48 protein-coding genes (2 of these 48 running past the window's edge) are annotated in these 57,671 nt (G+C 63.7%); 18 read left to right on the top strand and 30 right to left on the bottom strand.

Annotated elements, in window-relative coordinates; all coding sequences use genetic code 11:
* A protein-coding gene (locus tag AC25Z0_RS00795; protein ID WP_488131971.1) for an AAA family ATPase crosses the window boundary here: on the bottom strand, positions 1-2,834 show its 5' portion. Its footprint begins 403 nt before the window's first position; 2,834 of the gene's 3,237 nt are visible here — the first part of the coding sequence; its start codon is at positions 2,832-2,834; its stop codon lies beyond the left edge, outside the window.
* Positions 2,831-4,108 (bottom strand): exonuclease SbcCD subunit D, encoded by a 1,278-nt coding sequence (locus AC25Z0_RS00790; RefSeq protein WP_488131970.1) that lies wholly within the window; start codon positions 4,106-4,108, stop codon positions 2,831-2,833. The genes AC25Z0_RS00795 and AC25Z0_RS00790 overlap by 4 nt, the downstream gene beginning before the upstream one ends.
* A 470-nt stretch (positions 4,109-4,578) precedes the next feature.
* Here AC25Z0_RS00790 and rox point away from each other — a divergent pair, with 470 nt between their 5' ends.
* Together rox and AC25Z0_RS00780 are read left to right on the top strand one after the other, a co-directional pair.
* Entirely contained in the window at positions 4,579-6,030 is a 1,452-nt protein-coding gene (gene rox, locus AC25Z0_RS00785; RefSeq protein WP_488131969.1) for a rifampin monooxygenase, read from the top strand.
* A 103-nt stretch (positions 6,031-6,133) separates the two neighbouring features.
* Entirely contained in the window at positions 6,134-7,207 is a 1,074-nt protein-coding gene (locus AC25Z0_RS00780; protein ID WP_488131968.1) for a dipeptidase, read from the top strand.
* Positions 7,208-7,348: 141 nt separating this feature from the next.
* On the opposite strand, the gene AC25Z0_RS00775 is transcribed toward AC25Z0_RS00780, so the two are convergent.
* The 5 genes from AC25Z0_RS00775 to AC25Z0_RS00755 are packed head-to-tail and all read right to left on the bottom strand — an operon-like array spanning position 7,349 to position 12,617.
* Positions 7,349-8,128 carry an ABC transporter ATP-binding protein gene (locus AC25Z0_RS00775; RefSeq protein ID WP_488131967.1) on the bottom strand — a complete coding sequence of 260 codons (780 nt, stop codon included), beginning with the start codon at positions 8,126-8,128 and terminating at the stop codon, positions 7,349-7,351.
* Complete coding sequence (locus tag AC25Z0_RS00770; RefSeq protein WP_488131966.1) at positions 8,128-9,024, bottom strand: ABC transporter ATP-binding protein; 897 nt, start codon at positions 9,022-9,024, stop codon at positions 8,128-8,130. Before AC25Z0_RS00770 ends, AC25Z0_RS00775 begins: the two co-directional genes overlap by 1 nt.
* Positions 9,021-9,947 carry an ABC transporter permease gene (locus AC25Z0_RS00765; protein WP_488131965.1) on the bottom strand — a complete coding sequence of 309 codons (927 nt, stop codon included), beginning with the start codon at positions 9,945-9,947 and terminating at the stop codon, positions 9,021-9,023. Before AC25Z0_RS00765 ends, AC25Z0_RS00770 begins: the two co-directional genes overlap by 4 nt.
* Positions 9,944-11,062, bottom strand: a complete 1,119-nt coding sequence (locus AC25Z0_RS00760; RefSeq protein WP_488131964.1) for an ABC transporter permease — start codon at positions 11,060-11,062, stop codon at positions 9,944-9,946. Before AC25Z0_RS00760 ends, AC25Z0_RS00765 begins: the two co-directional genes overlap by 4 nt.
* Positions 11,046-12,617, bottom strand: coding sequence for an ABC transporter substrate-binding protein (locus AC25Z0_RS00755; protein ID WP_488131963.1), 1,572 nt, complete (start codon positions 12,615-12,617; stop codon positions 11,046-11,048). Before AC25Z0_RS00755 ends, AC25Z0_RS00760 begins: the two co-directional genes overlap by 17 nt.
* A gap of 142 nt (positions 12,618-12,759) precedes the next feature.
* Between AC25Z0_RS00755 and zapE the strand changes: the two genes are divergently transcribed.
* The 3 genes from zapE to AC25Z0_RS00740 all read left to right on the top strand — a co-directional run bounded on the left by zapE (position 12,760) and on the right by AC25Z0_RS00740 (position 17,826).
* Entirely contained in the window at positions 12,760-13,854 is a 1,095-nt protein-coding gene (gene zapE, locus AC25Z0_RS00750; RefSeq protein WP_488131962.1) for a cell division protein ZapE, read from the top strand.
* 67 nt (positions 13,855-13,921) lie between these two features.
* Positions 13,922-17,155, top strand: coding sequence for a DEAD/DEAH box helicase (locus tag AC25Z0_RS00745; protein WP_488131961.1), 3,234 nt, complete (start codon positions 13,922-13,924; stop codon positions 17,153-17,155).
* A gap of 80 nt (positions 17,156-17,235) precedes the next feature.
* Entirely contained in the window at positions 17,236-17,826 is a 591-nt protein-coding gene (locus tag AC25Z0_RS00740) for an NADPH-dependent FMN reductase (protein WP_488131960.1), read from the top strand.
* Positions 17,827-18,063: 237 nt separating this feature from the next.
* Here AC25Z0_RS00740 and AC25Z0_RS00735 read toward each other — a convergent pair whose 3' ends face one another.
* The 3 genes from AC25Z0_RS00735 to AC25Z0_RS00725 all read right to left on the bottom strand — a co-directional run bounded on the left by AC25Z0_RS00735 (position 18,064) and on the right by AC25Z0_RS00725 (position 23,325).
* The gene (locus AC25Z0_RS00735) at positions 18,064-18,819 is read right to left on the bottom strand and encodes a DarT ssDNA thymidine ADP-ribosyltransferase family protein (protein ID WP_488131959.1); all 756 of its coding nucleotides are present in this window, start codon (positions 18,817-18,819) and stop codon (positions 18,064-18,066) included.
* Positions 18,820-19,211: 392 nt separating this feature from the next.
* The gene (locus AC25Z0_RS00730; RefSeq protein ID WP_488131958.1) at positions 19,212-22,811 is read right to left on the bottom strand and encodes a TM0106 family RecB-like putative nuclease; all 3,600 of its coding nucleotides are present in this window, start codon (positions 22,809-22,811) and stop codon (positions 19,212-19,214) included.
* A 139-nt stretch (positions 22,812-22,950) separates the two neighbouring features.
* Entirely contained in the window at positions 22,951-23,325 is a 375-nt protein-coding gene (locus tag AC25Z0_RS00725) for a TM2 domain-containing protein (protein WP_488131957.1), read from the bottom strand.
* A gap of 328 nt (positions 23,326-23,653) precedes the next feature.
* Between AC25Z0_RS00725 and AC25Z0_RS00720 the strand changes: the two genes are divergently transcribed.
* Both AC25Z0_RS00720 and AC25Z0_RS00715 read left to right on the top strand, forming a co-directional pair.
* Positions 23,654-24,073: a DUF1761 domain-containing protein gene (locus AC25Z0_RS00720; RefSeq protein WP_488133097.1), complete on the top strand. Its 420-nt coding sequence runs from the start codon at positions 23,654-23,656 to the stop codon at positions 24,071-24,073.
* A 3-nt stretch (positions 24,074-24,076) separates the two neighbouring features.
* Positions 24,077-25,162 carry a hypothetical protein gene (locus AC25Z0_RS00715; protein WP_488131956.1) on the top strand — a complete coding sequence of 362 codons (1,086 nt, stop codon included), beginning with the start codon at positions 24,077-24,079 and terminating at the stop codon, positions 25,160-25,162.
* A 51-nt stretch (positions 25,163-25,213) separates the two neighbouring features.
* On the opposite strand, the gene AC25Z0_RS00710 is transcribed toward AC25Z0_RS00715, so the two are convergent.
* Both AC25Z0_RS00710 and AC25Z0_RS00705 read right to left on the bottom strand, forming a co-directional pair.
* On the bottom strand, positions 25,214-25,657 hold the full coding sequence (locus tag AC25Z0_RS00710; protein WP_488118352.1) for a YdeI/OmpD-associated family protein: 444 nt from the start codon (positions 25,655-25,657) through the stop codon (positions 25,214-25,216).
* Between the two features lie 71 nt (positions 25,658-25,728).
* Complete coding sequence (locus tag AC25Z0_RS00705) at positions 25,729-26,481, bottom strand: avidin-fold protein (RefSeq protein WP_488131955.1); 753 nt, start codon at positions 26,479-26,481, stop codon at positions 25,729-25,731.
* A 198-nt stretch (positions 26,482-26,679) separates the two neighbouring features.
* On the opposite strand from AC25Z0_RS00705, the gene AC25Z0_RS00700 reads away from it, so the two are divergent.
* From AC25Z0_RS00700 to AC25Z0_RS00675, 6 genes are all read left to right on the top strand, one after another.
* The gene (locus AC25Z0_RS00700; RefSeq protein ID WP_488131954.1) at positions 26,680-27,036 is read left to right on the top strand and encodes an A1S_2505 family phage non-structural protein; all 357 of its coding nucleotides are present in this window, start codon (positions 26,680-26,682) and stop codon (positions 27,034-27,036) included.
* A gap of 74 nt (positions 27,037-27,110) precedes the next feature.
* Complete coding sequence (locus tag AC25Z0_RS00695) at positions 27,111-27,740, top strand: hypothetical protein (protein ID WP_488131953.1); 630 nt, start codon at positions 27,111-27,113, stop codon at positions 27,738-27,740.
* Between the two features lie 12 nt (positions 27,741-27,752).
* Positions 27,753-27,950, top strand: coding sequence for an A1S_2505 family phage non-structural protein (locus AC25Z0_RS00690; protein WP_488131952.1), 198 nt, complete (start codon positions 27,753-27,755; stop codon positions 27,948-27,950).
* A gap of 84 nt (positions 27,951-28,034) precedes the next feature.
* The gene (locus AC25Z0_RS00685) at positions 28,035-31,115 is read left to right on the top strand and encodes a beta strand repeat-containing protein (protein ID WP_488131951.1); all 3,081 of its coding nucleotides are present in this window, start codon (positions 28,035-28,037) and stop codon (positions 31,113-31,115) included.
* A 99-nt stretch (positions 31,116-31,214) separates the two neighbouring features.
* Positions 31,215-31,916 (top strand): DUF1294 domain-containing protein, encoded by a 702-nt coding sequence (locus AC25Z0_RS00680; RefSeq protein WP_488131950.1) that lies wholly within the window; start codon positions 31,215-31,217, stop codon positions 31,914-31,916.
* Positions 31,917-32,202: 286 nt separating this feature from the next.
* Entirely contained in the window at positions 32,203-32,493 is a 291-nt protein-coding gene (locus AC25Z0_RS00675) for a DUF4287 domain-containing protein (protein WP_488131949.1), read from the top strand.
* 134 nt (positions 32,494-32,627) lie between these two features.
* Here the strand turns inward: AC25Z0_RS00675 and AC25Z0_RS00670 are convergent, their stop codons facing one another.
* Positions 32,628-33,584 (bottom strand): manganese catalase family protein, encoded by a 957-nt coding sequence (locus AC25Z0_RS00670; protein WP_488118343.1) that lies wholly within the window; start codon positions 33,582-33,584, stop codon positions 32,628-32,630.
* Between the two features lie 375 nt (positions 33,585-33,959).
* On the opposite strand from AC25Z0_RS00670, the gene msrB reads away from it, so the two are divergent.
* A complete protein-coding gene (gene msrB / locus AC25Z0_RS00665) occupies positions 33,960-34,514 on the top strand; it encodes a peptide-methionine (R)-S-oxide reductase MsrB (protein WP_488133096.1) in 555 nt (184 codons plus the stop codon).
* The gene (gene msrA / locus AC25Z0_RS00660; RefSeq protein WP_488131948.1) at positions 34,514-35,035 is read left to right on the top strand and encodes a peptide-methionine (S)-S-oxide reductase MsrA; all 522 of its coding nucleotides are present in this window, start codon (positions 34,514-34,516) and stop codon (positions 35,033-35,035) included. The genes msrB and msrA overlap by 1 nt, the downstream gene beginning before the upstream one ends.
* Positions 35,036-35,155: 120 nt before the next feature.
* Here msrA and AC25Z0_RS00655 read toward each other — a convergent pair whose 3' ends face one another.
* From AC25Z0_RS00655 to AC25Z0_RS00625, 7 genes are all read right to left on the bottom strand, one after another.
* Positions 35,156-35,821 (bottom strand): MBL fold metallo-hydrolase, encoded by a 666-nt coding sequence (locus AC25Z0_RS00655; RefSeq protein WP_488131947.1) that lies wholly within the window; start codon positions 35,819-35,821, stop codon positions 35,156-35,158.
* On the bottom strand, positions 35,821-36,915 hold the full coding sequence (locus AC25Z0_RS00650) for an S-(hydroxymethyl)mycothiol dehydrogenase (protein WP_488131946.1): 1,095 nt from the start codon (positions 36,913-36,915) through the stop codon (positions 35,821-35,823). Before AC25Z0_RS00650 ends, AC25Z0_RS00655 begins: the two co-directional genes overlap by 1 nt.
* A 123-nt stretch (positions 36,916-37,038) precedes the next feature.
* The gene (locus AC25Z0_RS00645; RefSeq protein WP_488131945.1) at positions 37,039-37,470 is read right to left on the bottom strand and encodes a type II toxin-antitoxin system VapC family toxin; all 432 of its coding nucleotides are present in this window, start codon (positions 37,468-37,470) and stop codon (positions 37,039-37,041) included.
* Complete coding sequence (locus tag AC25Z0_RS00640; RefSeq protein ID WP_488131944.1) at positions 37,463-37,702, bottom strand: AbrB/MazE/SpoVT family DNA-binding domain-containing protein; 240 nt, start codon at positions 37,700-37,702, stop codon at positions 37,463-37,465. The genes AC25Z0_RS00645 and AC25Z0_RS00640 overlap by 8 nt, the downstream gene beginning before the upstream one ends.
* A 38-nt stretch (positions 37,703-37,740) precedes the next feature.
* A complete protein-coding gene (locus tag AC25Z0_RS00635) occupies positions 37,741-37,935 on the bottom strand; it encodes a hypothetical protein (protein ID WP_488131943.1) in 195 nt (64 codons plus the stop codon).
* A gap of 383 nt (positions 37,936-38,318) precedes the next feature.
* The gene (locus tag AC25Z0_RS00630; protein ID WP_488133095.1) at positions 38,319-39,227 is read right to left on the bottom strand and encodes a SulP family inorganic anion transporter; all 909 of its coding nucleotides are present in this window, start codon (positions 39,225-39,227) and stop codon (positions 38,319-38,321) included.
* 50 nt (positions 39,228-39,277) lie between these two features.
* Entirely contained in the window at positions 39,278-39,742 is a 465-nt protein-coding gene (locus AC25Z0_RS00625) for a SulP family inorganic anion transporter (RefSeq protein ID WP_488131942.1), read from the bottom strand.
* Between the two features lie 325 nt (positions 39,743-40,067).
* On the opposite strand from AC25Z0_RS00625, the gene AC25Z0_RS00620 reads away from it, so the two are divergent.
* The 3 genes from AC25Z0_RS00620 (at position 40,068) to AC25Z0_RS00610 (ending at position 43,027) form a co-directional block, all read left to right on the top strand.
* Positions 40,068-41,237 (top strand): GmrSD restriction endonuclease domain-containing protein, encoded by a 1,170-nt coding sequence (locus AC25Z0_RS00620; protein WP_488131941.1) that lies wholly within the window; start codon positions 40,068-40,070, stop codon positions 41,235-41,237.
* Complete coding sequence (locus AC25Z0_RS00615) at positions 41,227-41,919, top strand: MAE_28990/MAE_18760 family HEPN-like nuclease (RefSeq protein ID WP_488131940.1); 693 nt, start codon at positions 41,227-41,229, stop codon at positions 41,917-41,919. Before AC25Z0_RS00620 ends, AC25Z0_RS00615 begins: the two co-directional genes overlap by 11 nt.
* Before the next feature lie 568 nt (positions 41,920-42,487).
* Positions 42,488-43,027 (top strand): hypothetical protein, encoded by a 540-nt coding sequence (locus tag AC25Z0_RS00610; protein WP_488131939.1) that lies wholly within the window; start codon positions 42,488-42,490, stop codon positions 43,025-43,027.
* A 97-nt stretch (positions 43,028-43,124) separates the two neighbouring features.
* Here the strand turns inward: AC25Z0_RS00610 and AC25Z0_RS00605 are convergent, their stop codons facing one another.
* From AC25Z0_RS00605 to AC25Z0_RS00560, 10 genes are all read right to left on the bottom strand, one after another.
* The gene (locus AC25Z0_RS00605; protein ID WP_488131938.1) at positions 43,125-46,214 is read right to left on the bottom strand and encodes a type I restriction endonuclease subunit R; all 3,090 of its coding nucleotides are present in this window, start codon (positions 46,212-46,214) and stop codon (positions 43,125-43,127) included.
* Complete coding sequence (locus tag AC25Z0_RS00600; RefSeq protein ID WP_488131937.1) at positions 46,214-47,503, bottom strand: restriction endonuclease subunit S; 1,290 nt, start codon at positions 47,501-47,503, stop codon at positions 46,214-46,216. The genes AC25Z0_RS00605 and AC25Z0_RS00600 overlap by 1 nt, the downstream gene beginning before the upstream one ends.
* Complete coding sequence (locus AC25Z0_RS00595; RefSeq protein WP_488131936.1) at positions 47,500-49,458, bottom strand: type I restriction-modification system subunit M; 1,959 nt, start codon at positions 49,456-49,458, stop codon at positions 47,500-47,502. The genes AC25Z0_RS00600 and AC25Z0_RS00595 overlap by 4 nt, the downstream gene beginning before the upstream one ends.
* A 327-nt stretch (positions 49,459-49,785) precedes the next feature.
* Entirely contained in the window at positions 49,786-50,982 is a 1,197-nt protein-coding gene (locus AC25Z0_RS00590) for a 5-methylcytosine restriction system specificity protein McrC (protein WP_488131935.1), read from the bottom strand.
* 34 nt (positions 50,983-51,016) lie between these two features.
* Positions 51,017-52,513 carry an McrB family protein gene (locus AC25Z0_RS00585; RefSeq protein ID WP_488131934.1) on the bottom strand — a complete coding sequence of 499 codons (1,497 nt, stop codon included), beginning with the start codon at positions 52,511-52,513 and terminating at the stop codon, positions 51,017-51,019.
* 223 nt (positions 52,514-52,736) lie between these two features.
* Positions 52,737-53,786, bottom strand: a complete 1,050-nt coding sequence (locus tag AC25Z0_RS00580; protein WP_488131933.1) for a CBS domain-containing protein — start codon at positions 53,784-53,786, stop codon at positions 52,737-52,739.
* A gap of 349 nt (positions 53,787-54,135) precedes the next feature.
* Positions 54,136-54,894 (bottom strand): hypothetical protein, encoded by a 759-nt coding sequence (locus AC25Z0_RS00575; protein ID WP_488131932.1) that lies wholly within the window; start codon positions 54,892-54,894, stop codon positions 54,136-54,138.
* Positions 54,895-55,140: 246 nt separating this feature from the next.
* Entirely contained in the window at positions 55,141-55,944 is an 804-nt protein-coding gene (locus tag AC25Z0_RS00570) for a nuclease-related domain-containing protein (RefSeq protein WP_488131931.1), read from the bottom strand.
* A 155-nt stretch (positions 55,945-56,099) separates the two neighbouring features.
* On the bottom strand, positions 56,100-57,377 hold the full coding sequence (locus AC25Z0_RS00565) for an NYN domain-containing protein (protein WP_488131930.1): 1,278 nt from the start codon (positions 57,375-57,377) through the stop codon (positions 56,100-56,102).
* A gap of 142 nt (positions 57,378-57,519) precedes the next feature.
* Positions 57,520-57,671: the final stretch of a uracil-DNA glycosylase gene (locus tag AC25Z0_RS00560; RefSeq protein ID WP_488131929.1), read on the bottom strand. Its footprint extends 469 nt past the window's final position; only the last 152 of its 621 coding nucleotides appear in the window; its start codon lies off the right edge, out of view; its stop codon occupies positions 57,520-57,522.

Raw genomic sequence — 57,671 nt, 5'->3', positions numbered from 1 at the left:
CTCGTCATGGCACGCAACCGGATGTTGGCCGACGCGACAATCTCTTCAAGCTGGGCGGCGAGCACGTACGTTTCGAGGCGCATCCGCTTGGTGTTCGGGTCTTTTCCCTGAACCACGCTGGCCAGCTCGTGGAGCTGCGCGTATTCCTCCTGCAGCTGAGCGGATGCCGCAGACTCGTCTCGCACCGTCGCCACGATGCGGGCCAGCTGGCCCTGGCGCTCGGCGACGACGCTGCGCTCTCTGAGTGCGGCATCGCGGGCGGCTCTGGCTTCCGCGAGGCGCGCGGTCGGACCGTCAAGCTCGACAGGCTCTGCAGGGAGGGCCACAATTTCAGGTTCAGCCAGGATCGACAACGCGGTGCTGCGCGCCTGGTCGTGCAGAGCGACGCGGGCATCGAGGGCGGTCATCTCGGCGCTCGAGCGTCGGGCGATGGCAACGTCGTCTTCGGCGGCGAATCCCTGCTCACGCAGCTGCTCGACGAGGGCCGCAGCCGCAGAGGCGTATGCGTCTCGCGCCGCTCGGGTACTGCGGAGGACCGCCGCCAGCGACGTGGCTGCGGCCAGTGCATCCTGCAGCCAGCTCGCCCGCTCTGCGACGGAGTCGAATGCGCCGCGGTATCGCGCGATCCGCGTGCGAATGTCAGCGCAGGTGTGTTCCACCTCCGCGAGCGTGGCCGCCGCCATCTCTTTTTCGTCGCGCAGCGCGGCGAGGCGTGCCGCCGCGCCGTCAAGCTCACCGCGGAGCGTCTGATGCCTGGCCTCGAGAACAGCAACGCGCTGGGCGGCCGTCGTTGCGTCTGCCAGCGCTGCACGCGCATCGATGAGCTCGGCGTCGAGTTCGTCGACGGTTTTGCCGACCGCAGCCGAGCGCGCTTCGGCGAGTGCAGTCGCTGCGTGCAGGACGCGTTCGTGGGTGGCGTCCATCTCGCTTCGGCGCACGTCGGCCGCTGTGCGCGCGTCCTCGACGTCGTCGGCGGTGACGGGGTCTGCCTGGGCAGCTGCGGGTGCCGGGTGCTCGGGAGATCCGCAGACAGAGCACGCCTCCCCCGGCTGCAATTCGGCAGCCAGTTCGGCCGCGTGTCCGGCTAGGCGTCGACGCATCAAATCGTGGATCAGTGCGGCTGCCGCCGAGTGCCTGCCGCTGGCATCGGTCTCCGCGGCAAGCGAATCACGGTGCTGGGCCTCAAGGGCGATGGCTGAGCGCGCGGCATGAGCGGCCGCGGTCAAGCGGTTGATCTTCTCCGTCGCCGCCTGCTGGGCGGCAGCGGCGATCTGCGCCTCGGTGAGTTCGGCGGCGACGTCGTCGATCTGCGCCGGCAACGCAGCGCTGCGCGCGGATGCTTCCTCCAGCTCAATCTGGATATCGCCCACTCGACGCTGCAGGCCTTCGACCTCCTGCAGCAGTGCTGGCAGTCGACGTTCGTCGGCGCGAACGGTGTCGAGCGTGCCGATGGTTCGGGTGAGTTCATCGATCGTTGCGGCGAGCGACTCGGCAGAGAATGCGGCGGTGGGGTCACCGTCAGCGACATATGCGGATACAGGGCCAGAGGGCTCCAGGGCAGTGGTCGCAGGGTCGGTAGGATCAGGGTCAGCGAGTGCAGGGTCGGCGAGTGCGGATCCCGTGGCTGCGGGCGCCTGCGCGGATCCGAATGCGGTTGCGGCAACTCCGGTTCCGGTTGCGGTTCCGACCGCCGACAGGACCCGCTCTCCAGGTGCCAACTCTGCGGCGAACGGCTCGAATATCTCACGTGCTGCGTCTTCGGCGGTGAGCGCGGCGTCGAGGGCTGCCTCCGTGTTCTGCCTGGCCACCAGGTGTGGCCAGACGACCGCCGCCCTGTGTGCCGCAGCGAGCGCACGTCGATCGGTCTCGATGTCGTCGCGATCCGCGTCGAGCTCCACGAGCGTTCCCGCGGCGCCATCGCGACGGATCTGCAGTCGTTGGGTATCGATGAGAGCTCGCACCGTGGCATCCGCTGCGTCGAACGCCGCATCGGCGTTCTCGGCCACCAGCGTTGCGGCATCGAGCTGCTCGTTGATCGCGGCGAGCGCCGTCTCGAACCACGACAAGGTCGAGGCGCCGGCGGCATTCGCGGCATCATCACCGGTTGGAGACCCTTCGACATCACCGAGCAGGGCGCGCACCAGCGTTGCCTGCTGGTCCAGTTTCTCGCGCGCGGATTCCAGCTCGGCGGCCAGGGCCTTCCGTCGCTCGACGAGCGTGGTCTCGATGTGATCGAACCGTCGAGTACCGAAGAGGCTGCGGAGTACCGCCTGCCGATCGTCGTTCTTCGAGAGCAGGAACTCCTGGAAACGATTCTGCGCCAGCAGGATCACCTGCAGGAACTGGTCTTTCGTGAGGCCCAGGATGCGGTCAAGCTCATGGCCGACGTCAACGGGCCTGGCCGCTACCCCCACCCAGTCGCTGTCATCAATGCGAGAAACCGCGGCCCCAGCGCCCACACTGCTGGCTTCACTCCGCTGCGACAGCACGGCCGTTGGCTTCTGCATGGTGGTGCCGACGCCCTTGGCCTTCGGGCGCTCAAATTCGGGACTGCGGCGCACCTGGTATTCGGTGCCGTTGACGCTGAAGACCAGCTCGACAAACGTCGGGTCGTCTGGCGTGCAGTAGTCGCTCCGCAGTTTCTGCTGGGCGTTGTCGTATCGCGGGATGCTGCCGTAGAGCGCGTAACAGATGGCGTCGAGGATGCTCGATTTTCCAGCGCCGGTCTTGCCGGTGATCAGGAAGAGGCCATCGTCTCGAAAGCGCTCGAAGTCGACGTGCTGCTCGTTCTTATACGGGCCAAAACCAGCGACGGTGAGGCGCTTGATCCTCATACGCTTGCCCGCCCGGCAGCGCCGCGTGCGCCGGCCTGGTCGGCAGATCGATCGGCAGATCCGCTCAAGGCAACGACCTCGGCCAGCACCTCAGCCAGCACGTCGTGCTCGAAGCTCGACGGGCCGACGCCGTTCCGCACGTGCTCGAGGAACCCGGCGACGATCTCGTGGTCGGCCTTCTTGTGAACGCGGTCTGAGTACGACGTCTTCGCCGTCGGCGCGGTGAAAGTGGGGCGATGCTCCAGCGTGACGCACCAGGGGAAGCGCTCCTGCAGGCGACGCATCGAGTCCATCGGCCGCACCTGGTCGGTGAGCACCGCAGACACCCAGTGCTCCTCGTGCTCGGCGTGCGCCGCATCGGCCAGGAGGTCGTCGATCGTGCCGGTGAGCACGACCAGCGGCCGCGGCACGGGAAGCGGCACCCATTCAACGGATGCCAGTCCCCCGGCATCCAGATCAACGAGCCAGGATCCGCGCGGCTTGTTCGCCTCTGAGAATGAATAGTGCAGCGGAGCGCCGGAGTAACGCACCCGGTCGCTCAGGGCTGAGCGGCCGTGGATGTGACCGAGCGCCACGTAGTCAGGGCCGTCGAAGACAGCGAGCGGAACGTAGTCGAGCCCGCCGGCGGTGATGTCCCGCTCAACGTCGGTGGCCTCGGTGGCTTTCGTGGATCCGGTGGCCTCGGTGGCTTTCGTGGATCCGGTGGCCGCGGGTGCCGAGAGCGCGACCCCGCCGACGGCGAAGCAGTGCGAGATGGCCACGGAGCGTCCGCCGCGAGCGTCGCTGTCTGCTCTGATCTTGTCGAGGGCGAAACCGAGGGTCTGCTCGTGGGTGCGCAGCGTGGCATCCGGATAGAGGTGCCGAATCAGCGCCGGCTCAAGGTAGGGAATGCCGTAGAAATGCACGGGCCCGTGCTCATCGGTGAGCGTGATCGGCTGGTCGAGCTGCTCCGGCCTGGTCACGATGTGAATGCCGGCGAGGCTGGCGAACTCGGAGAGGTAGCCGAGGCGTGCGGCCGAATCGTGGTTGCCGCTCGTCATGACGACGGTCGCACCCGTGCCACGGATGGCGCGCAGGGTGTCGGTGAGCACCGTGTAGTAGTCCGCTGCCGGAGTGGCCGAATCGAAGACATCACCGGCGACGACAACCACGTCGACGCGGTGTTCCCGCACGGAGTTCACCAGCGCCGTGAGCACGGTGCGCAGGTTCTCCACCGTCGAATGCCCATGGAACGTGCGTCCGATGTGCCAGTCCGACGTGTGCAGGATTCTCATATGTTCACGCTAGCTGCTGCCCCTGACAGTCCCTGGCGCGACAGTCCCTCTCCGACAAGCTACGTGCCTGCAACACCCCGGTCGATAAGACGCTTGCTGGCGCTTGCTCCTCGACCATCGGACGGGCCTGCGACCGGCGTGGAGGCTCCCCGACCAGCGGGCAGGCGGGGCCGGTCACCTCACTTTCGTTACGGAGGTCGCCAGCGAGTCCTGGCGCGCGTTTCCCCCCTGGCGCGCGATAAAGCGCGCGCCTGCGGGAAAACCGCGCGCCCAGATTGAGTCCGCCCCAGCTGCGTCCGCCCAGCTGCATCCACCCCAGCTGGTCCACCCCAGCTGCGTCCGCCCCAGCTGAGTCCGCCCGCGCTGTGTCACAGAACGCTCTTGTTCACCCGGCACGAGACGAGTACCTTCGTTCTCCGGACAACGGGATGGGGACGCCGGCAGCGTGCGGGCGACGATGAGGGGGATTCGTGATCGACGTGATCATTGCCGGCGCGGGGCCGACCGGCGTCATGCTGGCCAGCGAGTTGCGGCTGCATGGTGTGGGCGTGCTCATCCTCGAGAAGGAAGCGCAGCCGACGCGCATTGTTCGCGCGTATGGCCTGCACGCGCGCAGCATCGAGGTGCTCGACCAGCGCGGCCTGCTCGAACCCTTCCTGGAACTCGGCACGCAGTACCCGGTTGGCGGCTTCTTCGCCGGCATCACCAAGCCGTCACCAGAGGGGCTGGACACCGCGCATCCCTACGTTCTCGGCATTCCGCAGACTGAAACGGAGCGCCTGCTGACCGAGCACGCCATCGAACTCGGCGTGGAGATCAGGCGCGGCTCTGAGCTGGTTGGTCTCAGCCAGGATGGCGACGGCGTGACCATCGAGCTGGCCGACGGCACTCACATTGCGTCGCGCTACCTCGTCGGCTGCGATGGCGGCCGCAGCACGGTGCGCAAGCTGCTCGGCGTCGACTTCCCTGGTGAACCAACGAGGATCGAAACGTTGATCGGTGAGATGGAGGTGGCCGTGCCGCCAGAGACGCTGGCCGCCGTCGTTGCGGAGGTCTACAAAACCCAGAAACGGTTCGGCGCTATGCGCCAGAGCGACGGGGCGTACCGCATCGTCGTGCCCGCGAATGGACTGTCGGACGACCCCACCATCCCACCGACACTTGAGGAGTTCGGGCGGCAGCTGCGGACGCACGCCGGTACCGACTTCGGCGTGCACTCGCCGCGCTGGCTGTCCCGATTCGGAGACGCCACCCGGCTGGCCGCGGACTACCGAGTCGGCCGCGTGTTGCTGGCCGGCGATGCGGCACACATCCACCCGCCGACCGGCGGACAGGGCCTTAACCTCGGCCTCCAAGATGCGTTCAACCTGGGCTGGAAGCTCGCTGCAACGCTCGACGGCTGGGCGCCGGACGGGTTGCTTGACAGCTATGACACCGAACGACGCCCCGTCGCCGCCGACGTGCTCGACAACACCCGTGCACAGATGGAGCTGCTCTCCCTCGAGCCCGGCCCCCAGGCGGTGCGCCGCCTCCTGGCGGAGCTCATGGAGTTCAACGACGTGAACCGGTACGTCATTGAGAAGGTCATTGCGATCAGCATCCGCTATGACTTTGGCGATGGGCCCGAAATACTCGGCAAGCGGATGCGAGACGTTGGCCTGAAGAAACACGGTCGCCTCTATGAGCGGATGCGGGACGGCCGCGGGCTCCTGCTCGACCAGACCGGCAAGCTGTCGGTGGCGGGCTGGGAGGATCGGGTCGATCATGTGGTGGACGTGATCGCTGAGGCTGATATCAGCCCGGAGCTGAACGTACCGGCCGCGCTGCTGCGTCCGGACGGCCACGTGGCGTGGGTCGGTGACGATCAGCAGGATTTGATCAGCCACCTGCCCACATGGTTCGGCGCTGCATCTGCGCGCTAACGCCGCACTCCCAGGTTGGCGGACTCGGCCGCAGCTTGGCGACTCAGCCGCCGCGCCGGTCAACAAGAAGGACGTCGGATGACTTCTCCCCTAGCGTTGGCGGATGACCTCCAGCGACATTGTGCAGCAGGCCCTCGCGGCATTCCCGATCATCGACGGTCACAACGATTGTGCCTGGGAGTGCCGCGTCAATCGCGACTACTCGGTGGACGGCCTGGAACGCGGACTCGCCAGCGACACCGACATTGACCGGCTCCGAGCCGGCGGGGTCGGCGCCCAGTTCTGGTCGGTCTGGGTGGAAGACACCACCGACGGCGCGCACGCGGTGCAGCAGACTCTCGAACAGATCGACTGGGTGTACCGACTTGCGGCCCGGTATCCAGACGACTTCGTGATCGCCACGAGCGCTGCCGACGTCGAGGGCGCCCGTGCCGAGGGACGCATCGCGTCGCTGCTCGGCGCGGAGGGGGCCCACAGCCTCAACGACTCGCCGGCCGTTCTGCGCATGCTCGCGCGGCTCGGCGTGCGCTACCTCACCCTCACCCACGTGAAGAACTCGTCGTGGGCCGACTCGGCGACCGACGAGCCCGTGCACGGAGGCCTCAGCCCGCGCGGCGCCCTGTACATCGCCGAGCTCAACCGCCTCGGGGTGCTGGCCGACCTCTCGCATGTGTCGCCTGCGACCATGCACGCAACGCTGGATGCCACCACCTCGCCGGTGATCTTCAGTCACAGCTCGTGCCGGGCGCTCAGCGACCACCCGCGCAATGTGCCAGACGACGTGCTCGAGCGCCTCGCCGAGAATGGCGGCGTCGTCATGATCACGTTCGTGCCGCAGTTCCTCAGCGCGGACTTCCAGGAGTGGTTCGATTCGGATCGCGCGGGCGATATGCCGGTGGTCAGCATTGCGGATGTCGCCGATCACGTCGACCACGCCCGCTCGGTCGCTGGGGTGGCCCACATCGGCCTCGGCGGAGATTACGACGGCACTGAGTTCTTTCCCGTCGGCCTCGAGGGCGTGGACGGCTACCCGGCGCTGCTCACAGAGCTCGCCGACCGCGGATGGAGCGCAGACGACCTGGCCGCGCTGGCCGGCGGCAACATCCTGCGGGTGCTGCGCGAGACCGATGCGGCATTTGCCCACGGCGGAGCGGGGCGCCCGGCGCTGGAGTTCTAGCCCCTGCCGGTGGGTGAGGTGGCCGCTCGTGGCTATTCCCCCGTTGATCGAAGAGGCCGTTCACGGCCGTCTCGAGATCACTGCCTTGGTTTCGAGACAGGGGCTCGCAAGCTCGCGCCTTCCTCAATCAACGGGAGAGGGTTACCCGCGCGGCAGGGTGCCGAGGCCGTCTGCGACTGGAATCGCGGCGAGCAGCCGTTGGGTATAGGGGTGCTGCGGCGCAGACCAAACGGATGCGACAGCATCCGTTTCCACAATGCGGCCAGCTTGCATCACGGCGACTCGATCGGCGACCACGCGCACGACTGAGAGGTCGTGACTGATGAACAACAATGAAGCGCCGTTCTTCAGCGCCACGTCGCGCATGAGCGTCGCGACCTTCGCCTGCAGCGAGGCGTCGAGCGAGGCGATCGGCTCGTCACCGACCAAGACGTCTGGCCGCGCGCCCATCGCCCTGGCAATGGCGATGCGTTGGCGCTGCCCGCCAGAGAACTGGTGGGGGAACATCGAGGCTGCACTCTGGTCCATGTGCACGTCGTCGAGCAGCTGCGCGACGGTGGAGCGCTCGTCTCCGGCAATTGCCAGCGCGTCCTCGATCTGCGCGCCGACCCGTCGGCGCGGATTGAGCGAGCTGTATGGGTTCTGGAACACCATCTGGATGCGCAGCAGTCGACGCGGCCGCTTCCGCAGGCCCAGCGCCTTTACGGTGTCGCCGTCGAAGTTGATCGATCCGGAGGTGAGCGGCTCAAGGCCGCAGATCGCACGGGCAAGAGTCGATTTGCCGCATCCGGACTCCCCGACCAGGCCGAGCACTTCCCCTGGCGCGAGGTCGATGCTCACCCCGTCGACGGCGGCAAGGGTACGGCGGCCTGGCAGCTTGTACGTGACGCGGGCGTCAGAGACTGAGAGATGACCGGCCATCAGGAATCCGCTCCGTTCACATTCGACGCCACATTCGGCGCCACATTCGGCACGGAGTCGTCGGACGACCACGCCGCCGGCAGCGCGTCGATGAGTGACCTCGTGTATTCGCTTTTCGGCTCGCGGATCACCTGGAAGCGAGTGCCGTGCTCGACAACGTCCCCGTAACGCATCACCGTGACCGTATCGGCGAGGGCCGACATCACGCCGAGGTCGTGGGTCACGAGCAGGATCGCGAGGTCGAGACTGTCGCACAACTCGCGGAGCAGTCGCAGGATGCCGGCCTGCACTGTCACGTCGAGCGCTGTTGTCGGCTCGTCGGCGATGAGCACCGACGGCTCGCAGGCCAGCGCGATCGCGATGGCGATACGCTGCAGCTGCCCTCCCGAGAACTGATGCGGGTATTTCTTCAAAGCCGCCTCAGGGTCTGGCACCTTGACACGTTCGAGCAGTGCCACGGCGCGCTCCCTGGCCTCACTCTTCGAGACGCGCAGGTGGTGCCGCATCCCGTCAGTGAGCTGGTGCTCGATCGTGATCATCGGGTGCAGGCTCGCGGTGGGGTCCTGAAAGATCATGCCGATGTCGCGGCCGCGCAGCGCGTTCATGGAGCGCGAACCGATGGTCAGGAGATTGTCGACGCGGCCACGCGGTCCCTCATAGGCGATCGAGCCGCCGAGACGGGACCCGGCAGGCTGCAAGCCGCAGATGGCCAGACCTGTCATGGTCTTCCCCGACCCTGACTCGCCCGCGAGACCGGTGATCGACCCGGCCGGCACGTCGATGTCGATGCCGCGCAGGATGCGCTTCGGGTCGTTCTTCGGGCCGAGTTCGAGGGTGAGTCCGCGGACCTGCAGCCCCGACGTGGTGGTCTGGTCGTTCATATCTTGACGTCTCATATTTTGACTCCCTGCACAGCACCGGCGGTGCGCGGGTCGAGCGAGTCGCGCAGGGCGTCGCCGAGGAGGTTGAAGGCGACAACGACGGTGAAGATCGCGAGGCCCGGGAAGGCAGCGAGCCACCAGTCGCTGAACTGCTGCACACCGTCGGCGACCATGGCGCCCCACTCCGGCGTCGGCGGCGTGGCACCGAGACCGAGGAAGGATAGCCCTGACAGCAACAGGATGGCGTTGCCGAAGTCGAGGGTGGCGAGCACGAGGATGGGTGCGGCGACGTTGGGCAGGATGTCTCGGCGGAGCGACGTGAACGGGCCGAATCCGAGCAGCCGGCCGGCCACGACGTACTCGCGTGAGCGCGCACCGAGCACCATCGACCGCATCACGCGGGCATAGCTCGGCCAGGACACGAGCAGCAGCGCGATGACCGCGTTCGTGAGGCTCGGGCCAAGGGCAGCCGTCACGATCATCGCCAGGATGATCGTGGGGAACGCGAAGACGAGGTCGGAAAAGCGCATGATGATCTCATCGAGCCATTTGCCGAAATAGCCCGCAATTGCGCCGACCACAGAGCCGATGATGGCCGAGGCCACCACGAGGAACAGCGCGAGCGGCAGCGAGATGCGTGCTCCGTATAGCGTGCGGCTGAAGACGTCGCGTCCGAGCGCGTCTGTACCGAAGAGGTTTGTGCCGTTCGGCGGCTGCAGGCGCTCGAAGCTCTGCGCGAGCGGGTCGTACGGCGCAATGAGCGGCACGAAAATCACGATGAGGAACCACGCGGCGATGATCGCCATGCCGATGATGGCCATCGGCCGGCGATAGGCAGCTGGCAGCCTCAAGCGGATGCGACGCGGTCTGGCTTCGTCGAGGATGGCGCCGGCCGCGGCATCCGCTTCGAGGTCGAGACGTGACTCAGTGTTGGTCATTCGACACGCACCCTGGGGTCGACAACGCCATATACGACGTCGATGATGAAGTTGGTGATGATGTAGACGACACCGACCACGAGACCGACACCCATCACGGCTGGCAGGTCAAGCGTCGTCGCCGATTTGTAGGCGTACTGCCCGATGCCGCCCCAGCCGAAGACCTGCTCGGTGAGAACTGTCCCAGAGAGCAGTGAGCCGAAGGCAAGGCCGACGACGGTGAGGATGGGCAATGACGCCCCTCGGAGGATGTAGCGGAAGATCACGGTGACCGGGCTCAGTCCCTTAGCTCTGGCGGCCAGCACGTACTCCTGGTTCAGCACGTCGAGCACGGCGGAGCGCGTGAAGCGCACGAGGAGCCCGACGGTGAAGAGGATCAGCACAGAGCCTGGCAGCACGAGGTGCGCGAGGGCATCGGCGAACGTGGCGAACTGCCCGGCGAGTAGGGAATCAACCGTGTACATGCCCGTGACATGCGGCGGGGGTTGCAGGGCGGCGCTCAACCTGCCCGTTCCTGGCGCCCACCGCAGCTGGTAGAAGAACACGTAGAACGCGGCGAGGGCCAGCCAGAAGGTGGGAATTGAGATCCCCACGAGGCTGAGCACGCGGAACAACTGGTCGGAGAAGCGGTTCTGTCGGAGCGCAGCCCAGGTACCGAGGCCGACGCCGATGATGATCGAGAACACGATGACGAACAGCGCGAGCTCTGCGGTCGCCGGGAAGGCGACGCCGAGGTCCTGGACCACCGGGTTGTTCGTCTGGGTCGAGGTGCCCAGGTCGCCGCGGAAGATATTGGCGATATAGAGGAGGTACTGCGTGACCAGCGGCTTGTCGAGGCCATGGGCCTCGCGGTAGGCCGCCACGATTGCGGGGTCACTCGCCGCACGCTCGCCGAGCGCTGCCTGGGCGGGGTCGGCTGGCACGAGGTTGGCGAGCGTGAAGGTGACCAGGGTCACGCCGAAGATCAGCAGGACGCTGATGCCGGCGCGAACCAGGATGTAGCGGACGAGCGGCGGGAGGTGCCGGGAGCGCGTGCTCTGCACACGCGCTCCCGGCGTCTCGACGACGTTCTCGACGACGCTGTTATCGACGATGTTGTTATTCGATGTCGGCAATGTTGACGGTCCACACCGGGTTGAGGTCGAGACGGGTGATCTCGGGGGTGGTTACCGCATACTGGCCAGGCTGCACGACGGGAATGAATGGCCCTGTCGCATTGCCGGCCTTCTGCCATGCCTCGTAGGCGGCGACGCGGTCGTCGCCGGTGGCTGCTGCCGCGGCTGCTGCCGCGGCAGTGACGGCCTCATCGGCGCCCTCTGCCCAGCCGGCGCGGAGGCCGAGGGACTCCCCAGGGTTGAAGACCAGGTAGTTCGACGGGTCGGGGAAGTCAGGGCCCCAGTACATGATTCCGGACTGGAGGGTGCCGGCACGGAATGCGTCGAGGAAGGTGGAGATCGGCCCTGGGGCGAGGGTCAGCGTGATACCGACGTCCTTCAGCTGTGACTGGATCGCCTCTGCGAGGGTCTGCATCTGCAGGCCGTTCACCGTGACGTCGTTCGCGTATGAGAAGGTCACGGCCTCCCCTGAGTAGCCGCTCGATGCGAGCGCCTTCTTGGCTGCGGCCAGGTCGAAGACGTTGGCCGGGTCTTCCTTGAGCGCGCCAAGGAAGATGGAGGGAACCATGCCGCCAGGCTGCACTGCACCCTCGCCGGCGATCGACAGGATCTTGTCGTAGTCGATGCCGAATCGCACAGCCTTGAGGAAGTCGGGCTGGTTGGTGACGCCAGCGCTCACGGCCGCATCCTGGTTGAACCAGGAGTAGATGAGGTACGGCGAAACGTTTTTGACGACAGTGGCGCTGTCGCCCATGTCGGAGACCTGGTCGGCGTTCAGGTCGAGCGCGACCTGCGCTGCTCCGGCCTGCACATTGATCTTCTGGGTCGGGCCCTCGACATTCTCGAGCACGACGCGGCTGTAGGCAGGAGCCTCACCGCTGTATTCAGGATTGAGCGTGAAGGTCACCTTCGTGGTGACGCTGTACGACTCGAGTATGTACGGGCCGGAGCCGGCCGACGTCTCGTTGAGGAAGGCCTCTGCCTTGTCATCTGCGTCTGTCGTGCCGCCGTTTGCGATGAGCAGCTTCGAGTTGACGATACCGAGCGACGGGTTCGGCAGGATGAATGGCAGCGCGGGATTCGGGGTGGCGCTGGTGAGGGTGACGGTGTCATCACCGGTCTTGGCGACGGTCACGCCGTCAAGCAGGAACGAGGGGTTACCAGCGATGCCCTGCACGCGCTGGTAGGAGAAAACGATGTCGTCAGCGGTTACCGGGGTGCCGTCTGAGAAGGTGTGCTCGCCATCCATGGTGAGCGTGAGAACGGTGTTGTCAGCGTTCGACTCGTAGCTGGTGACACCGTTGACCACGGTCGTCACGTCGCTGCCCTCGAAGTCGAGCGCCGTCTCGTAGAGCGCCTTATCCACAACGCTGCCGGTGAGCTCGAACGAACGGGCCGGATCGCTGGTCTTCAAATCGAATGACTTATTGATGACGAGGGTCTTGCCCCCGGCGTCGGTGGCGGCGGGCGAGGCAGCTGTACAGGCCGTGACAGCCAGCATCGATGCCAGTCCGATGGCAACTGCCCCGGACGCCCTCAGGCGGTGCTTGAACATGGTCATACCCCTTCGCGCTGTGGTTTGTATCTCCTTGTATAGCGTCGACGCATTTCTGACACGTTTCGGCTGGCGGGTCGTGATGAAAACGTGTTGAAGCGCTGAGTGCGGCACATCGCTGCCACCGCTGTAGGTTCGATTCATGAGCATTGCCACTCCTGCCGCGCCGTTCGCGAGCGGAGGGGTGGTTCTGGATGATCTGGTTCTCGACAGCCTGGTTCTCGACAGCGTGGTTCTCGATGCAGACCAGCAGCGCCTCGTCGCGGCACTGGGCGCCTTCGGCACGCAGATGACGGATGCCGCGAGGCCGGCAACCGGCGTCGGTCGCGGCCTGTACATACATGGTCCCGTCGGGCGGGGGAAGACGTGGCTGTGCGACGCCTTCTTCGACGCGCTGCCCACCGAGGCGAAACGTCGCACGCATTTTCACGGATTCTTCCGCGGCCTGCACGAGGCGATTTGGCGCAACCGGTCGAGTGGACTCTCCGAGCCCGGGCAGGTCATCGCGGATGCCATCGCCGAGCTGCTCTACGGCATCGACCTGCTCTATTTCGATGAGTTCCACGTGCACGACTCCGGGGATGCCGCGCTCATCACCCGCGTGCTCGAAGAGATCTTCGCGCGCGGGGTGAGCGTGCTGGCGACGTCGAATTACGCTCCGACCGATTTGCTGCCCGATGCTAACTTCCACGACCTGTTCGAACCGGGCATCGCCCTCATCGAGCGCCATCTCGACGTGTTCGAACTCGGCGGCACGATCGACTACCGCCGCCTCGCCCCGGCCACGGCAGGGACGGGGACGGGTTTCGCCGCCGGCGGCTGGCTGACTCCCGGCGGCGCGCAGCAGCTCGGCGACGCCGGCCTGGTCGCTCCGCACACCGACGAGCAGGCGACCCTTTCGGCGAGCGGCCACAGCTTTACCGCCCGCCGCGCGCTCGATGGCGAGGTGTGGTTCCGGTTCGACGAGCTGTGCGAGGCGGACTCTGCGGTGAGCGACTATCTGAGGTGGGCATCCGTTTACCAGCGCTGGGTCGTCGAGGGCGTGCCGGTGCTCCACACCGCGACCATGCAGGCCAGGCAGCGCTTCGCGAATCTCATCGACGTGCTGGCCGATCGGGACGTGACGCTGCACATCGTGAGCGAGCATGCCGCAGCGGATGCGCTGCGCGTGACACCCGCGACGCGTGACTTCGAGCGCACGACCAGTCGACTCGCGCTGCTGCGGCAGATTCGCTGACTCCGCAGGCGTGATGCCCACCACGCGCGCGACGGGAACTGTCGGTCGCGCGTGAGAGCATGGGGGCATGCCGCAGCCCGATTGGAAGACCGCCGTGCTGGCGCTCACCGGTCCGGCCGATCAGCCCCACGCGGTCGTTGCCACCCCGTTCACTCCGCTGGCGCTGCAGTTCGAGCTGCGCGAGCAAACCCCGCGCACCAGCGAACGCTGGCGCGGACCAACGGCGAGGCCGGTCACCAGCGAGGCCGTGACATCCGCTGGCCAATTTCGGTTGGGCGTGCGGCCCGTGCTCCGCAACTCCCTGGGCAACTGGGTCAAGTCGACCGTGGCGTGGAATAGCGTCTCCCACCAGCTGAATCGCTTGAATCTGTACCCGGAGCAGCACCGCTGGTTCTCGCAATTCGTCGCCATGCACCGGGCAACCAGGGGCGCGTACTCCGGGCAGGAAAGCGACTGGATCTACCTCGACGACTTCGTCAGCCCCGTGCTCTGGCACCTTCTCGCTGAAGCCACCTCCCTCGGCATCGACTTCGTCGGCACGAAGAAGGATGCCGTTGTCATCGTGGGAACGGAAGCCAGCGTGAGCGTCGATGCGACGCGCGCTGCGGACACGACCGCTGCGGAGGCTGCTGCCAACACGACCGCTGCGGGTAATGCGGTCGCGCCCAGCGGCCCAGTCGCCCAGAACCCTGCGAGCGAGCCAACCGCATCCGGTGCCGTGCAGCTCACCACCCACCTCACCATCGATGGCCGGTCGTACCCGCCGGAGTCCGGCGGGTTCATCGGCACCCACGGCATCTACAGCGCACAGCTTCTCCCCCGGCAGAGTTTCGCGCTCGCTCCCACGAGTCGTCCGCTCACCAAACAGCAGCGACGATTGCTCGGCGAGAGTGCGGCACTCACCATTCCGGCGCCCGATGTGGCCGAGTTCCTCGCCGAGCACTATCCCCGGTTGCGCAGCTCGATCACGATCACCAGCACGGATGCCTCCGTCGAGTTCCCGAAGCCCGGCCCACCCACGCTCGTGCTCACGGCCACGTTCCAGCCGAAGCACAACCTGCACCTCGCCTGGCACTGGGAGTATGCGCTGGGCACGGCGATCACGACACTGCCCGTGCAGGAGCCGACCGCGCAGGGACGGGCCACGTCCACAGGTCCTGAATCTGGCCCAGCACCCGACGCCGACTGGCGCAACCTTCGCTCCGAACGGGCGATCCTGTCGCGCACCGGTATCGACAATTTCTCCCCCACCACGCTGCGAGATGTCGACGCCGCCGAATTCACCGAGCGGATGCTGCCCAAACTCGCCCGCCGGGCCGGCATCCGTGTCGACGTGGTCGGCGTCAAACCGCGCTACCGCGAGCTCACTGACCGGCCGGAGATGGTCTTCATGACCGTCGAAAGCGATCACCGCGACTGGTTCGATCTCGGCGTTGTGGTGAAAGTTGCCGGTCACAGCATCCCGTTCGGCCCGCTGTTCAAGGCACTGTCGAAGGGCAAGAAGAAGCTGTTGCTCGTTGACAACTCCTATCTCTCGCTGAACCAGCCGGAGTTCGACAGGCTGAAAGAGCTCATCGACGAGGCCAGGGACCTCGCCGAATGGGAGACAGAGCTGCGGATCAACCGGCACCAGGTCGGCCTCTGGGCAGAATTCGAAGACCTCGCCGACGAGACAGAACAGGCAGAAAGCTGGCGCGCCGCCGTGAGTGGACTCATCGCGTTGACCGCGGCAGCCGGCACCCTCGGCGACGAATCAGTTGCCGGCGCGGATGGTGGCCCGGACGTAGGCCCAGGCGACGGCTCGAACAACTCAGGCGGCGCAGGTGGCTCGAGCGGTTCAAACACCGCGCCCGGAACCCCAACTGTGCCCGCGATCCCCCTGCCAGTCGGCCTCAACGCCACACTGCGCCCGTACCAGGTCGACGGTTTCAACTGGCTCGTCTTCCTCTGGACGCACGGCCTCGGCGGCATTCTCGCCGACGACATGGGCCTCGGCAAGACGGTGCAGACCCTCGCCCTGCTCGCGCACGTGAAGGAACGAGCACCCCACGAACCCAGCCGTCCGTTCGTGATCGTGGCGCCGACATCCGTTGTGGGCAACTGGGCGAGCGAGGCCGCGCGATTCACGCCGGGCCTCGATGTGCGCGTGGTGACGAAGATCGGGGGGCTCCCGGATGCCATGGGTGCGGGTGGCACGTCGGCTAGGCCCGACGTCGTGGTCACTTCATATGCGCTGTTCCGACTGGACGCAGAGGCCTACCAGGCCGAGGACTGGGCCGGCCTGATTCTCGATGAGGCCCAGTTCGTGAAGAATCGCGAATCGCAGGTGCACCGCGTCGCCGTCGATCTGAAAGCACCGTTCAAGCTGGCCGTCACCGGCACGCCGATGGAGAACAACCTGCTTGAGCTGTGGTCGCTGTGCGCGATTGTCGCCCCAGGACTGTTTCCGTCTGCCCGCAAGTTCACTGAAGATTACGTGCGCCAGATCGAGCTGGAGAAGAACAGGGAGCGGCTGGGTCGACTGCAGCGTCGCATCCGCCCGCTCATGCTGCGCCGCACCAAGGAACTCGTGGCTCCGGAGTTGCCCGCCAAGCAGGAGCAGACGCTGCAGATCGACCTGGCGCCGGAGCACCGCGAGCTGTACGACACGTTCCTGCAGCGCGAGCGGCAGAAGCTGCTCGGGCTGATCGAAGACCTCGATCGCAACCGCTTCATCGTGTTCCGGTCGCTGACCCTGTTGCGGATGCTGAGCCTTGACGCGTCGCTCATCGATCCGGCATACGCGTCGATTCCCTCGAGCAAGCTCGATGCACTGTTCGAGCAGCTCGAAGACGTGGTGGCCGAGGGGCATCGCGCGCTCATCTTCAGCCAGTTCACCTCGTACCTGCAGAAGGCCGCGGCCAGGCTCGACGCAGAGGGAATCGCCTATGAGTACCTCGACGGGTCGACCCTCCGGCGCCCGGAGGTCATCGCCCGTTTCAAGACCGGCGACGCACCGGTCTTCCTCATCAGCCTGAAGGCCGGCGGGTTCGGCCTCAACCTCACCGAGGCCGACTACGTGTTCATGCTCGACCCGTGGTGGAACCCGGCCAGCGAGGCCCAGGCCATCGACCGCACCCACCGCATCGGCCAGACCAAGAACGTGATGGTGTACCGGATGGTCGCCACCGACACGATCGAAGAGAAGGTCATGGCGCTCAAAGACCGCAAGGCGGCCCTGTTCAACGCCGTTGTGGATGACGACGCCCTGTTCAGCTCGACGCTCACGGCAGATGACATCAGGGGTTTGCTCGAGCGGTAGGCGCGCGCCGGCTGCATGAGTGCGTTCGGGTGTACTCACACTCCCTCGACAGGTGCAGGCATCGAGCGCAAGCTGAGGTGATGACAACTATCTTTGAACACGAACCGCCCTACTCGGTTGGCTATTTCGTCGGCAGCCTGTCATCGCAGTCGATCAATCGCACGCTGGCGAAGGCGCTGATCAGGCTCGCTCCGCCCGAGATGGAGTTCGTCGAAATCACGATTAAGAATCTCCCGCTCTACAACCGGGATCTCGACGCCGACTACCCACCGGTTGCGCGGGATTTCAAGGCTGCCATCGAGTCCGTGGACGCGCTGCTGTTCGTCACGCCGGAATACAACCGCTCCGTGCCTGGCGCGCTGAAGAACGCACTCGACTGGGCCAGCCGCCCCTGGGGGCAGAACGCGCTCACCGGCAAGCCGTCAGCCGTGATCGGTGCGTCGCCAGGAGCGATCGGTACCGCCCTGGCCCAGCAGAGCCTGCGCGGAACACTCGCGTTCTGCAACGCCCCGCAGATGACGGCGCCGGAGGCTTACATCCAGGTGACCCCCGGACTCATCACTGACGACGGTGAGGTCACGAACGAGGGAACCGCAGAGTTTCTGCGGGCGTACATGGTGGACTTCTACGACTTCGTGCTGCGGGTCATGACGGTGGTACCTGGCCGGTAGCTTCCGGCCTTCGGTTTAGAGGCGCGTCCGAGGAACGAGATCGCTCCTGAAACCCGTACCGCGCGCCCATCGCGCCCGCTGCGGGGCGCCGCTACCGCTATAGCGGGCGCGACCAGCGACAACGGGCGCGGTGGGACAGCGAAGGGGCACTGTCTGACGACAATGCCCCTTCGAACCACTGGTGTGAGACGACCAGAGTCGCTCGCTAGCGCTTGGTCCTCAACGAGCGAAGCTCGGTTACGCCTCGAGGTCGGCGTCTTCGTCTGTCGGCTGGAACCACGGCGGGTACACAGCGACCTTGGTGGCGAAACCTGAGGGGCTCAGGATGCCACGGACCGTCTGGCGAACCTTGTCGTTTGCGACACCGATGAGGGTGATGCGATCGAAGGGCAAGACATCCTTCACGAGGAACTCAGACTCAAGGATGGTGCCGGCATCGTTCGCGCGGAGAGTCCAGAGCAGACGCTCCGTCTCCTCACGGCTCGTCGTGAAGCGAGTGTGACCGATGACGGCGTCGCCGTCGGTGACGGAGAATGCCGGGTCGCTCGCTGCGGCATCCGCTGACTCGTCTGCTGCTTCGGCGGCAACGGTGGCCTCCGGCAGCGACTCGATGGCCGACTTGACCGTGCTCACGAGGATCACGTAGTCGAAGACCGACGAGTCGGTGGCGGCCTGGGCGATCCGGGGATCGACGGTGTGCGCACGGATGCTGTTCCACACGCTGGCGTTCGGCGAGAGGAAGAACGGCACGTAGTCGGCAACCTTCGCGCCATCCGCTGCGGAGACCGGGGTCTCGCGACGGGCAGCGCGGTTCTCCGGCGACGAGATGTCGACGACAGGCGTTGAATCGCTGGAATCGGCGAGCAGGGCGCCGCGATCCAGGATCTGAGCCAGGTTGTCGATGTGGGTCACGTGGTAGATGCGCTGTTCGCCAACGCGAGCCGGCGGCATGGAGACGGCCGTCTTCGCAGTTGACGTCTGTACAGAGCTCACCGAGTTCGGTCCCTTGAGGGTGACCGAGATGGGAGAGGGAGCTGATCGCAGCGACATGGGCTTCGACGCACGAGCACGTGGCGCCTTAACGATTAGTGACTCGTCTGGGACTGCTTTCGGGTAACAACTGGCGCATAGGCCGCCAGCAAGTCCATGGATACATTCGTCGCTCAACGCAAAACCTTTCCTGTGCGTGGCACGCATTCACTTCAAGATCTGAGGAGCGGAGACCACCTGTCAACGTTACGGTGCTTTGAGGCACTCCGATTACCGTTTCGGCTGGGTATCGAACCTCAATTTCGAAAATTGCAGCACGTGCACATTTCGAGAGATCGACTGAAACGGATGCCGCGCGCCACCTCCACCGCACCGTCACCCAGCGTTTTCGCTGATCAGACTCCAGACTCGACGAGCGTGATGAACGCGCTGAGCTCCGCCACCCCGGCAGGGGTCACCGGAAGGCTGTCGACGAGCGCCGGCGAGTACACGAGATATGCCGCCCATTTTGCTCGGGAGATTGCCACGTTCAGGCGGTTCTTCATGATGAGGAACGACAGGCCGCGCGGCACATCCGCCGCCGAGGAGGCCGCAAGAGTCACGATGGCAACGGCCGCTTCCTGGCCCTGGAACTTGTCAACGGTGCCGACGCGCACCGAGGTGAGGCCGGCATCCGCTAGCGCGTCGCGCACGGTGTTCAGCTGTGCGTTGTACGGGGTGACGATGATGATGTCGTCTTCGGTGAGTGGGTCGTCGTGGCGCTTCTCCGTTGGATCGTCCCAGCGTGTGCCGAGGAGGCTCTGGACGAGTTCGACCACGGCCGCTGCTTCCTCTGGCGATTCCACGGAGTTACCTACGTGGGTCACCGGCACAATGTGCAGCCCTGGCGTGATGCCGTGCAGGGAGCGGGTGGCAGCCACCGGGTGTGAGTGCAGCGCTCCCTCATACGACAGCTGCGATACCGGAGCGGTGACGGCGGGGTGCATGCGGCGGCTCTCCGCGAGGAAGTAGCCGAGGGTGGGCGGCAGCACATCGTGACCGGCGCTGACCCAACCGAGCGCCGACTGGTCGATGGGCTCAGGGTGGGTGCCCTGGCTCACCTGCGGCAGCTGCTGCGGGTCACCGAGGAGGAGCAGGTTCTTCGACGCGACGCTCGCGGCGATGGTGGAGGCGAGGGAGAACTGCCCGGCCTCGTCGACGACCAGCAGGTCGAGGCTGTCGCGGGGAACGCGCGCCGGGTTGCTGAATTCCCAGGCTGTACCCCCCAGCACGAAGCCGGTGTCTGCGTGGTCAAGCGCGAAGAGCAGCTGGCCGTCCTTCGGCAGCTCTGTATACGGGGAGTCGTCGGTGTCGTCCGCGTCGTCGAAGCCGTCGCCGGCGGTCTCCCCCGCCGCTGCCTTCGCGGTGCCCGCTTTCTGCACCTTGCCGACGAGGGAGCGGTCGAGGCCGGCCTTCGCGACGGCGGCCAGCAGCGTTTCGACCACAGCGTGCGACTGCGCGACGACACCGATCTTCCAGCCGTGCCCAAGCACGAGGGCTTTGATCACGTGGGCGCCGAGGTACGACTTGCCAGTGCCTGGCGGGCCCTGCACCGCGAGATAGGAGTGGTCGAGATCGAGGAGGCTCGACACGACGGCATCGATGCGTTCGTTGCCCTGCGGGTCGGCAGGAACCGGCGCCAGCTGACCTGACCGGGTGCGCGGCTCGATTTTGCGCAGGATGTCGACGGTCGGCTGCGCTGGCCACTCCGGATGGGCATCGACGATGGTCTCTGCCCACTCTTCGATGGCCGGCTTCTGCTGGCCGGCGGGTGGCGGCGCGGATGGCGCCAGGGCAGACGGGCGGTGCGAGTATGGCGCGATGTCCTTGCCGAGGGTCTCCTCCACCAGGATGCTGCCGTCGTCGGCGACCTCGAGCACCTTCACCGTGCGTGCGGTGCGCGCCCCAGACGATGCCTTCGGGTCGATGAACGGACCGGGGTATTCGTAGAGCAGGTACGGGCCGGCCTGGTCTCCTGGCTTGATGCTGCTGCCGGGGGCCAGGGTGCCGCGCAGCCACAGTTCACGCCGGTCGGTGCGCTGTCGTCCTTCGCGGTACCAGTCCTTCTCCACGCGCACATCGTGAATGCGCAACACATCGCGGGTGGTCTCCCACTCCTCGATGGGCTGCTCCAGCCGGGCGAAGTGCCCCCACCAGAAGCTCTTCTGCTCACGCTGGTGATAGTCGAGTGCTGCAGCGGCGAACGCGGCGGCCGTCTGGTCTGGCGTGCGGTCGGGGTTCAGCGGGTCGCCGGCGATCGCCATCAGTGCGTCGCGCAGCAGCGACGGCTCCAGCTCTGGGCGCGGTTCCTCCGTGGACGCCGCCGCATTGCTCGGGATGCCGTATTCCTCCGCCTTGCCGCGCAACCAGTCGCGCAGGCGCAACGTGGACACGCAGTCGTAACGGTTGTAGTCGGCGATGGAGTCGAGCATCCGCTGGCCCTGGATGACGTCGCCGTTGTCGAACAGCTCGCGTGCTGCGGCGTATTCGGTGATGGAGTCTGCGGCGTTGGTGACGTCGCCGCCGCGCAGCTCATCGCCCATGTAGAGCGGTTCGAGCTTCTTGATCGAGTAGGAGCGCGAGCCCACCCGCAGCGTCTTCCGCACCAGCGGGTACAGGTCGACGAGCGCGTTGGCCCGCAGCAATTCGTCGACCTCGTCTTCACCGACGCCATGGCGGGCGGCGATGCTCAGCAGGTGCGTGCGCTCGTAGGCGGCGTAGTGGTAGATGTGCATGGCTGGGTACTGCGCGCGACGCTCCGCGAGGTAGTCGAGGAAGTCGCGCAGCGCCTGCCGCTCCTCCTCGAAGGTGTGCGCCCAGAATGCGCGGAACGTGCCGTCGGGTTCGACCAGCCCGAACAGGTAGTCGAGGCCCCAGTGGTCGGCCGCGCCCTCTGTGTAGAGCGGGTCGCCCTCGAAGTCGAAGAAAATGTCGCCGGGGTCTGGCTCTGGCAACACGGCGAGCGCCGAGGGGTTGTACATCTCGATGGGCGGCGCCTGGCCGCTCACTGCGTCGAGCTGTAGCTGCGCCTGGGTGCGGAGGGCGGCGAGGGTGCTGTCTGCGATGCCGTCGACGGTTCCGCCGGAGGCGAGTAGAGCGGATGCCGCCAGCTCGTCAATCGTGTGGATGCCGGCCTCGGCCAGTCGCTCACGCTGGGTCACGCGCATGCCGGCGACGAGCAGCAGGTCGCGGTGTGCCTGCACCTCGGCTTCACAGGTGGCGCAGCGGCCGCAGATCGCATAGCGGGGGTCGCCCCACGCAACGGTCTCCGCATCGAGCAGGCGCTCCTCGATGATCTGCAACAGGCGGCGCTTCCGACGGCGATACACCGGGCGGATGTCCGCCAACCGGTGCACACTCACCCCACCGTCGCCGAGCAAGAGTTCCACCGTCTCGGCGGGGCGCACCCCGATCAGCTCCAGCTGGTCGGCATAGGCGGCGAGCTGCAGCAGGGCGGTGACCTTGGCACGACGGGCCAGCTTGGTGTCTTGCACGAGGTAGCTGCCGTCGCTCTGGCGCACGATGAAGTCGGCGAACCCGATGAAGGCGACGGGGAGTGCGCCGGGAAGTGCGTCGGGAATTGCGCCAGGAAGCGCGCCGGCCCTCCCGCCGAATCCCTCATCGAAGAACGTCGCTTGGAAGACGAGGTCGACATCCGCTTCGAAAGCCGTCACGGTCTGGGCAGCGACCGATTCGAGCGCTTCGCGGTTCAGGCGATCAGGGCGCTCAATCTCAACGACGCCGGCACCGTACTCGGCGCGGTAGGCCTCGAGCACCCGGAGCTCATGGGCGTCGCCGAGCCTGGCCGTGCGATCCAGCATGGCATCGGCGGGATCTGCCTCTGCTGGTCGTCGTCCGAGCTTCGCGTCGAGCTTCCGAAGGAAGGCGAATTCGCAGGTCGACGCGGCGGTCAGGTCGGTTGCGCTGGTGACCAGGCTGTCGTCGAGGACGAACATCCGCGCCTACTTTCTATCGAGCTTTCGCTTCTCATCGAGCATTCCGTCGACGATTCGAGCGTAGCCGGGGCGACCGACATCCGTCTGGCGGTGAGGCGAGCGGCCATCACTGGAGCTCGCCCCACCAGCAAGCCAGGACCTAGTAGTACAGGTCCGCAATCGTGTGGGCCGCGCTGTTCGCGCTGCCGAGGAAGCTGAGGACGAGCACCACGATGGTCACGATGAGGGCGATCCTCTTGTTCTGGTCGTAACCGGCCAGCAACAGACCCTGCTTGTCGCGGGTCGATCCGTTGAGCGCGAGGATCAGATCGATCAGCGACCAGATGCCGAAGCCACCGAGGGTGATCAGCTTCAGGATGCCGGTGCCCACCTTGCCCAAGTAGAAACGGTCGACGCCGAGGCCCCCAAGCAGCAGGGCGAGCAGCCAGTTCACGACGAACGACTTCTGCGAGACGGTTGTCTGGGCCGAGTATGCAGACGGCGTGTATGGCGACTCGTTGTTCAGGACGGTCATGCTTCTCCAATCGATAGCGCGAGTGGATCGCGCCCGTGATGAGCGGCGGAGCAACGGCTCCCCCGCGTCGGGGTGAGCGCACGCGAGCGGTGCGCCGTCGCACCATATCGCGAGGGCGGTTCGATTCGCGGGAAATTCAATGGCCGACCAGCGGTTTCGTTGTAGAAACTTTACGAAGCGGCGGCCAGGCAACCGACTGTTTCGATCTGGCATCCGTTTCACTGACTCGTGTCGGTGATGCGCACAGCGACCTAGACTTCTGGCTATCGAGACTTCTGGCAGAGCCGCCTGCTGAGCGCGGGCGACGGCGCCGGACGAGAGGACGATGATGTTCCCCGATATCAACTACTGGGCGGTCATCCTGGCAACGTTGTCGAGCATGATCGTCGGCTCGATTTGGTACACGCCCAGGGTCTTCGGCAACTACTGGATGAAGGCGGCAGACGTCACCCCGTCTGGCAAGGGCTCGGATGCCGTTGGCCCTATCGCCGTCACGGTGCTGGTGAGTTTCGTGACCGCGTGGGTGCTCGCCGGCGCGACGTTCATCGCATGGGACTTCTACGGCGGCAGCTTCCTGTGGAATGCGATCGTGACCGCGATTGTGCTGTGGGCGGGCTTCACCGCGGCTCGATTCGTGACGCATGACGCGTTCGACCAGCGCCCACCTGGACTGACGGTGCTCAACATCGCGCACGAGCTCGTGACCGTCGTGATCATGGCGATCATCATCGGCGTCTGGCCGGCGTAGGTGGTGTGCCCCATACAAGCGGATGCCGGGCAAACGCTCGATGACCTCCTCGACGGTCCGCGGGGACGCCGATTCTGCCTGGGCGTGGCCACGCAGCTCAATCCCGCAGTGTGGTCAATGCTGCCCACGTTTGCTCAAGCGCCGCGAAGCGAGCAGGTGCGGGACGCCTTGGCCGCCGAGCTACGTGCAGTTGATCCCGCGGCGATCGTGGCGGGTGAAGCTGGCGCCACGGGTACCATGCTGCTGGAATCTCTTGCGCACGCCGTCTCCTCCGCGAAGTACTGGCAGGAGCCGGACGACGTCGACGTCATCCTGCGTGAGGATGCCATCATCGACGCCCTGCGCCCGCTCGCCATGGCAGCCGCCGACTCCCCTGCCACGCATTGGTGGCGGAGCCCGGTGGACGAGCAGCATCAGCAGCTCGTCACCTGGCAGGGCGCGGACCAGCCGTACTCCGTGCCCGTGCCCCAGCCGCTGACCCTGCAGGGTGCCGCAGCGCGATTGACCGCTTGGAAATCCGCGACCCTCGCAGACGAAGCTCACGCGCACTCGCGCCCGGCCGACCCACAGGCGAATTGGAGCGGGCGATGGTGGTCGACGCCTGCCCCGGAGGCCGTTCCCGTCACCACCCGATCCCTGCCGGGGCTCGGCGCACTGCGACTGGCATGCATTGAAGACACACTTGGCTGGACACGCGCTCGCGTGCAGCCGATCCAGGTGAGCTCCGGGGCGAGGATTTACGAGATAGCGGATGCCGCGGCCTGGTCAAGGCTCGTGGCGCGCTATCCGCTCGATGTGCGTCGTTCGAGGCGACATGACTGGTGGCGGACAACGGGCGTGAGCGCCGATTGGATGGTCCCCGATTGGAGCGCTGTCGCCCAAGACTTCGATGGCGTGCACCTGAGCGTGTGGGCGTACCTCACTGTTGCGGGTCGTCCGCTGCCGGCCGGCCCTACGCTGACAGTACTCGCCGGCTGGAGCCCGGACGAAACGTATTGGCTGACCGACGTGTTGAGCAGCGACTCCTCCGCGACGGATTGGGTCAGGGCGGACGGCGGCACTTCGGATGTCACGTGGCGGTCGCTGTAGCCGCCGCCTCTGTCGCCCGAGAGAACTCCGTCGAGCTAGCGCTGCACCCGCTTAGGACCGCAACGCCTCGACGATGTTCTGCGCCCGCCGCGTTCTGGTGTCGTCACTCTTGGCAGTGTCAACTGACTGGGCGAATGCGCGCTGCTTGCTGTACGAGAGCGCCGACCAGGCCTGCGCAGCCAGCGCGTCAGCCTCGAGCGCCGTAGCCAGTTCTGCCGGGAGGTCGACGGTGCGCGGGGCGTCGTCGACGTCGAGGGTGACCTCGATTTCATCTCCAGCGCCCTTGCCTGTGGCGGCACGGGTCTCGGCGTTGTATGAGATCAGGAATTGACCACCCATCGAGGCGATCGTGTTTCGGTACGAGTAGTCGCCATCAATGGTGACGACGACGGGCACGCGTTTGCCGCGGCCAAAGCCGAGCACGATCTCCTCCGGCACGACGATGCCGACGTTGTTGCCGCCAGCGGCCCACAGCGTTGTTCGAAAGCTGACCATGGTTGTTCCCTTCGCCCACCGGCGAGGTTAACACGGCCAGCGATCGATTCCTAGGTCGCGGCTGACGCCCGCTAGACCTCCACGCAGACGCTGTAGCCAGGCGCCCCGTTGAGCACGAAGTCCTCTTTCAACTCGAGCTGGCCATCCGCTCGCATTTCAATGCGGCTGGTGCTCTGGCCGATCATGGCTTCGCCGGTCGCTTTGAACTCGTGAACGAACCACTCGCGCAGCACGTTGCCCTCGCGAATACCAACGGTGTGGCCGAAGGTGACGGTGTCGCCCTCGTATTCGGCGAAGACTATTCCGCTCGCTTCGTGAAAGTAGAAGCGCGAAGGCGACTGATGGTTGACCACGCTGGCCGTGGACGATTCCAACACGAACTCAGCACCGTCGATCATCGCTTCGCCTTTGAAGCGCGCTGCGGTTGCAACCAGGAGGGCGTCGAATCGTTCAGCGCCGAGCGCATCGGAACCGGCAGGGAGAAGCTCCATGTGGCGGGAGAAGTCATCGTCACCGAAGGCATCTAGCGTCACGCGCACGAACGGAACGCCGGCAGCAGTGTCGTCGGCACTCCTGGTTTGGATGAGCCCGGCCGCATCGCCAGACGACAGCTGTCCGCCCTCAACGTCGAAGTGCACGTATTGCAGTTCAAGGGTGTCGTCCTTGCGGCGACCGACGAACCCTCCGAGGTGGGCGGAGCCTTGCACGTATTCACCCCACACCATTGCGTTCAGCTGATGGATCCTGGCCACGGTCGACGACTGCGGAATGACGAATTCGACGCCATTGAGCGAGGGGCCTGCCGGGTGGTGGGGGTTGGTCACGCACTGAGTATGACGTGTGATTCGATGCGCCACAGACGGGTGTGCGAAGTGTCTTCCCCGCCGGTGAAGCGGATGTTGCAGCCCGGACAATCGGCTGTTGAGGGGAACATTGGGCAGCTTTTTGTCTCTCCGGCTTACACGCGTTCGCTGGCGCGATCCCATAGCCGACGCGCACCCTCCAGTTCTAGAATCGCGAGCATGAGAATCACAGAGCTTGCTCCGGGCGAAGTGTTCGTATTCGGGTCGAACGCCAGTGGCCAGCACGTCGCTGGGGCGGCGGCACTCGCTGCCGACAAGTTCGGTGCGGTGTGGGGTGAAGGTCACGGCCTGCACGGCAGCTCGTACGCCATCGACACCATGAGCGGGTTGACCGTGATCGTTACAGAGGTTGCCGGTTTTCTGGACTTCGCCACGGTGCACCCAGAGCTGCGGTTTCTCGTGACGGAGATCGGTTGCGGCATTGCCGGCTATCGGCCGGCGCAGATTGCGCCGTTGTTTGTCGGGGCACCCGTGAACGTGGTGCTTCCCGAAGCGTTCAGCATCCTGATCGGCTAGCGGCCGCAGGCTGGCAACGGACACGTGGATCCCAGACAGCCGAGCGAAGAACAGTGAGCGGGCGAAGCAGCAGCGTGTCCCCTCAGCGACCAGTCCGATTGCGACGCGAAGCCTGGGGATTCGCCATCGGGTCACTCTGCTTTCTGGTCGGGGCTGTGCCGTTCTATGCACTCGCAGTCGGCACACCAATCGACGACATCACGTTCTTCGTCGGCGCACTGTTCTTCACCGCTGCGGCATTCATCCAGCTCAGCTTGAGCGGGCGACGCCCTCCGTGTCACGCGATGAATCGGCCTGACGCATTCGACTGGTGGGGGTCGGCTGTGCAATTCGTCGGCACGCTCTTCTTCAACGTCAGCACCACCGATGCACTCATCACGGCGATGAATAGCGAGACGCAGGTGAACAGTGGATGGCGACCGGATGCCTTTGGCTCGGTCTGCTTCCTCGTTGCGAGTGTTTTCGCCGCGGTGGCGACCACGGAGCGCGACCAGCTCTGGGATCCGAGCGCTCGCACCTGGCGCTGCACGTGGCTCAACCTGCTTGGGTCGGTCTTCTTCGGCGTCTCGGCGATCGGCACTTTCGTGATCCCTGAAACGGATGATCTCGTCAGCTTGTTCTGGGCGAATCTCGGTACATTTCTCGGTGCCGTGTGCTTCCTGGTGGCCGCTTTGCTCAGTCGAAAGTCGGCGGGACAGGAGTGACGGTGACCGGCTGTGAGCGGGTTGAACGTGATCGTTACAGAGGTGTCCGGCTTTCTGGACTTCGCCACGGTGCACCCAGAGCTGCGGTTTCTCGTAACGGAGATCGGTTGCGGCATTGCCGGCTATCGGCCGGCGCAGATTGCGCCGTTGTTTGTCGGGGCACCCGTGAACGTGGTGCTGCCCGAAGCGTTCAGCATCCTGATCGGCTAGCGGCCGCAGGCGCAGCACCCCCAGTTCGGGCGCGTTCGCTCATCTGAACCGCTACGAATTGTCGCGTCGGGTAGTTTCGTTTCCATGCGTGCCTTTCGCCTCACCTCCCTCCGCCTGAGTGCCATTGCGCTCGTCGCCGTCCTCGCCCTCTCCGGCCTGTCGACCATGGCCGCCGCACCGGCGAGCGCCGCAACGGATACGTCGTTGAGTGCTCTCTCACTCAGCAGCGGCACGCTCAGCCCGGCGTTCGCGTCAGACACGACCAGCTACACAGCATCCGTCAGCTACGCAACGACGGCGGTTACGGTCACCCCGACCCTGACCGATGCCAGCGCGTCAGTCAGGGTCAACGGTGTTAGCACCCCCAGCGGAAACGCATCCGGTGCCATCGCCTTGGCCGTTGGCTCCAACGCCGTCACCATCGTTGCGACCGCACCCGGCGGGACAGACGCGACGACTTACACGGTCACCTTCACCCGCGCCGGTTCGGCCAACGCCGACCTCAGCGCACTCTCGCTCAGCAGCGGCACGCTCAGCCCGGCGTTTGCGTCAGGCACGACCAGCTACACGGCACCCGTCAGCAACGCAACGACGTCGGTCACGGTCACCCCGACTGTGGCCCACGGCAATGCCTCCGTTAGGGTCAACGGCGTGGCGGTGTCCAGCGGTTCAGCATCCGGCGCCATCGCCCTTGCCGTCGGCTCCAACACCGTCACCACCGTTGTCACCGCACAAGACGGGACGACCACGAAGACCTACACGGTCACCATCACCCGCGCGGGCTCGAGCAACGCCAACCTCGCAGGCTTGACGGTGAGCAATGCCGCGCTCAGCCCGACGTTCGCGCCCGGCACGACGAGCTACACGGCAGCCGTGACCTTGGAAACGTATCGGCTCACGGTGACCCCGACGGTCTCGGAAGCCGCGGCATCCGTGACCGTGAATGGCAAGCCGGTGACCAGCGGCTCGGCATCCGGCGATATCGGGTTGAGATACGGGGCCGGCGACATAATCACCATCGTTGTGACCGCACCAGACGGGACGAGTACACGGACCTACACGGTCACCACGGTCCTCGTCGCCCAGTCCAATCCCAACCTCAGCGGACTGTCCGTTAGTTCCGGCTCGCTCAGCCCCGCGTTTGAAACAGGCACGACCGGATACTCGGCATACGTGGGCTACACCACCTCATCGATCAAGGTCACTCCGACGGTTGCGGAAGCCACGGCATCCGTCACTGTGAACGGCGTTGCGGTAGCCAGCGGATCGGCATCCGATGCCATCGCCCTGAACGTCGGCGACAGCGTCACCATCACCGTTGTTGTGGTAGCGCAGGACGGGTACTTGAAGATGTACCAGATCATCGTGACCCGCGCCACGGCATCGACGGAGGCCTACCTCAGCGCACTAACAATCAGTCCCGGCACCTTCAACTCCGGATCGTTTAACATATTCAGGTTCAGCTACAGGGCATCGGTCAGCAACGCGACGACGTCGGTGACGGTTACCCCGACGCTGTACAACGCCACGGCCTCCGTCACGGTCAACGGTGTCAGCACCCCCGGCGGAAATGCATCCGGCGCCATCCCCCTGAACGTTGGCAGCAACACCATCACCATCGTTGTCACCGCGCAAGTCGAGACGTACAAAAACACCTACACGATTACCGTCATTCGCGCTGCCCCCGCCGACCTCGCCGCCCTCACTGTGGGCCAGGGATCGCTCAGTCCGGCGTTCGCATCCGGCACGACGAGCTACACAGCATCGGTCAGCAACGCGACGACGTCGGTCACGGTCACCCCGACCCTGGCAGACGCCAATGCCTCCGTCTCCGTGAACGGTGCCAGCACCACCAGTGGAAATGCATCCGGCGCCATCCCCCTGAACGTTGGCAGCAACACCATCACCACCGTTGTCACCGCACAAGACGGGACGACCACGAAGACTTACACGGTCACCGTCACCCGCGCCGCCTCATCGAACGCCAAGCTGGCTGCCCTCTCTGTGGGCCAGGGATCGCTCAGTCCGGCGTTCGCATCCGGGACCGCCGACTATGCGGTCGCAGTTAGCAACGCCGACGATTCCCTCACTGTCACCCCGACGGTCACGGATGCCACGGCCTCCGTCACCGTGAACGGCACCGCGGTCGTCAGCGGCACGGCCTCCGCCCCCCTTGCATTGCCTGTCGGCGACAGCATAGTCACCGTCGTGGTCACGGCCCAGGACGGCACGACCACCACGGCCTACACCGTCACCGTCACTCGTGCCGCCTCCGCCATCGCCGACCTCTCGGCACTGGCGCTGTCTGCCGGAACGCTTGACCCGACATTTGCGACCAGCACGACCAGTTACACGGCGTCGGTCGACAACGCGACCGAATCCATAACCATCACCCCGACAGTGACGGACGCCACGGCATCCGTCACCGTGAACGGCACCGCGGTCGTGAGCGGTGCCGCATCCGCACCCATCAGCTTGAGCGTCGGCGACAACGCCGTCACGGTCGTGGTCACTGCACAAAACGGGACGACCCTCAAGACCTACTCGGTCATGCTGACCCGTGCTGCACTCCCTCCCGTCGTGATCCCTCCCGTCGTTGTGCCGTCTCTCGACGTCGTCGTTGACTTCGTCGTCGGTACTCTGGTCGGCGGCACAACCGTGAACGTGTCCGCCTTCGGTTTGGCGCCGGGCTCGCCCGTCACCGTGACCATGCACTCCACGCCCGTTGTGCTTCACGCCGGTTCAGCGGATGCGGCAGGTGCGTACACCGCGACCACCGCCCTGCCGGCTCACGTCGAGCCGGGTTCACACCGCCTGGTCCTTGAGGCAACCGCCGCCGATGGCACTCCGCTCAGCCAGACCATCTGGTTCTCTGTGCTGGCAAACCAGTCCGTCGGTGCTGTCTCGACCGCTGGCCCCATCCCGGGTGCTGGCACGCCCGTCGTTCCGACACCGGCGCCGACGCCTGCACCAGCAGCTGTCGCTGCGACGGCGTCGACGTCATTGGCGTCGACGGGAGCCAACATCGCCGCTCCGCTGATCGTCGGCGGATTACTGCTGGCAGTCGGCGCGGTCGTGCTCTTCCTGGGGCGTCGACGGCGCAAGGCCACGGACCAGACCAACGGCAACAAGGCCACGGACCAAACCAACGGCAACGACAAGTAGGCGAGCCGTAGATAAGTTGTCGGCGGCGGTTGGGCTTCTAGCAACGTCCTCGCGTCGGTCCTCGGCTAGCCCACATTCCCTGGACGCTACGCTCTGAGGATGGGTTCCACGACTAAGCGACTGAGCGGGACGTTGACCTCGTGGAACGACGAGCGCGGATTCGGTTTCATCTCCCCTGCGACGGGTACAGAGCAGGTTTTCGTGCACATCAAGGCGTTCCCGCAGGGTCCTGACAGGCCGCAGCTCGGCACCGAACTCACCTTTGACGTCGAGCAGACGGCTGACGGCAAGAATCGGGCGACGCGAGTTCGTCCGGCGGGGTACGAGCAGGTGCGTGGACAAGGACAGCCTTCGGGGCGACCTCAGGGGTCGACGTCGCCGCGCAGCAACTCACAACGCGGTGATGCCCGTGGGAGGAAATCCGGGTTCGCTGACTACCTCATGGTCGTTGTTTTCGTGGCCGGGTACCTTGCCGTGAACGCACTCTGGCCGCTCCCCCTCTGGGTGGCAGGGCTATATCTGGGAGCGAGTGTCGTGAGCTTCGTCGTTTACGCGGTCGACAAATCGGCGGCGACGAACGGGCGCTGGCGCGTGTCGGAGAACACGCTCCTGTTGTTGGGCGTCATCGGCGGCTGGCCGGGCGCAATTCTTGCCCAGCAAACGCTGCGTCACAAGACGAAGAAGGCTAGCTTCCGGGCGGCTTTCTGGGTCACGGTTGTGCTGAACCTGGTTGTGTTTGCCGTGTTCGCTACGCCGCTGTTTGCGGCTTTTGTCGAGCGCTCTGCGCATCCGCTGCTCTGACAGGACGACGGGTCTCGAGACGCTCGCTGGCGCTCGCTCCTCGACCAGCGGGGCAAGTTCAGGAGGAGAAAATGCAACATGCCGAGGGAAGGTGGCGCGTGAGCCCTGCGTGTTGCAAAAACTCCGCTCGAAGCGAAATGACAGGCGGGGAGCGGAGCGCGGCCGAGAGCGACAGAGAGCGCCTCACGTCCCATCCGCCTCCTTCCCTCCCCCACCCCGGATTCGCTACCATCACAACCACGCGCAGTCCCCACGCGCGATCACCCCCGCGCTCAAAGGAGTTGAGATGTCATTCCAGGCCTACCTCGACAACATCGAAGAAAAGACCGGACTGACTCCGCGTCAGTTCATCGCGCTCGCCCACGAAAAAGGCCTCGACGACCCGGCCACAAAGTCCGGCGCGATCGTCGACTGGCTAAAAGAGGACTACGACCTGGGCCGCGGCCACGCCATGGCGCTGGTGCACGTGATCAAAAAGGGCGACAAGATCGACGCCAAGCACGTGGGAACAGGAACCGCGCACAGCGACGAGTCCGACACGCTCTGGCTTGACGGAAAGCAAAGCCGCCCGGCCTGAGGAACGCCGCCCGATCTAAGGGAACAGTTGGTGGTGCACGCTGGTGCGCGCGGGTGCCCACGCACCTGCCCAGACAGCGAAACGGCCAGGCCTCTCACCGAGACCTGGCCGCTTCCTCGAACGACTAGCAAAAACTACTTCTTGGCAACGGGGCCAAACATCGCGTCGACTTCAGCGAGTTCCAGATCCGCCGTGGCCTGAATCAGCTTGAGGAGCTCAGGATCAAGGCCAGGCGCAAACTCTTCGAAGCGCTCTTCCGCGATAGTGGACGGAACTCCCTCTGGAGCCTGTTCGCTCGCGTCCAGCTTCGTGCCGTCCTTCGACGGTGACAGGCCCTGGAAGATCTTGCCCGCTTCAGACTGGCCAGCCAGATCGAAGCTGTACTGCTTACTCTGCAGACCCAGGTCAACCAGCTTCTTCACCTCGGGGAACTTCTCCGCGTTCGTCTTGGGAATCGGCAAGAGCTTGTTCCAGTCCACTCCCAACGTCTCCAGCGCCTTGGCATAGGCGTTCTCATGCGCCTGGTCACGAACGATGAGGTACGACAGCGTCGACCGTGCGGTCTTGTTGTCCGTCATCTCATAGATCCGGCACTTTTGCAGACGACCCGTCGATTCCAGCATCAAGTTGTACAGCAGATCGAGCACAAGGTTTCCGGAGTTGTAGACGTAGCTACCGCTCCACGGGTTACCGGCAGCATCAACGGGAAGTGCCCCCTGAGCGCCGACGAGATAGTGGTGGATGTTGCTGTGATCGAGCGCAATGTTCAGTGGGATCGCGCCACCAGCACCGGGCTTATCCAGCGGGTCGGTTGGCTTGCCCTGATACCGCGGTGAGCCGTCCAGAAGACGAGAGATGGTGGTTCCAATGAGCTCAACGTGACTGATCTCCTCCGTACCCACCCCCTGAATCAGATCGCGGTACGGCTTCGCTGCCGCGCCCCGAAAATTCATGGCCTGAAACAGATACTGCATCATGGTGCGCATCTCGCCGAACTGGCCGCCGAGACCTTCCTGCAGGGCGTTGGCTGCGGCGGGATCGGGCTCGTCCTGCTCAATGTCATTGATTAGTCGTTGCACGTGAAAGTACATGTCTACCCCCTGAATTGGTTACAAAATACGAAGTAGCCAGGACTATCCTCCGAGTACATGTGTGTTGGCTCCACGCCAGGGCGCTCGGTTTGCAGCACAATGACCTCCCGGCAAGCGGATGCACGACCAGCGTCGAGAGGATTGCTCACGAGGTCTCGAGACGCTCGCTGGCGCTCACTCCTCGACCAGCGGGTTGCGGGGCGACCGGCGGCAAGCGGCTGGCGGCCAGCGGCATCCGCTTCGTCCACCGCCAAACCCACAGCTGGCTCCCAGTCTTCGTGGAACAGCATCCGCTTGCCAACGGTTCACTCAGATGACGCCGACGAACAGGCGTCAGCGAGCGACGCAGCCAGCGCCGCCGAGAAGGAGGATGACATGTCGCCCGACTACCGCAAGACCCCAGAGGCCCTCGCCCACCTCACTCCAGCGCAGTACCAGGTCACGCAGGAGGAGGGCACGGAGCCAGCCTTCCGCAACGAATACTGGAACAACCACGACCCCGGCATCTACGTCGACATTGTCTCTGGGCAGCCGCTCTTCGCCTCCACCGACAAGTACGACAGCCGCACCGGCTGGCCGAGCTTCACCAAGCCCATCGAGCCGGATGCCGTCACCACGAAAACCGACCGCGCCCTGTTCCTGAAGCGCACCGAGGTACGCTCGTCGGGTGCCGGTAGCCATCTCGGTCACGTCTTCGACGACGGCCCAGCGGATGCCGGCGGCCTGCGTTACTGTATGAATTCCGCGGCGCTGCGCTTCGTTCCGGTCGCCGATCTCGAAGCTGAGGGTTACGGGAAGTACCGTTCGCTGTTCGCAGCGGCGAACTCCCCCACAGCCGCGACGGCCCCCACCTCCGACTCAGCCCCAGCCTCCGATTCCTCCACTCCTGACTCCACCCCACCCGACAGCTCCCCGAAGGAGAACGCATAATGACCAACGCGACCGAAACCGCCATCCTCGCCGGCGGATGTTTCTGGGGCATGCAAGACCTCATCCGCAAGCGCCCCGGCATCCTCTCCACCCGCGTCGGTTACAGCGGCGGCGACGTGCCGAACGCCACCTACCGTCACCACGGAACGCACGCCGAGGCGATCGAGATCGTCTTCGACCCGAGCCAGACGAACTACCGCGAATTGTTGGAGTTCTTCTTCCAGGTCCACGACCCGTCGACCCTCAACCGGCAGGGCAACGACGTCGGGATGAGCTACCGCTCGGCGATCTTCCCGACCAGCCCCGAGCAGGATGCCATCGCCCGCGACACCATCGCAGACGTCGACGCCTCCGGACTCTGGCCTGGCCCCGTCGTCACCGAGATCGCGCCGGCCGGCCCGTTCTGGGAGGCAGAGCCAGAGCACCAGGACTACCTGGAGCACTACCCCAACGGATACACCTGCCACTTCGCACGCCCAGGCTGGGTTCTGCCGAAGCGCGACGCGGAGTCGGTCGCGTAGCAAAGCTGCGGTAGTCGCAGCGCGGCCATCGTGGCAGCGCGACAGCATCCGTAACTACTGAAACGCCCCGGTGATCGTGAGATCGCCGGGGCGTTTCGGTTTCCGTCAGGATTATCCGGGTCAGTGCCCGCGGGCGATCCACTCCTCGCGCTGGCTCGCCTCGTCGCCGATCAGCGTGTTCTGGCCGTGGCCGGTGCGCACCACGGTGTCGGCCGGCAGCGTCAGGAGCTTGTTGGTGATCGACTCGATGATCGTTGGGAAGTCACTGAACGAGCGGCCGGTCGCGCCCGGTCCGCCGTGGAACAGCGTGTCTCCACTGAAGACCGTGCCGAGCTCCGGCGCGTAGAAGCAGACCGACCCGGGCGAGTGTCCCGGCGTGTGCAGCACCTGGAGTTCGATGCCGGCGACGGCGATGCGCTGGCCGTCTGCCAGGGCGTTCGGGCGCAGGGGTGCGGCACCCGCGGCATCCGCTGGGTACACCATCTCCCACAGCATGGTGTCGGCCGGGTGCAGCCAGACCGGCGCATCCGTCGCCGCGTGCACGGCGCCGGCCGCGCCGATGTGGTCGTTGTGCCCGTGGGTGCAGAGGACGGCCAGCAGCTTTCGGTCGCCGACGGCCTTCAGGATCGCGTCGGCATCGTGCGCCGCATCGATGACGACGCATTCGGTGTCGTCGCCGATGATCCAGACGTTGTTGTCGAGGTCCCAGGTGCCGCCGTCGAGGCTGAAGGTGCCGACTGTGACGAGGTGGTCTATGCGTGCGGAGGTAGCGGAGGCGTCAGACATCAGAGCACCACCACCGAGCGCAGCACGTCGCCGCGGGCCATCTTCTCGAAGGCGGCCTCGATCTCGCCGATGCCGATCTTCTCGCTGACGAATTCGTCGAGCGGCAGGCGGCCCTGCAGGTAGAGGTCGGTCAGCATCGGGAAGTCGCGCTCCGGCAGGCAGTCGCCGTACCAGCTGGACTTGAGCGAGCCGCCGCGGCCGAAGACGTCGAGCAGCGGAATCTCGAGCATCATGTCGGGGTTCGGCACGCCGACCAGCACGACCGTGCCGGCGAGGTCGCGGGCATAGAACGCCTGGCGCCAGGTTTCGGGGCGGCCGACCGCGTCGATGACGACGTTGGCGCCGAATCCGCCGGTGAGTGCCTGCACGGCTGCGACGACGCCATCCTCATCAAGGGACGACGAGTCGATGACGTGCGTGGCACCGAGCTGCTGAGCATTGTCGAGCTTCTTGGCGTCGCGGTCGATGGCGATGATGACGGATGCCCCAGCCAGGCGTGATCCCACAACCGCGGCATCCCCCACCCCGCCACAACCGATGACGGCGACCGAGTCGCCGTAGCTGACGTTGCCCGTGTTCATGGCTGCGCCGATGCCGGCCATGATGCCGCAGCCGAGCAGGCCGACGGCAGCGGGGTCGGCATCCGGGTTGACCTTAGTGCACTGCTTGGCGTGCACGAGGGTCTTCTCGGCGAAGGCGCCGATGCCGAGGGCCGGGCTGAGTTCGGTGCCGTCGGTGAGGGTCATCTTCTGGGTGGCGTTGAAGGTGTTGAAGCAGTACCAGGGCTCCGCGCGCTTACAGGCGCGGCATTCGCCACAGACCGCGCGCCAGTTGAGCACCACGAAGTCGCCGACGGCGACGTGGGTGACGCCTTCGCCGATGACGCTGACGCGTCCGGCGGCTTCATGCCCGAGCAGGAAGGGGAAGTCGTCGTTGATGCCGCCTTCCTTGTAGTGGAAGTCGGTGTGGCAGACGCCGCACGTGTCGATGTCGACGATGACTTCGCCCGGGCCGGGGTCGGGAATGACGATGTCGACCAGTTCGACCGGCGCGCCCTTCGAGCGGGCGATGACGCCTGAGACTGTGGTGGGCATGGTGCTCCTCCGATTGGGGGTTGCCGGGTCTGGCAGGGGTATTGCCGAGTCCGGCTGGGACTCCTTTAACCCTAACGGAGGGGCCTGACGGGCGGTTTGGGCGTCAGGCCGAACTCGGCCCGATCATGGAGTCCCGTCGCCGCCTGGTGCCACTAACCGCAACTCTGGAAATGCTGTCCGATATCGCCGTGCATCCCGCGTCACTAAGACAAGGCGATCCACCACCGCATGAGCACCAATGTAGAAGTCGGGCAGGGTCGTCGCGCGGGTACCACCACGTCGCCGATAGGCCTGGTGCGCTCGGGCAGCGAGAAATCCGGCCGCCCAAGGGAGAGGACCGCGTCGGATGAAGTCCATCGGCAGCGCCTCATCCAGAGCATCGATCGTGTCAAAAGCCAGCGACACTTCCGAGTAAATGAGCGGGTTAATCCACACTTCACCGCGCCGCATCGCCTCGGCTAGCACGTGCGCGGACCAGTCTCCCCAGACCGGATCGTCGGTGACGATGTCGATCAGCACGTTCGAATCGATCAGGCTCCCGCGAGCATCAGGCATCGTATGCACGACTGAGTCGCATGATCTCGTCGGTGGTCAATGAGCGCTGGGCCGATCCGCGAAGCCGCGCGAGAAGCTGGTCGGCCCGATCAGGCTTCGACGCTGCATCGGCCGGCGCGAGAGTGACCATGCCGTCGCGCTCAATGAACTGAACATCGGTTTGCGGCATAAGTCCATATCTCTCGCGAACCCACTGCGGGATCGTGACTTGGCCCTTCGACGTAATGCGCATGAATCCAGTGTAATTCTTACCACTAGAAGTAATACTCATCATTTGCGCTCGATCGCCGCGTAGTTCTCTGCGTACAGTCCTGGGTTCAGCATCACCCGACGGACCATCTCTGCGAACAAGGCCGCCTGCAACCTGTCGAGGGCAGGAAAGTACTCCGTCACAGTGCTCCCGAACGCTACAAGCTCCTCGTCGGTCATCAGTGCGGCAGCCCGCGTTGCCACTGGCGTTGTCAATTTGGCGGACGCCTCACCTCCGCGAGGCCAGTCATCAGGTCATGTTCAGCAGGGTCGGAGCGAACGACCTTGATCCTGACTGGGGTAGGTGCGGTCGTGGCAGGTGCAGACCCGACGGGTGCGGACCGCGCCGGTCGGGCTGGCTGGTGGCGGGCAGGTCTTCTTCTCTTCGGGGACTTAGGCATAGACAATCTCACCGCCGGGGGCGTGGCGAGACTCGCCGCGAATACGAATTGTGGATGAGGTGAGCGCTGAGCTGCTTGTGAGGGGTGCGCCGCGCGTGGATCACATCGCCCCGCCGATGTCGTCGCGGAGCTGCCCACTTGCGGCATCCACTGCGAGTTGGTCCTTCACCGGACCCTTTACCTCGGCGAGCACCAGCGTCATCCCCCTGGACGTGAGGTACTCGTCCAACTCAAGCAGCTCGTCGATCGCGGTGGTGTCGATGTCGGTGATCGGCTCTGCGGCAAGGAGACGGTGCGAATCGGGATGCCCGGCGCGGTCCCAGCCGGCGTCCCAGCCGCCTGCGACTCCCGCTCCGCACGCCGCACCACCGAGCGCACGTAGTCGTCGACGATGCCGCCGTTGGCAAGGAAGAGAGGCGCGTCGAAGCACACGACCACAATGCCGGGCACCCGCTCGGCATCCGGATGCCGTGAGCGGTCGTGGTAGCCGCGCACCCCGTCGATGCGTCCCAGTTCTGCGCGGTATGGGCGCCACGCGCGGATCACGGACGCGACCAGCGACAGCCCGATCGCGACGAGAATGCCCTGCAGCACACCCGCGAGAAAGACGCCGAGGAAGGCGGCGAGGGAGAGGAGGGCATCCGCTTTGTCGAGTCGCCACAATCGTCGGGCGCCGCGGATGTCGATGAGGCTCGCAGCGGCCATGATGACCACGGCGCCGAGGGCTGCCGACGGAAGATACGCGGTGACGCCGGGGGCGGCGAGCATGAAGATGAGGATGATCGCCGCGCCGACGACGTTGGTGAGCTGTGTGCGAGCGCCGGCTTGTTCGGCGACCGGCGTGCGGGAGGCGGTGGCGGAGTCCGGGAAGCCGCCGAAGAAGCCGTCCGCGATGTTCGCCAGTCCGAGGCCGGCCATCTCCTGGCTGCCGTTCACGCTCTCGCCTCGGCGAGCGGCGAGCGTGCGGGAGAGCACGCCGGTGTCGGCGAAGGCGATGAGCGCGATGCCGAATGCCGGTCCGATCAGGGCGAGGACGTCGCTCCAGACGAGTCCGCCGAGCGCGGGCGCTGGCAGCCCCTGCGGCAGGGCACCGACGACCGGCAGCAGGTTCTGCAGCCCGAAGATCGCGGTGACCAGAGCGGATGCGACGACAGCGACTAGCCGACGCGAATCGGCTTGGAGAGCAGGTCGGTCACGATGCCGAGCCGCAGGAGCCCCGCGACCAGCAGCACGACGCCGACCATGAGGGCGAGGAGCCCCGCGAGTGCGACCGCCCGTGCGGGGCTCGCCGGTTCCGCACTCGCTTGCGCGGCGCTACCGAGCGCCAGCGGCAGGATCGAGACAGCAATGATCGCGGCGAGCGCCGAGTCTGGTCCGAGCACGAGGATGCGGGAAGGCCCGAACACGGCGTACGCGAGCAACGGCACGATCGTCGAGTACAGGCCGGTGTACGCGGGCAGGCCGGATGCCTCTGCGTAGCCGATGCCGGCCGGGATCAGCAGGAAGCTGAGCACCACGCTAGCCCGGAGGTCCGGCAGCAGCCACGCGCGCCGGTAGCGCATGGCGACGCCCAGGCCAGGGATCAGGCTGCGGGCGACGCCGAGGATTCCACCGGTGGGCATGCGACCAGAGCATGCCCGGTATGCCTTGGGTCGGCGGAGCGTCGCTCGACCCTTGTGGACTGGCATCCGCTGCCCAAATCAGTCAGCCCCAATGGGGCTATCCGTGACGATGTTCTTCAGCACAATACCCAGCGAAGGCACGTAACTACGAGGTCGCGCAAAATCACTTTTCATCACATCGCGGAATTGTTCCGTGCTCCGTCCGAGTCCGAGTCCGAGTCCGAGTCTGTCCTTCAGACCTCCGAAGAATAAGGTTTACACCGCTCTTGCGCGGTGCACAGCCACCGGACCGGTACATTCGAAGTCACGCACTAGGAAGGACATTATGACTTTGCCCGAAGATACGCCCGATCTCAATGATGAGGACTTCGATCCTCCCCGCAACGCGCTGGATGGTCCAGATGACAGCGACGATACGGAACAGGCAGAGCCGCTCTACATCGCCCCCGATGAACGTAGGCTCGTCACTCAGCCTTATGACCTCGGCGTTCGTTCCATTCGCGAGGACATACGAGGTGGCAGGATCAGCCTCAATATCGCCTACCAGCGTAAGTATGTCTGGGATAGCGGAAAAGCATCTCGCCTTATCGAATCGCTTTTGCTTAATGTTCCGATTCCGGTTTGCTATTTCGCCGAAGATGACGACGGAGTCTATGAAGTGATCGACGGACTCCAACGGCTCACGACAATACAGAAATTTTTGGACGGCGATTTCGCGCTGAACGGGGTTTCAGTACTAGCCGAGCTCAACGGCAGCAGGTTCTCAGATCTCGCTCCCAAAGAGCAACGGCGCCTTGAGAGTCGCACTATCCGTTGCATTGTAATCACCGCCGATAGCCATCCGGATATCAAGTTCGATGTGTTCGAGCGTCTCAACACCGGCGCCGCCAGCCTCACTGCGCAGGAGCTTCGCAACTCCGTCTACCGCGGGCCATTCAATGATTCCCTCAAAGAACTCGCAAAGAAGGACTACTTCACCAACCTAGTTGGCAGTTTCACGAACAAGCGCATGGGTCACGAGGAACTCGTACTGCGCTATTTCGCCTTGGTCGATGGGATCAGCACGTATCGCCCGCCGCTTCGTCAATTGCTAAATAAGTTCATGCGGGCTAACCGCAAGCAAGCAATTTCGTCTGGAGATGCAGCTCAGTTTGCGAAAGTGTGTCAAGCCGTGGAGGAGGTGTTCGGGGACCGGCCATTTAGGGCGCCCGGTTCCCAAAACTCCGTAAACAAGGCGCTCTTTGACGCAGTTATGGTCTCCGTAGCATATTGCGATCGTGATGCCTTGGTTCGGAACAAGGAAGCAGCACGAGAAGCACTGGAGTCGCTCGCGACAGAGGAACGCTTTCAACTTTCAATCGGAAGGGCGACGGCCGACCGTACGCGCGTGCTGTATCGTGTGGCCGTGCTCAGCGACCGTCTGCAACGTGCCGAGGTGCCAAGCTCGCTGTCCCCCGAACTGATTGCAGAAGGTCTGTTGCCGCGTGGCGCTTGACGTATTTGCGGATGGGACAACCGAGGTTGATCTGTTACGCAAACTCGCTATGGACGCCGAGCAACAGGAATCCACGGACGAGGCCAATGCCCTCTGCCGTGCTGCAGTCGTCCTCCTAGTGAGTCACTTCGAGTCATTTCTCAAGGCAATCGCAGAAGAGTACGTTGACGCGATCGGTACCGGGGAAGTGGAATCGAGCCGCCTCCCAAGGGGTTTACGCGAGATTCACACGTTGCCGCAACTCGAGTCGATTGTCACTTCGCGCGATGAAAGCCAGCGTTCTGCGTTGCTCAAACGCCTTGGAGGTGTCGCCGCGCTATGGAATGACGAGGCAAAGCCGCCTAAGGGAGCCCTTAACGCCGCTACATTTGCAAGGCTCGTGACTAGCGCCAAATCGGACGTCATTAACTCCTTGTTCATGCGAATGGGAAACTCCACCGATGTGTGCGCGGGCGACATCGAAATGGTCAATGGCAACGGCGACATTTTGACTGCGAGCATCGAGCTCAGCCTTCGCGATGTTGTTACCTGCCGAAACGACGTGGCACATGGAAAAGCTGAACGGAAGCCGACCCCAGATGACATTAGCCGCTACATTCAGTTCCTTAGAACGTTCTCTGAACGATTGCAACGAAAAGCAACGACCCTGACTTCACAAGTGATCGAACGTGACTCGGCTTAGTTGTTTGAAGTCAGTACAAAATCGCTGAGTCGCTCGGAGTGGGCGTGGTTTCTATCAGCGAGCCCGAAAAGGCCGTGCCAAGCGAGGTTGTAAAGAGTAAGCCCTGGCGCGCAGTCGCTCGGGCTCAATTGCCAAAATCGGAAGAGCGTCAGACCAGGACGTTGGCGCCAGGCAATTTGGTGTCGCCCAAGGCAATGTTGCAACACTGCGTTGCGGCATTGCCTTGGGTGTAAGTGGACTGGCATCCGCTGCCCCCACCGTTCCCGACGGACGTGCGCCGTGGGAGAGTGGCGGCCATGGTCACTGAGGACGACGTGCGCCGCATCTGCCTCTCGATGCAGGGTGTCACCGAACGGCCCAGCTGGGGGCAACCCGCCTGGTTCGCACGCACCATGATGACCAGGATCTAGGAGGTCTGCATCCTGATCGTGAAGAGCGATTGTCGCGAGGCGCTGGCCGGCACCTACGATACCTACTCCACACTGTCGGACCTGCTCGTTAGTCTGCAGGAATGGACACTTCCTCGACCGTCGCAATCATCGCGCTGTCTGTGACGACTGTGACGACTGTGACTTTGTTCTTCGTTCAGGCGTTGATTCAGACGCGGCAAGCGCGGCGTGAAGCACGAGCACGGCTGGTCGCGGAGGTGATCGGGACCATGGAACGCACTGCGCGCCCATTCACCCGACCCGCTCTGCTCCGACCGTGGACGCGACCGGAGTTCGATTTCGCGCTCGCGATCCCGCGGCTGATCCTGAATTTGGAGCGCGCCGATGCCGCGGTTGGTCATTGGGCGATGGCGCAGACACAGTCGATGCGCGCGGCGGCATCTGATCGGGCCGCGCTGCACATCGGTATTGTGCTATCTGTCCGGCTCGCAGAATGGCACCAGGGCGAGCGCGATCGTGCATGGTTCGCTGAAGAGGTGCAGGCAATCCCTCTCCGCCCCGATTCGAAGGTACTGGTCTCCGTGGCACTGCGGCGCTCGTTGTCGCGTTCGAGAGAATATTTCCTGGAAACCCTCACGCTGGGCGTGACGATTCTGCCGAGCGTCGCCGCGCTTGCGTGGGGGATCTACTCACCCACCGGATTGGGTCGGCGCCAATAGCGTTTGGTTGCGTCGCCGTTGAGAAGCTCTGGGCGCACCGGGCGGGTGGAGCTGAGCGCCAATTCGAGCGTCAGGTCAGCTGCCGGGTGAGCCGTCATCACGCAGCCGTCTCCCCACGGTGCTTGTCGTAAAACTCCCGCGCAAGCAGGTCGAGAATCGCCTTCTGAATAGTCTTGCTTCCCAGCACCTGCTCGCTCATCGACCTGAAGTTCGTATCCGAATCGATAACGGCCTCCTGGAATGCATCGCCCAAGTCGGGGCTCCCCATGAACTGCTCGAAGCTGTTGGCCTTGGCCTGCTCGCGCAGGCGCTCGTTCTCATCGAACTTGCCGCCGACGTAGCCGGTGAAGCCGACCATGTCATTGTCGGTCAGCCCGTCACCTTCGAACAGCGTATTCATCTTGTCGATGAGTTCACGCAGCCGCAAGAACTCGGGATCCTTCGCCGTGCCGGAGCCAATATCGGTGGCAGGCTTGAGCAGTTTGGCTTCATCCCCATATTGCAGGTCCTCAACGTCCTCCGCTTTGAGGTTGTAGTGACTGAGTTTCACTCCGGCGAGGTCGATCGGGCGGTCCTTCTCCGACGTGGTGATGAGCGGCGCAAGCAATCGGTAAAAGATCGACCGCTTCTCCAAACCGGTGTCGCGATAATTAATGAGCTGGGAGAGAAAATCGTATGCCCGGATGAAACTGTTCAAGTCGCTACGGAACAGCACCAGCTCCTCAACGCGCGCCGCATCGCCTGCCGCGAGCGCTGCAGTGTACTGACCCGCGAATCGCTGCTTGGCTGGAGTCAACCACTTCGTGAGCGCATTGTTGCCCTCGTCATATATCCAAGCCATCGCGGCGCCATCAACCTCGGATTCCTCATAAATGAGTGCCTGGTCAAGTTTGTTCTGCAGCTCATGAATGAGATTTGGGTCAGACACTCCTGCGAGCGCCGCCGAGCGGTAATACGTCTGGAACGCGGCCAGGATTTCCGCCGGGTCGTTGACGAAGTCCAGCACGAACGTCTGGTCCTTGTCCGTCGCCATGCGGTTCAGCCGCGAAAGCGTCTGCACCGCGGTGACGCCGGAGAGTTTCTTGTCGACATACATCGCCACCAGTAGCGGCTGGTCGAACCCGGTCTGAAACTTATTGGCCACCAGCATCACCTGGTAATCCCCTGTGGCGAACGCCTGCGGCAGGCTGCGCCCCTTGAGCCCCGGGTTCATGATCGTTTCGGTGACCGACTCTTCGCCAGCCTCCTCATCCGTCACTTCGCCGGAGAACGCGACGAGGGCGGCCAGTCCGATGTACTTGTGCTCGCTGACGTACTTGTCAAAGGCTCGCTTGTAGCGCACGGCCTCGATGCGGCTGCCGGTGACGACCATCGCCTTGGCCTGGCCGTTGAGTCGCCACGCGACGTTGTCGCGGAAGTGCTCCACGATCACGGCGACCTTTTGCGAGATGTTGTAATCGTGCAGCCGCACCCATCGCATCAGGTCTTTCGCGGCCTGCGTCTTGTCGACCAGCGCATCGGTGCTGTCATACTCACGCCCGTTGTGAGCGAGCTTGAAAGCAAGCTTGTAGGGCGTGTAGTTCTGCAGCACGTCGAGGATGAAGCCCTCCTCGATCGCCTGCTGCATTGTGTAGACGTGGAACGGATGCGGCAGGTCGTCGTCCCCAGTACGCCCGAACAGCTCGAGAGTTTTCGCCTTCGGGGTGGCGGTGTAGGCGAAGAAGCTGATGTTTGCCGCCGTCGCCTTCTCCTCCATCTCAGCAGCGAGGAGCGCTTCGACGTCGAACTCGCCGCCGTCTTCCAGCGACGCCAGCTCGTCGGGTGAGAGCACGTGCTTGAGCTTCGCGGAGGTGTTGCCCGTTTGGGAGGAGTGCGCCTCGTCGGCGATGATCGCGAAGTTACGACCGACCAGGGCACCGGATGTCCGGATCGCCTTGAGCGCGAACGGGAACGTCTGAATCGTCACGATGATGATCTGCGCCCGATCGGTCAGCGCCTTCGTCAACGCCGCAGACTTCGAATCCGAACCACCCCGAGTGATCGGCACGACGACACCGGACTTGTGGTCGATCTGGTAAATCGCATCCTGCAACTGGTCGTCCAGCACCGTGCGGTCGGTGACCACGATCACCGAGTCGAACACCTTCGTGCCGGCGTCGTTGTGCAGCGAGCTCAGCTGGTGGGCGGTCCAAGCAATCGAGTTGGTCTTGCCCGAGCCGGCACTGTGCTGGATCAGGTACCGGTGACCCGGCCCCTCCGTCTTCGCCGCCTGCACGAGCGCAGTCACGGACTCCCACTGATGAAAACGCGGGAACAGCAACGACTGCCGCACCGTGACCTCGCCGGTGACGGCATCCGTTTCTTTCCACGAGCTGGCGTGCAGGAAGGTGCCGATGATGCCGAGCCACGCGTCCCGCTGCAGCACCCGCTCCCACAGGTACGACGTCGGCGAACCGTTCGGGTTCTCAGGGTTACCCTGGCCACCGTCATTGCCCATGTTGAACGGCAAGAAATGGGTGTTGTCACCGTCGAGGCGGGTGGTCATCCATACCTCGGAGTTGGATACCGCGAAGTGCACGAGCGCCCGGCTGCCGAAGCCGAGCAATGGCTCGACCTTCTTCGTCATCAGATCGCGCGGGGTGCGGTCTTTCTTGTACTGGATCTTGGCGTCTTCGACCGACTGGGTGAAATCGGTCTTGACCTCCATCGTCGCCACCGGCAGCCCGTTGACGAAGAACACCAGGTCGAGGCTCTTCTGGTTCGACGTGGAGTAATGCACCTGCCGCATCACCCGCAACCGCACCTTGCCGTAGCGCTCCAGCGTCGCCGGGTTCAAGTTCTGCGCCGGACGAAACTGACACATATCAAACTGCGTCGCAATGTCCTTGAACCCGTGCCGCAACACGTTCAACGTACCGCCGCCCTGCTCGAACGGCTTGTCGAGCAACTGGGTAAGGCGAGTCAGCAACTGCTGTCGCGCCTTGTCCTGCAAGACAACCGGGTCAGATGCTTTCACTCGCTGGGCAAGCGCGTCACCCTGGGAGTCGCCCAACCAACCGAAAACATCGTCCGGGAAGAGGGCGAGCGCCCGGTCATAGCCGGTGTCGTCCGTCGAGTACTCCCAGCCGTTCACCGCCAGATGCGTTGCAAGCTCGTCTTCGAACCAGTACTCGTTGTGCTTGTCCATCAGGACAGTCCCCTCACATCGATCTTCCCCGTCACGGCTGCGCTGATCAGCGCCTGCCGTCGTTCCTTCAAAACGTCGATCATCTCGCGTGACTTCGCGATCAGAGCGCCATTGGATCGCCGGATACCTGCGAATGCAGCAACGGTTGCGCTCTGAACCTCAACAGTTGGTACTGGGATAACAACATCTCGCACTACTTGAGTGTTCAATCGTTGACGGGTGGAGCCGCGACTCAGCGCACGGAACTGTGTACGAGACTGAGGTGACGACAGAATCCACGCGATGTACTCGGCAGTAGTGTTTGTCCCCGGACGAACCCGGTAGCAGTCAGCCTTTACGATTCCGTTGCCGAAAGCTTCCGGAACGATCGCTGCCCGCCCCAGCGGCATCTTTTCATCCCCGAGACCCGCAACTACAACGTCGCCTGGCACTACGCCATGCGTACTCAACGACTGGGCATATTCGTCCGGCACGTACGCTCTATCATCCAATTTGAACTCGTCCACGCCAATGTTTCCAAGGCGCACCACGCCGGAGCCTTCGTCAGAATAGTGTGCTGAAGTCAAGGATGAACCGAACGGTCCATCGACGATGGAATCAATAACCCGTCGCAATGGTGCACTCGGAAAACTCTCGATGAGTTCGCTTACGCTCGAAGACCACGCACCGTCCAGCCTCTCCGCCAGCGTTTCGATCAGCCGCTCCTGCTTCTCGATCAGCACGTCGATCCTCGCCGTGTGCGCGTCCAGGTAGTCGGCGATCTGCCGCTGCTCGGCTGTGGAAGGCAGCGGAACAGGGATGCTGCCAATGTGAACGAGATTGAGTCCATCTCGAAGGTCTCCACCGCCCATCCCTCGAATAGAGCGGTAGTTCGAGTAAAGCCACCAGTAGAGATAACGTTCAAGCAGGTCATCGGCGGGATCGATCGCGGCCATCGACTGATTGCACGTCGCCGCAATGCCCATCTGCGCGACCATTCCTTTGGTCTTGCCCTGACCAGCCAGAGCAATCACCAGCGCGCCAGGTCGCACCCACCGTGCGCTGCTATTCGCAAATGCCTCAGCGGTAATTAGCGCGGAGTGTTCTTCAATGACACCTTGGTTGACGGCTCCTGAGTTTATCCACGGGATAGTTCCGTCCCGCCAATAGTGAAGCTGCGCCCGATCAGGCGTGCCGCCCGCGTAGATGCGTGCCAAACGACCGAGGCGCGATTCAGCCCAAGCGAGTGGGAGTTCCCCAACCCATTCGATGTTGCTGGCGCGATATGCGGGATACGCAGGAATCGTCACGCCTCGACCCCGTTCAGTAGGTCCGTGATTTCGCGAATGAGCTTGTTGAGATCGGCATCGATTTCGTCCAGCGGTCGCGGAGGCACGTACTGGTAGAAGTGACGGGTGAAGGGGATCTCGTAGCCGATCTTGGTCTTCGATTCGTCGATCCAGGCATCCGGAACGTGTGGGAGTACTTCGCGGGTGAAGTACTCGTCGATGCTCTCGCTGAGAGGCACATTCTCGGTATCGCGAGCGTCGGTGTCGGGCAGTGGGTTGCCCTTGGCGTCGGTGACGATCGGGGCGGTCTCGTCGCGTTCGGAGAGGCCAGATATGAAGGTCTTGAGCTGTGGAGCTGTGAGGGTGACGCCGGCCGTGGAGAGAAGCAACTTGATCTGCTTCGTGAAAGCCACGAGGTCAGTCGTCGGGGTCGTCTCGAGATCGGGTCGCGGGATCTCGACAAGCTCGATCAACGACGATCTCTCTGCGTCGGTGAGTTTGGCCAGAGGCTTGGCCGCCAGGGCCTGCTTCACACGCTCGAGGGCCAGCGCCCAGTTCAGGCGCAGCGGGCGCTCGACCGTGATCGTGCGGTAACCGAAGTCTTCGTTTTTGAACGTTTTGGCGACATCCGTTTGATCGGCGTCGCCATAGAGCTGCACGATGCGGGCGATGTCATCGGCGCCGAGTTCTTTGCGCTTGGAGCCAAGGGACTTGCGCATCTTGCGCGAGAAACCGGTGCCGTCGATGAGCTGCACGGTGCCGCGACGTTCGCGGCGTTTGTCGTTGTCGATGATCCACACGTAGGTGGCGATGCCGGTGTTGTAGAACATGTCGGTCGGCAGGGCGACGATCGCTTCGAGCAGATCATTCTCGAGCAAGTAGCGGCGAATCTCCGACTCCCCCGAGCCCGCTCCCCCGGTGAACAGCGGTGAACCGTTGAGCACGATGCCGGCGCGGCCGCCACCCTTAACTTTCGGACGCAGCTTCTTCACCAAGTGCAGCAGGAAGAGGAGAGAGCCGTCAGAAACGCGGGGCAGGCCAGGGCCAAAGCGTCCGTTGAAGCCCTGTTGTTCGTGTTCTTTGAGCACGGCCGGCTTCTGTTTATTCCAATCGACTCCGAACGGCGGATTCGACAGGCAGTAGTCGAAGGTTTCGCCTGTGAGGCCGTCGTCGGTGAGAGTGTCGCCGTGCACGATGTGGTTGATGTCCTGTCCTTTGATCACAAGGTCGGCCTTGCAGATGGCGTAGGACTCGCCGTTGATCTCCTGCCCGTACATGACGAGCCGGGCATCCGGGTTGTGCTCGAGCAGGTATTCGTCGGCGACGGAGAGCATGCCGCCGGTGCCGGCGGTCGGGTCGTAGATCGAGCGGACAACGCCCTTCTGGTTGAGGGCCTCGTCATCAGCGATGAAGAGCAGGCTCACCATCAGTTTGATCACCTCGCGCGGGGTGAAGTGCTCACCAGCGGTCTCGTTGGAGGTCTCCGCGAACTTGCGGATGAGCTCCTCGAACATGAGGCCCATCTCGATGTTGGAGACCACCTTCGGGTGCAGATCAACAGCGGCGAAGCGCTGCGTCACCAGATAGAGCAGGTTCTCGGCGTCGAGCTTCTCCACCTGCTTCTCGAATTCGAAGCGGTCGAAGATGTCGCGCACGTTCTCGGAGAAGCCGTGGATGTAGTCGATCAGGTTCGCTTTGATACCGGCGGGATCGCCCATCAACGCCTGCAGGGTGAAGGCGGAGGTGTTGTAGAAGCCGGTGCTGGAGGCCTTCGCCAGGAACACGCTCGCCGAGGCTGCGTCGCCGCGCTTCTTCGCTTCGTCGAGCACCGCCTGCTTGGTCGGTTCCAGCACGGCGTCGAGGCGGCGCAGGATGGTAAACGGCAGCACGATGGCACCGTATTGGTGCGGCTTGTATGGGCCGCGTAGAAGATCCGCGATTGACCAGATGAAGTTGGCGTTGTTCTGCTGTGACATATGCGTGCGTGGTGCTTTCCCGAGAGTGCGGTCGCCTGGCGCGACATCACTTTGACTCTAATCGAAGCGTGCGACCTTGCCTCGCTGAGGCGGTCGAGTCGTGCGTTGAACGACTTGAATGTCCACGACATTTAGTTCTAGGGACTCCACTGTTGTTGTCTTCGGTGATTTTTCGCTGACCCGTCTGCTTCTGCGCAACGAAGTTGCTACCGCAGTGGTTCGCGGCGGGGCGCTACCCAGCCATGACCGAGTGAAGGAAGAGTCGGCAAGGCGTTCAATATGGATCTGCTCGTGAACGAGATTGGCGCCCACTCAGACATCGTGCCCCTAGGCGAGAGCTCGCTGTAGTTTCGGCGTGTACTCAAGGGCATCGCGAAACGCGCCAAGCAGCTCATCTTCTGAATCGAGTGGCGATCGTGACTCGCGCGCATCCCAGAGTATGGACGCAACATCTAAATTTCCGACGCTCAGCATGTCGACGCTACGCGTCTCCTCACCCCGAAACGACACAATGATCGCTTTCGGAGACCTGTAGGCGGTCGCAAAAAACACAGCTTGAGCGAGGTCGGCTCGGCCCCATCCTTGCCCAGAAATCTTGTACTTCACATCGCCAGTAAACGGCAACGTATCAATCTCCAAGTCAGGATTCACACGAATGGTAGATGGCAGAAGCACTCGACCATGCTTCTGAACGCGAACCGGTGCCAACCCAGTTGAGAGGATGTTCCTAATCCCGTCCTCGATCAACTCGGGCGTTCTAAAGAGGAACGATCCCGACGCAAGTGACCCACCTGCCAGAGAGCGACCTTCACCTATCAGTACTTGCTTGGCGAGCGTGAGGGCTCGGTCATACCTACGAGTGGATCGGTTGACGCAAACGCGAGCATCCGACATTCTCATGCGACTCACTCCGGAGAGACTTCGAACCGCCCGAGCCGCTCGGGCACGGACTTCATCGCCGATATAACGGCTGCCCACGACCGATTCGATTGCCGCGCGAAGAACTCGATTGATCGGAGTGTCCAAGTCGAATTCATCGTACGTGCAGTCCAATTCAATTCGACCTCGCAACCAACGGGAGACCGACGGGAGCAGATCAACGTTCCCTCGCACGACTGGCAGAACATCGGAATGATCGTGGTAGCCACGGGTCAGTCCCTGTGCGAGCAGAGTTTCCACCGCATCGACAAACCAGCCGGCGACGAGATCGATGAATCCCATTCCGCCTGCCAGCTCAACCTGATTGGCGTCTAAACGCTCGGTCGGGAGGAGAGCTCGACTAGCAATATACGCAAAATGGGGCATCGGGATCTTTGGCACGACGACTATATCTAGCCCCGGCAGGCCCAAGGCTCCAACTACGTTCCGCACGGTCACTTTGTAGGTACGATCTGGGCGGTGTTCGATCTTTATGACCTCACGCGGCTCACTCTCTGAATCGTCATTATCCGAACCCCACCATTCCGAAGTTCCAATCAGCGAGCGCGAAAGACGAGTGAGCTCTGCCAGCTGCGGGTCGGTCAATCGCAGTATCCGCGGCGCTGATTCGACTAGTTCCTTAGATGGCGACATCTGGCCAGTACTTGACCAATGTGAAGTCCCCGACCAGATGCGGTCGGTCAAAGAAAAAGTCCTCGATCAGAGGAAAAAGTTGTTGGGCCCACACACGCTGCAATGAGCGCCTGTCCATGTGCGGCTTCATGAAGTAGCTGTGCCCGACCTGGTGATGGCGATCGCCGAGAAGAGACTCGAGCTCGCTGTTTAGCAGCGCAATCCCATCGAACAGAGCATCTCCTATGGAGTTCACGTTCCCTGGTAGGCCGTAGTAGCCGCGCAGCACGTCCAAGCTCGGCGGCACCTCGAAGAAATCGAATCTTCGTCGAAGCGCTAGGTCGAGGCTTGAAATGCTTCGGTCAGCGGTGTTCATAGTTCCGATGATGAATAGGTTGCTTGGAAGACTGAATTTCTCTCGGTGCACCAAGCGGATGTCCTGGTCGCGATACTCGAGGAGGAACATCAGCTCGCCGAACACCTTGGGAAGATTCGCGCGATTCATCTCATCAATAATGAGCACCCGAGGCATCCCGTCTTCCACGATCGCATCTGCCATGCGCAGGATAGTTCCGGGGACCGGGACGAATTCGAGAAGTCCTCCTTCTGCGGGAGCTGGTCTCAACCCTTCAACGAAATCTTCGTACCCATAGCTCGGATGAAACTGAACCACCTCAACGTATGGGTTGTTCTTGATCTGACCCGGCGTATTGAGCAGATACGCCGCGAGGTGCTGAGCGACGAAGGTCTTACCTGTTCCCGGGGGCCCAGTCAGGATTATCTGGGGGCTCTCATCGATGAGCCCTTCGAACAGCTCCAGTACTTTCTCTTCCGGCCAGTGGATGCTGTCGCAAAGAACCTTGAGAGCTGCGTTGTCAGGATCTTGGCTCTCCATGTCTGGAGAATCCCAGATCTGTCGAAACTCGACCGGTTCTTCGGGAAGAACCTGAAGGCGGTCGACGAGCCACGCGAGATCAGCCGAGATCACGTCGTCATCCGGAACGAATCCCGCCTCATACTCGAAAGCGAGTATGTTGCCTCGCTCATACTTTCGTCCCAGGCCCGGGTCTGCAAGGTTGATCTTATTGACGGCTCGCGACTCACGCTCGTCGTCAAGAGGAAGCGTTGAATGTGCGATGGCGTGTCTAGCCGCACCAACGTTTCGCTCAATCTCCGCTGTGGACAGCTGAGTCACGCCTTGGTTCAAGCTGAGCGATACTGCCGAGCCATCTGCCGCGAACAGGAAAACGATGTACCAGCCTTGCGTTGGCGTTGGCGATTGCTTGCGATTGAAGACCCGAATCCACGGCACCCGAGCAGCATTTCCGACGCCATTGCTGCCATTTACTTCAAGCGGCGTTGCGCCATCCGTTTGGCGCAACCGTGCCGCGATTTGGGGAAGGAGCTCCTCGATAAGCGCAACTTTGCGAAGACGCATCGGCTCGGTTATGGCGGCCGAAAACTGGTCTTGGTAACTCAGCACGCTTGAAATGGACTCGCGCATCGTCGCCATACTGTTCCCCCATAGAGTTCCTGCTCAATTGCAACCTGATCAGCTTATTGCCGATCTCATACCCGGGTCTCCAACCGCTCCGGCACAACCCTAACGCCGTTCGCCATTCCATTTGTATAGAGCGATTTTGGGGAAGCTCAACCATCTCCGCAGGCGTCGCAGGGCGACCAAGGCTCGCGCCCATCAATCCTCGACTGCAACCGCCACGAAGGCTTCAGGTCAGCGGTGTAGCCCGAAGAATGCGGAGGCAACGGGCAACCGTCGCCTCATCGTCTCGCTCGGAGTCAGTCTCGTCGTCTGGGCCGGAGCTAAAGTGCATGACCTCATTGCGAATGGTACGAACTGCTTCGAAGCGCTTGAGGCAGGTCGCTTGGTCGAGATCAATTCCCGTGGCAGCCCAGATATCCTGGTCGGCAAGCGCGAAGAGATACTCACCGAAAGTCATGTCGGTGGCACCACGGAATATCTTCATGTTCCGGCGCTTCGGATCGAGGTGTTCCTTGAGTTTAGGAATGGGCGACTTGTCCAGGAGTATCCGCAGGCGACTTTCCAACTCCTGGAGTTGGATGTACATACCGGCGGAGCCATTGAACGCCTGCGCGAGGTCACTTGCCGTCACGATGCCGTCGATGCACCCGTCTGGTGCACGATACAAAACGTATTCCTGTCCGATGATTGTTTCGACGAGACCCAAGAAGTCGTCGGAAGAAGATGCCACGTGACTGGGGCTTCCCATCACGTTTGAAGCCTTCGCGGTGTCCAGACTTCCTCGGTACTGGGCAATGCTTCGCCACGTCACGACCCCGTACACATTCTTCTTGTCCGTCGACAGCACCGGGATCTGCGAGATGTCATCGCTGACCATGAGCGTCTGGACTTTCTTTGCGGGCATTTCGAGCCCGCACGAGACGAGGTATGCCAGTTCGCCTCGGAACGCCGAGATCGGCAAGGATGCCACAGCCTCAGTCTCCGGTAGTTCGTCCCGCGGGTCGGATATGACCACGTGGCCGTAATAGTCCGCGTTGTCCACGGCGGGCTTGCAGACCAGTCCGCGAATTTTCAGCTGGTTGTTGATCGTTTGGTTGACGAACTTGCCACGCCTGCTGTTCCCATTGAGTCGGATAAGTCGCTCAGTGGGGATACGAAGCGGCTGTCCCCTCTTGACAAGCGCCAGGAAGTCGCTCAGGCCGCCGATCTCGACGGAGTTATACATGGCCTCCGTGAAGTCTTGCGGCTTGACGATCGTTTGAGCGGTGGGAGGCATAGTGGTGTCCTTGGAAGCTAAGGGTGACTCGACGGGGCCTTCATCGCCGAACTAGGCTGGCGGCGGCGAACGATCACCGGACTCACCGTGCGCTCATTCTGCCGCATCCTTCGCATTCTGTTGTGAAGACGTCGCGCGTGTCGCTGTGCATGGAGAGATCCTGTCGATGCGTGGCGAGATCCATGAAAAGACAGGTGCCAAGCCTCAGAAACGCCACCGTGGAATTCGCCATGCTTGGGGATCAGCATTGCCTAGAAGGCTCCTGAAGCGGTCGAATGGGGAGCGTGCCGCGTGCCGCGACGATGGGAGAATAGTCGCACGCCCGAGAAGCGAGGTGCCCATACCCCGACTAGCGACCTCCACCAACAGCCCTGTCGTCTGACGCCTCGCCCGCCACTCCAAAGGGTCCGCTCAAGAAGTCTAGTAATTGCGCCCCATACGTGGTGATGCGTGGATCAAGCCCGGCGCTCATCGACATGATGGAGTTGAACGGGACGACGCCAAGAAGACTTCGGCCCGTGAGGTCATCCACGAGCAATTGCACTTTCCCCATCTGGCTTTTCCATTCGGGGAACGCTTCTCCAAGGGCACCCGTAACTGCTGCACCGGCAATTCCGTTCTCAATGCGCGCCACCGCCTCGGCACTTAGCTGAGCGCGCGGGTCCGCGAAATGCCGAAGGATGCGGATATGTGAGGGAGTGAGTTCATCTACGTATCGGATGAAGATCGAGCGCATGTCTGAGTCGATCTCCTTGCCCGTTGCCGTATTGAAAAGTGCGTTTTGAAGCGCATGATGTTTCTCCTGGGCCGACGACGCGGTGGCAATGCGTGTGGCCCTTAACGCCATGTCGTAGAACTCTGGTTGCTCCGCGAGCGTCGCCGCCTCTAGCTCCTTTACCTTCTCCGTAAGTGCATTGACAACCGCGACTAACTCACCCATCCAAGCGCGACTTCGGTCCGCGGCTTGCTGATTGAAGATGCGCTCGACTCCCGCGCTGAGAAAGCTGCCGAGCACAGGTACAGCACCGACTGCTCCAACAACGACGGCCTCAACCAATTCGCGCGCGCCGGTCTCTGGCGGGTGAGGCATTTCGATTGGATCAGTCATTGGTTGAGCGTACATCGAGACCGGCAGGATAACTGGGGTGGGCCTCCCAGTTGTCATGCTCCGCATCATTCAGCGGCTAGCGGCGACGACCGCGACGCCGCTTGGACGGCGCGAGCCGGGTGAGAAAGGCGAGCAGAAAGAGAATGATGACAGTCGCCAGCGCAGCCGGACTCGTCGCCATAGACGTTTACATCTGTTTCAGAAAACTGAAGAAGGGGCCAAAGAATGAGCCGTACGTCGCCGCCGTCACGGATTCATCACCGCCGCGATGTAGCCATCCATCAGGGTGGACAGGAGCGCTGGGCCAACCGTTATCAGGGCAACACTCGCGACGAGGAACGCGAATAGTTTCCAGAGAGTCCGCCGCACGGTCGCAACGCGAACGTCGGCGGCGAGCGCATCGAAGCGTTCGCGGGCGTTCTCGCTCGGAAGAAGGAACCCGGGCGGCCAGGTCGCGGGGTCGTCAACGATTGCCGCGAGCTCGGCCAGCTCGGCAGAACTCAGGATTGCTGGGCGGGCCAGAAGCCACCGCCGCAGGCTGACCGCGGCGACGACCTTGACCTGTTCTGGCTTGGACTTGATCGTCAGGGACTTCGGGTTGACCAACGCGAGGATCGGCTGGGCGGGCGGGAGATCCGGCATCCGCTCTCTCAGCAGCTTGGTGACACGCCCCGCCTCGAATTCGGCGTTGCGGATGTGCGGCTGTTTCTGGCCCGACACCATCAGGGTGCGGCCGGCTACCCAGACGGCTTTGTCCTTGTGGTGTTTGGTGTTGATTGTGAAGATCCCGCCGGGGCCGATCACGAGATGATCGATGTCGGCGCCCTTCTTCCCGACCGGAAGGGCGTGGAACGCCGTCCATTCGGGTGGCAACGTCGCAAGGATTCCCCCGACGATGATCTCGCCCTGTGCGCCCCGGTACCAGCTGGAGGTGTCCGCTCCAAGCGGCGAGTAGCCGAAGACACGGCCGAACCGTGATCGTGGCGAGACGCTGTCCTGCAGGCGGAGCAACTCCTCGATGACGGCCTGCGCGGCAGGCTGCTGCCGCATGCGTGGCGCCTCAATAGACATAGACATGGATCCCCCGGTTTCCGACCTGAAACTATCGGTCAGAGCGCAGGCGACTGTAGCCCCAGAACGGGCTCGGTTGGCGGCATCCGTCTCGTTGACCCGCTATTGCTTTAGGAGGTACTAGTCGTTGCCTGTCACACGGCGAGACCGCCACTGACCCACGTTCTCAACTCGACCTTTTCGGACTCGTCGAACTCCATGCGAGCACCTCTACACAGCGCCTCCACGTTCTTCGCCCAGCCCGTTGCCAATTTCTTTGCCGTGACATCGGCGGTGAGAGAAACTCCGGCGTAGAGCAAGCCCGTAATCACGAAGTTGATGGCTGACCGGCTCACCGGCACGCCAGCTTCTGCGCAATCGTCCCTCACCTGTTTTGTAGTTTCAGTCCGGTTCAATTGCTCTCCGTTGAGTCGCGATTCCAGAGACGTGAACAACTGTTTGAATTGCGCGGTGGACAACGGGGGCACATCGGTCACTCGCGTGACTTGTTGTTCGATGGCTCGCGGTACGCCGCTTACGCTCGGAAGGTCAGCGAGAGAGAACCGAGTCGCGTCCCACGCCCAACTCGGTGCCGGCTTGGAGGCATATCCAACATCTCCGCCCAATTGCGCCACCCACGCTCCAAATGAACCGGAGCCCGCCCAGTCTCCTGAAAGGGCTGGTTCCGCGGTCGTCGCTTGGTCCGCGAGGACGGCCCCTGGAACTGGCCCCGGCGCGCTTCTCAAGAAATTGCGCACAGCTTCGGCGGCTCTGTCCGTGCCTTCAGATGAAGCAGCAACGAACGCATCGTCGTTTCCATCGGAGGCGGGCTCCGTGGCCGCTGGAAACTCATCCTCGGCCGCAGTAACTTCCCCCGCGGGGGCCGGAATTCGTCCGCTGAGGATCGAGACGAAGTCATCGGACTCGACGACCCGATCCGCCGTACTGCGATAGGCACTGGCGACGGAGCCCGCGACGATGACCGTTGTGAAGCGATCCGCAGCTCTGAAGCGTTGGATGAGGGACGTGAAGTCTGCATCGGCCGACGCAATGAAGAACTCCTCAATACGCCCAGGACCAGCAAGGATGTCCATGGCGTCCAGGACGAGGTTGATGTCGGTGCTGCTCTTTCCCTGCTGGGTCAGTGACGGGCAGTCGATCACGCGGTACCCAGCGCGTGTCCAGTACGCGCGATACTTCGAGAAAACTGACGGATTCAAGTAGCAATTGCGGATGAGGAAGCGGCGGGCGTTGCCGTCTGCGCTGCCGTTGCCCTCAGCCATCGCATCCGTCCACAGGCCGGGATCGGTTGCAAACCGTTCAGCGGCCGCCGGATCCAGCTTCAGCAAACCGCTGTAGACATTGTCAAAGTCCACGAAAAGAGCTGCTCGCGTGGGCTGCTGCTGGCCTTGATCGGCTGGAAGATGAGACATGGTCGAAGTGTGGCAGAGGAGGCGTCGCGCGCACCAGCCAAGAGGCCGCCGAGTCGTTTCGAATACTTCCCCGTTTCGATCTGAATCGGGGGGGGCGCCTACACGTGGCCGTATCTCCAGAAGGGGCGCGGTTGTGCTGGTGCTAAAGCAGCGCCACAGCCTTCGAATACGCGCTGCGAGCCTCGTCCCGTTTACCCGGCTGGTTGAGGGCAAGTGGCGAAGGGTGCCAGGTTTCAATAACTGCCAAATCGGGGCGCGCTGCCGCCACGTGGCGATGCCAGCCGCGCTGGGCAA

Source organism: Leifsonia sp. Y862, assembly GCF_057669585.1.
This window is presented reverse-complemented; position numbering and strand designations above follow the sequence as displayed.

Excerpts from the sequence above, each read along its gene's own strand:
- AC25Z0_RS00790 (WP_488131970.1), bottom strand. The coding sequence starts at position 4,108 with ATGAGAATCCTGCACACGTCGGACTGGCACATCGGACGCACGTTCCAT.
- zapE (WP_488131962.1), top strand. The coding sequence starts at position 12,760 with ATGAGCATTGCCACTCCTGCCGCGCCGTTCGCGAGCGGAGGGGTGGTT.
- AC25Z0_RS00645 (WP_488131945.1), bottom strand. The coding sequence starts at position 37,470 with ATGCCTGATGCTCGCGGGAGCCTGATCGATTCGAACGTGCTGATCGAC.
- AC25Z0_RS00625 (WP_488131942.1), bottom strand. The coding sequence starts at position 39,742 with ATGCCCACCGGTGGAATCCTCGGCGTCGCCCGCAGCCTGATCCCTGGC.
- AC25Z0_RS00740 (WP_488131960.1), top strand. The coding sequence starts at position 17,236 with ATGACAACTATCTTTGAACACGAACCGCCCTACTCGGTTGGCTATTTC.
- AC25Z0_RS00670 (WP_488118343.1), bottom strand. The coding sequence starts at position 33,584 with ATGTACTTTCACGTGCAACGACTAATCAATGACATTGAGCAGGACGAG.
- AC25Z0_RS00765 (WP_488131965.1), bottom strand. The coding sequence starts at position 9,947 with ATGACCAACACTGAGTCACGTCTCGACCTCGAAGCGGATGCCGCGGCC.
- msrA (WP_488131948.1), top strand. The coding sequence starts at position 34,514 with ATGACCAACGCGACCGAAACCGCCATCCTCGCCGGCGGATGTTTCTGG.
- AC25Z0_RS00680 (WP_488131950.1), top strand. The coding sequence starts at position 31,215 with ATGGGTTCCACGACTAAGCGACTGAGCGGGACGTTGACCTCGTGGAAC.
- AC25Z0_RS00620 (WP_488131941.1), top strand. The coding sequence starts at position 40,068 with ATGACTTTGCCCGAAGATACGCCCGATCTCAATGATGAGGACTTCGAT.
- msrB (WP_488133096.1), top strand. The coding sequence starts at position 33,960 with ATGTCGCCCGACTACCGCAAGACCCCAGAGGCCCTCGCCCACCTCACT.
- AC25Z0_RS00725 (WP_488131957.1), bottom strand. The coding sequence starts at position 23,325 with ATGACCGTCCTGAACAACGAGTCGCCATACACGCCGTCTGCATACTCG.
- AC25Z0_RS00730 (WP_488131958.1), bottom strand. The coding sequence starts at position 22,811 with ATGTTCGTCCTCGACGACAGCCTGGTCACCAGCGCAACCGACCTGACC.
- AC25Z0_RS00710 (WP_488118352.1), bottom strand. The coding sequence starts at position 25,657 with ATGGTCAGCTTTCGAACAACGCTGTGGGCCGCTGGCGGCAACAACGTC.
- AC25Z0_RS00720 (WP_488133097.1), top strand. The coding sequence starts at position 23,654 with ATGTTCCCCGATATCAACTACTGGGCGGTCATCCTGGCAACGTTGTCG.
- AC25Z0_RS00605 (WP_488131938.1), bottom strand. The coding sequence starts at position 46,214 with ATGGACAAGCACAACGAGTACTGGTTCGAAGACGAGCTTGCAACGCAT.
- AC25Z0_RS00580 (WP_488131933.1), bottom strand. The coding sequence starts at position 53,786 with ATGCCTCCCACCGCTCAAACGATCGTCAAGCCGCAAGACTTCACGGAG.
- AC25Z0_RS00685 (WP_488131951.1), top strand. The coding sequence starts at position 28,035 with ATGCGTGCCTTTCGCCTCACCTCCCTCCGCCTGAGTGCCATTGCGCTC.
- AC25Z0_RS00565 (WP_488131930.1), bottom strand. The coding sequence starts at position 57,377 with ATGTCTCATCTTCCAGCCGATCAAGGCCAGCAGCAGCCCACGCGAGCA.
- AC25Z0_RS00640 (WP_488131944.1), bottom strand. The coding sequence starts at position 37,702 with ATGCGCATTACGTCGAAGGGCCAAGTCACGATCCCGCAGTGGGTTCGC.
- AC25Z0_RS00575 (WP_488131932.1), bottom strand. The coding sequence starts at position 54,894 with ATGACTGATCCAATCGAAATGCCTCACCCGCCAGAGACCGGCGCGCGC.
- AC25Z0_RS00745 (WP_488131961.1), top strand. The coding sequence starts at position 13,922 with ATGCCGCAGCCCGATTGGAAGACCGCCGTGCTGGCGCTCACCGGTCCG.
- AC25Z0_RS00755 (WP_488131963.1), bottom strand. The coding sequence starts at position 12,617 with ATGTTCAAGCACCGCCTGAGGGCGTCCGGGGCAGTTGCCATCGGACTG.
- AC25Z0_RS00650 (WP_488131946.1), bottom strand. The coding sequence starts at position 36,915 with ATGCCCACCACAGTCTCAGGCGTCATCGCCCGCTCGAAGGGCGCGCCG.
- AC25Z0_RS00675 (WP_488131949.1), top strand. The coding sequence starts at position 32,203 with ATGTCATTCCAGGCCTACCTCGACAACATCGAAGAAAAGACCGGACTG.
- AC25Z0_RS00780 (WP_488131968.1), top strand. The coding sequence starts at position 6,134 with ATGACCTCCAGCGACATTGTGCAGCAGGCCCTCGCGGCATTCCCGATC.
- AC25Z0_RS00585 (WP_488131934.1), bottom strand. The coding sequence starts at position 52,513 with ATGCGCGAGTCCATTTCAAGCGTGCTGAGTTACCAAGACCAGTTTTCG.
- AC25Z0_RS00570 (WP_488131931.1), bottom strand. The coding sequence starts at position 55,944 with ATGCGGCAGCAGCCTGCCGCGCAGGCCGTCATCGAGGAGTTGCTCCGC.
- AC25Z0_RS00700 (WP_488131954.1), top strand. The coding sequence starts at position 26,680 with ATGAGAATCACAGAGCTTGCTCCGGGCGAAGTGTTCGTATTCGGGTCG.
- AC25Z0_RS00770 (WP_488131966.1), bottom strand. The coding sequence starts at position 9,024 with ATGAGACGTCAAGATATGAACGACCAGACCACCACGTCGGGGCTGCAG.
- AC25Z0_RS00595 (WP_488131936.1), bottom strand. The coding sequence starts at position 49,458 with ATGTCACAGCAGAACAACGCCAACTTCATCTGGTCAATCGCGGATCTT.
- AC25Z0_RS00655 (WP_488131947.1), bottom strand. The coding sequence starts at position 35,821 with ATGTCTGACGCCTCCGCTACCTCCGCACGCATAGACCACCTCGTCACA.
- AC25Z0_RS00775 (WP_488131967.1), bottom strand. The coding sequence starts at position 8,128 with ATGGCCGGTCATCTCTCAGTCTCTGACGCCCGCGTCACGTACAAGCTG.